Below are 53,252 nucleotides of genomic sequence, written 5' to 3'. Positions count from 1 at the left end.
CGATCCCGGCCCGCCCGGCCGCCGCGACCACGATCGGATCGGCGGCCACGTCCGGGCCCGCGGCCTGGGACATGTGGCGGGAGGACCCCTTCGGCGCGGGCGAGGTGGGCGAGGTGGGCGAGGCAGCCGCCGAGGCCGGCTTCGAGGAGGGCCCGGAGAGCGACCCGTCCGTTGACGTCGAGGGCGTGCCGAGTGCGCCGCAGGGGCGGGCGGCGCGGCGTCGGCAGCGGGCCCGTTGGAAGAAGAACCAGCGCCGGGCCGTGGTCGCGACCGCCGTCGCGCTCGTCGGTGGCGGACTGACCCTGGCCTCGATGGACCGGCAGTCCGGTGACCGTACGCAGGCGGCCACGGCACCGAAGGACCCGGGTATGGGTGCCGTCGAGGAGCAGACGGCGCTGGAGTCCCGGCCGACGTCGACCCAGCCCGACGTACACCGCTCCTCGGCCACGCCGTCCGCGAAGTCACGCACGGCCGACCAGCGGAGCGGGCGGTACGCCACCGACTCCTTCCGCGACGCGCGGCCGGAATCCGGGTCGGGCGCCGCGGCCGCGCCTCACGCGGAGACGATGTCGGCCTCTCGGCAGCAGTCCACCGCTCAGTCCTCCGGCGGGACGCTGTCCGACAGCACGGGCAACTCAGGCAGCACGGGCGGCTCAGGCACCGCGAACACGACGGCCACGACCCCCGCCCAGACGCCCGCGCCCGCCGCCACCGACGGCACCGGCTCGGACTCGAGCACGGGCACGGGCACGGGCACGGGGACGGGGACCAGCACCGGGACCGGCACGTCGGAGACGAGCACCGACCCTGCCGCGACCTCGCCGTCGCAGCTCTGCCTGCTCGTCATCTGCCTCGGCTGACCGCGCGCGGCCGGAGAGGGCCGCGCGGGTCCCGGTCCGCGTCAGTGCTGGTACGGCTGCTGCTGCGGCTGGCCGTACGGCTGACCGCCGTGGCCGGCCGCGCCCTGGGCCACCAGCTGGTCCGCCTGCTCCTTGGTCACCTTCTGCTCGGCGCCGCAGAAGGTGCACTGCGTCGCGTACTTCGTCGATACCGGGAACAGCGGCACGAAGAACAGCGTGAACTTCGTGACGCGCTTCCTGAGGGTGTGCGCGGCGGGATTTCCGCACTGACCGCACACCAGCGTCAGTATCGCGAGCTGGTAGAGGTACCCCTTGGTGCCGAAGATGATCATGCGGTTGGTCCTTCCCGGGTCAGCGCCTGTCCCTACAGTCTCCTGCACGCGGTGCGCATCCCGCTGATGGCCGGGTAACCGCTCCCCCATGGGTGACATCCTCGTCGGGACGTGTTCGTGGACGGATCGGGCCCTGGTCGGCAGCGGCTGGTATCCGTCGGGGCGGCGGGACGCCGAGGGGCGGCTGCGGTACTACGCCGAGCGGTTTCCCGTGGTGGAGGTCGACTCCGGCTACTACGCGCTGCCGAGTGAGCGGAACAGCCGGATGTGGGTGGAGCGGACGCCGGACGGGTTCCTGTTCGACGTGAAGGCCTTCTCCCTCCTCACCGGCCATCCGACCAGGGCCGCCGCCCTGCCCCACGGGTTACCCGCCGACGCCGGGGACCGGGCCGTGCTCGACGAGGTGTGGGCGCGGTTCACCGCCGGGATCCAGCCGTTGCGGGCGGCCGGGCGGCTGGGGACCGTGCTGTTCCAGTTTCCGCCGTGGTTCCGGCCCGGGGCGCGGTCCGAGGCCTCCCTGGAGGAGTGCGCGGTGCGGACGGCCGGATGGCCCGTCGCCGTGGAGTTCCGGCATCCGGCGTGGTGGCGGGAGGACAGGGCGGAGACGACCCGGGCGCTGCTCACCCGCCTCGGCTTCGCCGCCGTCGGTGTCGACATGATCCGGACGCTGCCCTCCTCCATCCCGCCGGTCACGCCGATGACCTCGCCGCACCTGTCCGTCGTGCGGTTCCACGGACGCAGTGCCGCCTGGGGCACCGGCAGCAAGGAGGACCGCTTCCGGTACCACTACTCCCGTGCCGAACTCGCGGAGTGGGCGCCGCGGTTGCGTGCCCTCGCCGAGCGGGTGGACCAGGTGCACGTCCTCTTCAACAACTGCTGCGCCGACTCCGCCGTAAGCGCCGCCGAGACCATGGACGCCCTGCTCGACCGTCCTGGCCGTCCTGACCGTCCTGGCCGTCATGACCGTCAGGACCGTCAGGACGCCGGCCGGCCCGGCACCTAGCCCGTGATCCGGACCGTCTTCGTCTCGCTCACCTGGTCGATCTCCGAGACCCGGACCGTGGCCTTCATGCGCCAGTCGCCGGCGAGGGGGAGGTTGAGGGCGCCGGTGGCCCAGTAGCCGCCCCGGTCGGTGAGTTCGGCGTCGATGGGGCCGATGTCCTGGGCGGGGAGCGTGAAGGAGAGGCGCAGTTCGGGAACCGTGGAGATGCCGTTGTCGGGGCCGTAGACCACGGCTTCCACGGCGTTGTCGCCGGTGCGGCCCGGGTCGAGGGTGATCTGTACCTTGCCGCGGCCGCCGGGGGTGCCGACGTCGAAGGGGATGGTGGTGACGGACGCGACCGCCAGACCGGACGTGGCGGCCGACTCGGCGGCCTCGGCGGCGGCCCGGCCCGGGAGGGTGCCGGTGAGCACGGTCGTGATCACCAACACCGCCACTCCCACGCCGACTTCGGCCAGGACCGAGCGCCGCAGGGCGGAGCGGTGGGGGTCCTGGGCCGCGACGGGAGGGGCGTCGGGTCCCGCGGGAGGGACGTCGGGTCCCGCGGGAGGGACGTCGGGCTCCGCGGGCGCCGCCGGCGGACGTGGACCACCCACCGGCTCCGCCACCCGCTCCCGTTCCCTTTGCCGTTCCTCCGCTTGCCGTTCCTCCGCTTGCCGTTCCTCCACTTGCCGTTCCTCCGCGACCGTCTCGGTCTCCGCCCTCACCAGCCGTGCCGTCCAGCGCCGGGAGAGGCCCGCCGCCGCCAGCAGCAGTGCCACCGCGAGGAGTTTGACGACCAGGAGACGGCCGTACGTGGTGTCGCTGAACGCGCTCCAGGAGCCGAGGCCCCGCCAGGACTGGTAGACGCCGGTGACGACCAGGACGACCACCGACCAGAAGGCCAGCCGGGAGAAGCGGGCGACCACCGCGGGCGGGAATGCCGACGTCGACCTGTACAGCGAGGTCAGCAGCGCCGTCAGACCGCCCAGCCACACCGCCGTCGCCAGCACGTGCAGGACCGACGACGTCATCGCCACCGGCACCTGGATGCCGGCCGAGGCGTGCTCACCGGCGGCCCAGGTCACCGCGAGGCCGGCGCTCAGGGCGGCGCCCGCGGCGAGCCAGGTCCGTGACGGCCGCTCGCGCCGCGGCAGCCGTACGAGGAGGACGGCCGCCGGCACGAGCAGCGCCAGCCGGGCCAGCAGGACCAGGCCCGGGCGGGTGGTCAGGGTGCGGGTGAGGGCCGAGGGGTCGAGGGCCGCCGCGGGGCCCGCGCCGGACTCGTAGGGTGCGCGCAGCACCAGCAGGGCGAGCGTGGCGCCGAGCAGGGTCAACCAGCCCGCCCGCAGGAGCCTGCGCAGGGGGGCGGCGTCCGGGGGGCGGCAGACCGTCAGGAAGACCGCCGAGCCGATCAGCAACGCCACGGCCAGGTACGCCAGATAGCGGGCGATGTTGTAGAGGCTCTCCGTCGCCGGGTCCTCGACCGGGCCCGTGTCCGTGGTCGCCGCGGTGATCGTGGCCTTGCCCACCGAGAAGGTGAACGCGCCCGAGACCGGGTGGCTGTCGGCCGACACCACCCGCCAGGCCACCACGTACGTGCCCTCGGCGAGCTTCGCGGGCAGCGTGACCCGGGCCGTGTCGGAACCCTCCGGCGCGTGCCGGGCCGGACTCACGCGCAGGCGGTGGTTGTCGGGGTCCAGGACGCGGAAGGAGTCCTCGAGCAGGCCTACGGACTCGGTGAAGGTGAGGGTGAGGTGGCGGGGGGCCGACTTGAGGACGGTTCCGTCGGCGGGGTCGGTGTCGCGGAGGGCTGCGTGGGCCGACGCGGGGCCCGCGCTGCCGAGGAGGAGCAGGACCAGCACGGTGCCCAGCAGCACCAGCCGGCGAAGTCCCCTGCGTCGTCGGTCTTCTGCTCCGGGACCGGACCCGCGAGCCGACCCGGGTCCTGGCCGGCGGACTGGCCGGCGGGCTGGCCTGAGACCTGCCCCGGGACCTGACCTGCGCTCACCGTCACGCTCCACGTCGAATCTCCGTCTGTGGACTTGCCGCCTTCCGGAAAGGTACGGATACGGGGGCGCCGGCGCTCACCGCGGGTCCCTCGCGTTCACCACGTCGGCCGGGCGCTCACCCCTCCGTCCACCACCAGGTCCTGCCCGGTGATCCAGGACGCGAGCGGCGACGCCAGGAACACGCAGGCGTCTCCGACGTCCTGAGGGCGACCCAGCCGGCCGAGGGGTGCCGCCCGCTCCCATCGCCGCACGCCCTCCGGCCAGGCCCGGGCCAGCCCTTCGCGGTCGATCAGCCCGGGCGAGACCGTGTTGATTCGGATGCCGTGCGGGCCGTACTCGAGGGCCGCCGCCCGCGCGTGTGCCACCACGGCCGCCTTGGAGGCCGCGTAGTGGGCGTGGTCGACGGCCGGGTGGCCCGCCTCGATCGACGCGATGTGCGTCACGCTGCCCTCGCCCTGTTGCCGCATGACCTCGGCGGCCGCCTGGGTGCACGCGAAGACGCTCGACAGGTTGGTGTCCACCACCGCCCGCCATTCCCCCGCGGTCATCCCGGGCAGGGCCTGGGTGGGCTGTACGCCCGCGTTGTTGACCAGCGCCGACAGCCTGCCCGCACCCCACTCGGCAGCCTCCTGGACCAGCCGCCGGCACGCGTCCTCGTCGGCGAGATCCGCGCGCAGGACGACGGCCCGCCCGCCCAGGCCCAGGATGCGGGAGGCCACTTCGCTCGCCGCCTCGAACGCCGTACGACAGTGCAGGGCCACCGCCGCGCCCTCCTCGGCGAACCGCAGGGCGATGCCCCGTCCGATGCCGCCGCCCGCGCCGGTGACCAGCGCCACGTGTCCTTCGAGGAGTCTCATGGACGGCACAGTCGCGCGATCCGGTCGGCCCGTGCCGGGTAACGCGCCGTGAGCTGTGCCAGGTCGCCGTGCTCGTAGTCCTCGAAGGTGAATCCGGGGGCCATCGTGCAGCCGAAGAAGGTCCAGTCCCCGCCCGCCGCCACCCGCCCGCCCATCCAGGTGCCACCGGGGACGGTGAGCTGGGGGTGCTGGCCGCCGAGCACGTCCGGGCCCAGGACGGAGACGGACGACGTGCCGTCCGGGGCCAGGAGCAGGAGTTCCAGCGGCGAACCCAGGTAGAAGTGCCAGATCTCGTCGGTGGGCAGTCGGTGCAGGGCCGAGAAGTCGTCCGCGGTCAGCAGGGCGACTATCGCCGAGCCCTGAGGGCGGCCGTCAGGCAGCTCCGGTCCCGCCCAGGTCCGTCGGAACAGCCCGCCCTCGCGGGGGAGGGGCTCCAGGCCGTAGTGGGCGACGAGGTCGTCCGGTGTCATGCCGGGAAGGCTACCTCCCGGTCCAGGAAGGCGAGTTGGGCGCGCTTCTCCGGCAGGTACACGTCCGGGAGGTCGATCTCCGGCAGGACGACGACCGGGCCCGCCTCGAAGCCCTGCTTCAGGAAACGCGCCACCGCCTTCTCGTTGCGCACGTCGGGGTCGACCACGACCCGGCTGCGGCCCAGGCCCAGCAGCACGTACGAGGCGACGGCGCCCAGCAGCGCCGAGGACCAGCCGGTGCTGGCGCCGCCCGGCCCGGCCGGGGCCAGCAGCAGGTGGACGCCGATGTCGCCGGGCCGTACCTCGTAGCACTCGCTGACGCGGTCGGCCTCCGGCTCGTAGGTCTGCAGCAGCGCGACCGGTTCGCCGTCCTTCACCACCAGGTAGGCGTGGTGGGTGTCGAGGGTGTCCATGTGGGCGTAGATCTCGGCGACCTGATCCCTGCTCAGACCGTTCATGCCCCAGAAGGACGCCCTTTCCTCGCTCACCCACGCGTGGACCACGTCGGCGTCGGCCTGTGCGTCGAGGGGCAGGAGGCGGACGGTGCCGAAGCCGTCGACGCTCTGCTCGTGGACGGGCTCGCGGGTGGGGGCGTACGCGTCAGACATCGGTCTCCTTGTTCATCAGTGCCCAGTCGGTGACGACCGGTACGAGATCTCCCTCGAGCCACAAGGGAAGCTGGTCACGGTGGTGGGGCGAGCCGGGGACGCCACCGGCGCCGAGCGGGACCACCCAGAGGCTGTCCTCGCGGCGGGCCAGGTCCCACACGTAACGGGCGGCCGGGCCACGCGCGCTGACGTCGGTCCAGCCGGGCACGGCGGAGGTGCACAGCACGCAGTCGTGGTCGCCGGACAGACCCGGCCCCTGCTCGGACGGGTCGGGGAGCGCCCGCCAGGCGAACAGCCGGTGCGTGTCGCCCCAGGTGGCGGACGGGTTCCCGGCGGCCGCCACCTCCTCCACGGCCGCCCGGACGGCTTGTGCGCGGTCAATGCCATACAACTCCTCGGCCCGCAGCAGGTGTTCCAGGGCGAAGCCGACCCGTGGGACGAGGTGGAGCCACGGCAGGAAGACCTCGGGGTACGCGGGCGGCGTGGTCAGCGCGGCGAACGCCGGGTGCGCCGCGAGCTGCCGTACGACCGCGCCGCGCACCGCCGCGAACAGGGCCGCCTCCGCGCTGTCGGCGTTCATGTGGCGGTCCCAGCGCAGCAGGGCGTCCCTGATCCGGGCGGCCTCGGGGGTCAGGTCGTCCAGCGCCGCGAGGTGGTCGAGCAGCGGTGTGGCGGAGGCGAGCCGGGTGTCCATGTGGATGACCGGCATGTCGGCGGGCGACCAGCGGTCCTTCCCGGCGAGCAGCGCGGTGATGCGGTCGGCGCGGTGCGGCGGGGCGAACTCGACGCCGAGCGGGGTGGCGGGGCCGCGCTGGTTGGCCATCACGGCGATGCCGTCGGTGAGGCCGGCGCGGGGCGTCTCGTGCCAGCCCCGCCACTCGTGTCCGGGCCTCCACGCGGGCACCAGCCGGGTGCGGTTGGCCTCGGAGCGCAGCGGCACCCGGCCCGCGACCCGGTGCAGCAGGCCGCCCTCGGTGTCGGCGGCCTGCACCACGTTCACCGGCTCGGCCCACAGGTCGAGGGCGTGGTCCACGTCGGCGACCGAACGGGCCCGCAGCAGGGGGAGCAGGGCGCTGAAGCCCAGGTCCTCGGTGACGCGGGGCGGGTAGCGCAGGCTGACGGCGAGGGGGACGCCCGGCTCACCGGGCACCGCCGGACCGGTGGCGTCGTCGAGAACGCCGGCGTCGAGGCCCTCCGGGATCCCCTCGGGACCGCCGATGATCACCGGCCCCCGTGCCGTCTCGACGACCTCGACCTCGACCGGCTCCTCTCCCGCCACCTCCACGGTCTCCGTGTGCCGGGCGGCCCGGTGCCAGACGCCGTCCGGGCCGAGGGCCTCGACGCCGGCGCCGGTGCGGCGCAGCCGTTCGCGGTAGAGGTCCTGGTAGTCGGCCATGGCGTTGGTGATGGCCCAGGCGACCGAGCCGGTGTGGGCGAAGTGGGCGATGCCCGGGATGCCGGGGACGGCGAGGCCGACGACGTCGAACTCGGGGCAGGAGAGGTGGATCTGCTGGTAGACCCCGGGATCCTCGATGAACCGGTGCGGATCGCCCGCGATGACCGCCGCGCCGGTGGTGGTGCGCTCGCCGCTCACCAGCCAGCCGTTGCTGCCGGAGGTGCCGGGGCCGTCGGTGGCGAACAGTCCGACGGCCTCCGCGCCCAGATGCCGTACGGCCTGCTCGCGCCAGAGCTTGGCGGGGAAGCCGGCGAAGAGGATGTGCGTGGCGAGCCAGACGCCCAGCGGCGTCCAGGGCTGCCAGCGGCCGGGGGCGAGGCCGACGCGGGCGAACTCGGGGGCGTCGGCGGAGGCGAGCTGCTCGTTGACACCGTCGACGTACGCCCGCACCCAGTCCGCCGTCTCCGGGTCCCGTCCCTCCAGGGCGGTGAAGCAGCGTCTGGCCGTGTCGTCGAGGCGGGCGCGTCTGGCGAAGCGGTCCCAGGCCACGGCGTCGGCGCCGAGGAAGGCGGCCGAGGTGCCCTGCGCCCGTTGCCGCTCGACCTCCAGCTGCCAGGCGCGGTCGCGGGCGGTCACCCGGCCCTGGGCGCGGGCGAGTTCCCGCGCGCTGCCGGCGCGGAGGTGGGGGATCCCCCAGGCGTCGCGGTAGACCTCGCTGCTCACCCTGTGCTCCCTCTGTGCTTTAGGTTAGGCTCACCTAAGTAATTCGTGCTGGAATCGTACGCGAAGGGTGAAGACGCGATGGGGCAGGGGCACGGCTGGGAGGGCGCGGTCCTCAGACTGCTGCGTGCGAAGGACTTCGTGTTCACGGTGACCGGCGGGGAGGACGTCACCGAGGACTACCGGCGGGTCCACCTCACCGACGGCGGCATGCTGGCGGCGACCGGCGTCCACCCGACGATGTGGGTCAGGCTCTGGTTCGACAACGCGGGCAGACCACACCAGCGCGCCTACACCCTGGTCGACCCGGACCCCGCGGCCGGCACCTTCACCCTGGAGTTCGCCCTGCACGAGGGCCGCGCCAGCGACTGGGCGCGCACGGCGAAGCCCGGCGACACCATCGAGGCGACGGTGCACGGCACCGACTTCCAGCAGCCCACACCCGACCCCTCACACGTCTTCGCGATCGGCGACCCGGCCTCGCTGCCCGCGCTCAACTCCCTGCTCGACGCGCTGGCCCCGGCCCCGGCGACCGTCTGGTTCGAGTCCACCGACGACGGCCTCCCCTTCCGCACCGACCCCGCCCGGCACGACGTACGCCCCGTGCCCCGGCGGGACTCCGGCGCCCACCTGGTCGCCGAGGTCAAGGCGGCCCTGCCGGACCTGCTCGAGGCCTGCCCCGAGCCGTACGTCTGGATCGCCTGCGACACGGCGACCACCCGGACCCTGGCGGCGTACGTCCGCAAGGAGCTCGGCCTGCCCAGGCAGCGGATCCACGCGCTCGGGTACTGGCGGCCCTGACCTGAGGAGCGGCCCGACGCGCCAGGCGGCATGATCGGGGGCATGGACGTCACTCTTCACCTCGCCCAGGACCCGGAGGCCGACGCACTCCTCGGCCGCTCCCCGCTCGCCGCGCTGGTCGGGATGCTGCTGGACCAGCAGGTCCCGATGGAGTGGGCGTTCAAGGGCCCGTCGACCATCGCCGCCCGCATGGGCACGGACGACCTGGACGCCCACGAGATCGCCGCCCAGGACCCGGAGGCCTTCGGAGCCCTCCTGTCGGAGAAGCCGGCCGTGCACCGCTACCCGGGGTCCATGGCCAAGCGCGTCCAGCAGCTGTGCCAGTACCTCGTCGAGCACTACGACGGGAACGCCGAGCTCGTCTGGAAGGGCGTGGCCGACGGGCGCGAGCTGCTGCGGCGCCTCGAGGAGCTGCCCGGCTTCGGCAAGCAGAAGGCCCAGATCTTCCTCGCCCTGCTCGGCAAGCAGCTGGGCGTGCGGCCCGACGGCTGGCGCGAGGCTGCGGGCGCCTACGGCGAGCCGGAGTCCTTCCGCTCGGTCGCCGACATCACCGGCCCCGAGTCGCTGACCAAGGTCCGGGCACACAAGCAGGAGATGAAGGCGGCGGCCAAGGCGTCGAAGGCCGCGCAGACCACGAAGTCCGCGAAGACCGCGAAGTCAGCGAAGACCGCGAAGTCGGCCGGGAAGCAGTAGCCGTCATCCGGGTGGTCCGGCCCGCCCGGGATGTACGCCGAGTGGGCGGTTTTCGCCGCCGGTGGGATGAAAGACGTGCGTCGCGCGGGGAGATGACCTCCCGTGAGCACCACCGCGACGCATGCCCTCGGCCTCGCCCGTCGGCATGCCTGGCTGCGGGTTCTCGTCCTGCTGCTGGCCCTGTCCGTGCCCGGCGCGCACGCGGGCGGCCAGGGGTCTCCCACCTCCGTGGTGGCGGCCGAGAGCGGCTCGGCGGTCTTCGAGTACGACGCCCTGGACACCGTGCTGCGACCGGTGACCCGGGGCACCCGCCGTCCCGCCCTCCCGCTGCGGCCCGTGCCCTTCCCGGCCCCGGCACCCGCCCCGGCCGCCCGGCCCCTTCCCGTGCCGCCGCGCACCCCTCCCGTGCCGCGCGCCCTGCGCTCGGTGGTCCTGCGCTGCTGACCGAACCGGCCCTCGCCCTCCGGTCCGTCAGCACGACGCAAGGAACCACGAACGCAAGGAACAGGGAACACCGACATGACGATCGACCCGTACGCGGTGATGCGCGCCCTCCTGCGCGCCGAGGCCGCACGCAACGCACCGAAAACGCAGATGCCCCAGGTGCCGCAGGTGCCTCAGGTGCCTCAGGTGCCTCAGGGCAAGGAAGCGAAGCCGCAGCAGCCCACCAGGGAACAGGGCCGCTGACCCTCCGGCGGAGGTGGAGTCCTTCGAGGCCTACCGCCTCCGCCGAGCCGTCCCGAAGACCGAACGGGTGATCTCCCGCCCGATCTGGGTGCCGATCGAGCGGGCCAGGGACTTGAACATGCCGCTGCCGACGACCTGCTCGACGACCGAACGGTCCTCCCCGGCGGCCTCGTCCTTGGACTCGTCCGTGGCCTCGGACTCGGACCTGGCCCTGGACTTGGCCTTGGACTGGGGCGCGGCCTCGGACCTGCCCTCCGGCTTCTTCGGCTCGGCCCGCATCTCGTCCGGCCCCTTGGCGCCGGTGGAGGGCCGCGCCGCCGCCAGCCTCTCGTAGGCCGACTCGCGGTCCACAGCCTGTGCATAGCGCGCGTACAGCGGCGACGCCGTGACGGCCCGGTCCAGGGCCGCCGCCTCGACCGGGCCCATGAGCGACTCGGGCGCGCGCAGCCGGGTCGCGGCGACCGGGGTCGGGGCGCCCCGCTCGCTCAGCACCGTCACCACGGCCTCCCCCGTGCCCAGCCCGGTGAGGAGCTCCTCCAGGTCGTACGAGGAGTCGGGGAAGGTCTTCACCGTCGCCTTCAGCGCCTTCTGGTCGTCCGGGGTGAAGGCGCGCAGCGCGTGCTGGACGCGGTTGCCGAGCTGGGCGAGGACCTCGGCGGGTACGTCCTTCGGTGTCTGGGTCACGAAGAAGACACCGACCCCTTTCGAGCGAATGAGCCGGACGGTCTGCGTGATCGAGTCCAGGAACGCCTTCGAGGCGTCGTGGAACAGCAGGTGCGCCTCGTCGAAGAAGAAGACCAGCTTCGGCCGGTCGGCGTCGCCGACCTCCGGGAGATCGTGGAACAGGTCGGCCAGCAGCCACATCAGGAAGGTCGAGAACAGCTGCGGCTTGTCCTGGACCGCGGGCAGTTCGAGGACCGACACCGTCCCGCGGCCGTCCTCGGCCGTCCGCAGGAACTCGGCCGTGTCGAACTCCGGCTCCCCGAAGAAGTCGGCCATGCCCTGCGCCTCGAAGGCCGCCAGGGACCGGAGGATCACCCCGGCCGTGGCGGTGGACAGCCCGCCGATGTTCTTCAGCTCGGGCCTGCCCTCGTCGGAGGTCAGGAAGGCGACCACGGCCCGCAGGTCCTTGAGGTCGACCAGGTCCAGGCCCTTCTGGTCGGCGTAGTGGAAGATCAGGCCGAGCGACTGCTCCTGGGTCCGGTTGAGCTGGAGCACCTTGGCCAGCAGCACCGGGCCGAAGCTGGTGACGGTGGCCCGCACGGGGATGCCGTGACCGAGGCCGCCCAGGGCGTAGAACTCGGCGGGGAAGCCGGTCGCCGTCCACCGCTGGTGCACCTCCAGGGCGCGGGAGCGGACCTTGTCGTTCGGCCGGCCAGGCGCCGAGATTCCACAGACGTCGCCCTTGATGTCGGCGAGGAACACAGGCACACCCTGCGCCGACAGCTGCTCGGCGATCAGCTGGAGCGTCTTGGTCTTGCCGGTGCCGGTGGCGCCCGCGACGAGGCCGTGCCGGTTGAGCATCGGCAGCGGGATTCGGATCTGGGCGTCCGGCAGACACGCCCCGTCCCAGAGCAGGGCGCCCAGATCGAGCGCGGGGCCGGTGAACGCGTACCCGGAAGCGATCTTCAGGGCCTCCTCGGGCAGCGCGGGCGCACTCCCCGGCGCCTCGGGAGCGGCGGCCGACGGCATGGTCTCGCTGTCACTCATCTCAGGCACCTGTTCCCGATTGCCCCGGTTTGTGGCGTCTTTTCCAGCCTCGCACTCCGTCGTCATGGCTGCGCCCGGAAGGTCTTGACCGGTAGGCTTTCCGTGTGATCTTCAAGCGCATCGGAAACGGCCGGCCGTACCCCGACCACGGCCGGGAAAGCACCCGGCAGTGGGCGGATGTCGCGCCGCGCCCGGTCCGCCTCGATCAGCTCGTGACGACCAAGGGCCAGCTCGACCTGGAAACCCTGCTCGCCGAGGACTCCACGTTCTACGGCGACCTCTTCGCGCACGTCGTGAAGTGGCAGGGCGACCTGTACCTGGAGGACGGACTGCACCGCGCGGTCCGCGCCGCGCTCCAGCAGCGCCAGGTGCTGCACGCGCGCGTCCTCGAGCTGGAGTAGGACCCCTTTCGGCCCTGCCCCGGTCCGGGTTGGACCTTTTGGGTTCTCCTGTACCGCGTCCAATGATCATCTAGTAGGCATCGTCGCCCGGGCGCACTACGCTGCGCTCATGAGCATGCTGACTCCCCCGGGCATGGGCGGCCAGTACCGGATCAAGGGAGACAAGTACCCCCGCATGCGCCGCCCCCGGCGGCGCGGCAGGCTCGCGGTCGGGCTGGTGGCCTCGGTCGCCGTCCTGGGCCTGATCGGCTGGGGCACCCTGCAGCTCATCGACGTCTTCACGGGCGGCGGCAAGAAGGCCACGGCCGCCGGTCCCAAGGCGGACTGCGCCACCCGGGCGACCCCGTCGCCGTCCGCGTCCGCCCCTGCCGGTACCCCGGTGAAACCCGCCCGGATCACGGTCAACGTGTTCAACGCGACGGCCCGCAGCGGCCTCGCCAAGAAGACCGCGGACGAGCTGAAGAAGCGCGGCTTCAAGATCGGTGACGTGGGCAACGCGACCAAGGAGTACGACAAGAAGGTCAAGGGCACCGGGATGCTCCTGGGCCCGACGTCCTCCCTGGACACCTCGCTGCCCGTGCTGGCCACCCAGCTCGCCGGCGCCGAGCGCCGCACCGACGCCGCCCGCGAGGGCGACGCCGTCGACCTGATCATCGGCACCGGCTTCAAGAACCTCACCGCCAAGGCGACCGCCGACCGGGCGCTGGCCGCACTGGCCTCGCCTCAGCCGGCGTCCACCTCGTCGAAGAAGAGCTGCTGAGCTCCCGTACGAGGACCCGCACGGGAAACGAACACAAGGAGTCGTACGAGGAGAGCGTCCTCGTACGACGGCTTCCTCGCGCCTACTCGGCCGCCCCGTACATCCGGTCCCCCGCGTCGCCCAGGCCCGGCACGATGTAGCCGTGCTCGTTCAGGCGCTCGTCGACCGAGGCGGTGACGACCGTGACCGGGGTGCCCGCGAGGTCGCGCTCCATGACCTCGACGCCCTCGGGAGCGGCGAGCAGGACCACGGCGGTGACGTCGTCGGCGCCGCGCTTGATCAGCTCCTGGATCGCCGCGACCAGGGTGCCGCCGGTGGCGAGCATCGGGTCGAGGACGTACACCTGACGGCCGGAGAGGTCCTCCGGCATGCGGGTCGCGTACGTGGACGCCTGGAGCGTCTCCTCGTCGCGCACCATGCCCATGAAGCCCACCTCGGCGGTCGGCAGCAGCCGGACCATGCCGTCGAGCATGCCGAGGCCGGCGCGCAGGATCGGCACCACCAGCGGGCGGGGGTGGGAGAGCTTGACGCCCGTGGTCGAGGCGACCGGCGTCCTGATGTCGACCTGCTCGGTGCGCACGTCACGCGTGGCCTCGTAGGCGAGCAGGGTGACCAGCTCGTCGGCGAGACGGCGGAAGGTCGCGGAGTCGGTGCGCTGGTCGCGCAGCGTGGTGAGCTTGTGGGCGACCAGAGGGTGGTCGACGACGTGGAGACGCATGTCCACAACAGTAACCGGGCCCGGTGGGCCCGGCGTCCCCGCGGCAGAGCAAGCCCGAGGCCACCCGAGCAGGCAAGGCCCCGGCCGGCGCACCACCCGATCACTGGCGTCAAACCGCCCGTCGGAGGGAAGGTGGGAGGGACGGACTGGGGTGGTGAACCTATGCCTGACCGGGAAACCCGCAAGGATCCGTCGCCGCGCGCACAGCCGGGGACGCCGTACACAGCGCGCCGGGCAGGGCCCAACACGCCGGGCGCGTCGGACCCGCCGGAGACGGACGCCGAGCGCCGGCGGCGCCGGGCGCAGTTCCTGCGCGACCTGGCCGAGGCCCGGGAACTGCGCGACCGCGTCCAGCCCCGTCGCGCCAAGACGGCCCGCCTGCGGCACGCGATGCGCATGCGCACGTTCCGCTGGTGAGAACCCGGTAAGGGCGGGACACGCCGACGGGGCCGCCGAGTTGGAAGATCGCGGAGCCGTCACGCGTTGTTCGGGTGGCTGTGCGTGGGCACCCGGGAAAGCCGCGTACGATCCGCAGTTGGCGGCAACGAGTGCGCTGGTGAGACCTCGACGGGCCCTCGGCTGCCATGAGATCGGCGGCAGCCGGACACACAGGGAGCCGAAGACGTCCCCTGAGCGACTTGTTTCTGCCACGATTCCGAGTGGGTGGGGCTCGGAGCACAGCTCTCCCCGCCCGCAACCTCCGCCGGGGGGACCCCCAACCGGCACGCCTAGGACCAGTGGGAGAGTCACGGTGTACTTCGCCGCACTGCTCGCGCGCACCGAAGACGGGTGGGAAGCGAGCGACACGGAGCTCGACGATGTGGAGACCCTGTCGGATCTGGCCGACCTGGCCCGGGAAGCCTCCCCCGACGAGGACACGGTTCTCGTGCTGATCGAGCAGGAGGACGCCTGGTTCGGCGTCGTCCGCATCGACGGCGAGGAGGACCCTCGCATCTACGTCTCGGACGCCGCCGCAGCCGCCCGTAGTTCGTACGGCGAGATCCTGCTCACCGACGAACTGCTCGGCAGAGATCCCGACGACGACGAGACCGACCTCGACGCCCTCGACCTCGACGGCACCGAGGACGGTGAGGACGACAACGACGACGGCGACGAGGAGGAAGCCGAGGGCGGCGGCTCCGGCGAGCTGGTGCCGCACGGCCCGGTCGGCGACATCCTGATCCTGGACGACCTCGGCGTCAGCGAGAAGGAACTGAAAGCCCTGTCGCGGGACGCGGTCACCGAGATCGCCGAGGCCCTGGGCGCCTCGGAGGTCCTGGAGGCCGTCCGCTGACGTCCCCGACCGCAGGAACGACACCGGACCCGGTGCGCGACCCCTGGCGGGCCGCGATGCGGCTCGCCCTGGAAGAGGCCGGGCGGGCCGGCCGGGGCGGTGACGTCCCCGTCGGTGCCGTCGTGCTGTCCGGCGACGGCAGGACCGTCCTGGCGACCGGGCACAACGAACGCGAGGCCACCGGTGATCCGACCGCGCACGCGGAGGTGCTGGCGATCCGCCGGGCGGCCGCCGAACTCGGTGCGTGGCGGCTGAGCGGCTGCACGCTGGTCGTGACGCTGGAGCCCTGCACGATGTGCGCGGGCGCGATCGTGCAGTCCCGGGTGGACCGGGTGGTCTACGGCGCCCGTGACGAGAAGGCGGGCGCGGCCGGCTCCCTGTGGGACGTCGTCCGCGACCGGCGGCTCAACCACCGGCCCGAGGTGATCGAGGGCGTGCTCGCCGAGGAGTGCGCCGGGCTCCTCACGGACTTCTTCCGCGGCCGCTGATCCCCCTCGTTCCGGCGCCCGCCAAACGGATTTCAAACCACGCCCCACCGTGCTGTAAGGTCTCCCTCGGTAGCGTGTCCGAGCGGCCGAAGGAGCTCGCCTCGAAAGCGAGTGTGGCGCAAGTCACCGAGGGTTCAAATCCCTCCGCTACCGCAGGTAGGAGAGGCGCCCGGTTCATCGAACCGGGCGCCTCTTCGGCTCCCGTCTCAGTTCCCGTCTCAGTTCACGCTGACGACCCGCGCCGCCAGCACCTCGCAGCACGTGCAGCGACGCCCGAGGCGCGCGAACCCCGATCACCGCCATCCATCGCCTGCTCGGGCCGCAGCGTCACCCCGCCACACCCCGCGAAAAGGTCGATAATCCGGAAGGCTGCGCCGAGCGTTCCGCATGTAAGGGTCCTACATTCGGTGGACCTATAACATCGCCAGGGTTACGCCGATTGGGCTGCCAATAGCCTTTGACCTGCGAAGAGTTGGAACTTCGGCGACGATAACCGACGTATGTGCCCGAAGGATTGCGGGTTCAGACAGCGCCCCCTGTATCGTCCTGCTTACTCCTTCCGGGGGGAACAGACCGCACCTTCCAGCTGGGGGCGCGGATGCGTCTCCGGCGGGGCGGGGCGCTTCCCCGCGTCTCTGGCTTTCGGGTCAGAAGGGAGCCGGTCTTGAGGCTGTTCCAGTGGCTGAAGGATCGGTGGCAAGAACGCGTACGGCTGCACGTCTCCTCTGAGCGTGTGAGCGCTGGCTGCGAGGTCTTCCTCGTGATCGCGTGGCTCTACGAGCACCGTCCGTGGTCTTGAAGCAGGTGAGCCCCAACTGAGTAATCAGCCGGGGCTCACAACACCACCAGGGCCTCGTCCTCGCTGTCCGCAGGCCGCAATCCTGCGGGAGGGCGAGGTCTGGTCGTCTTCGTAGACGGTATCAGTTTGGCGGTATCACTTTGCCAAACCAGCTTGTGAAAACGATTTGCGGTAGCCGCGCAAAGCTGTCGGCGAAGCTTTACCTCGATCAATTCGCCGAAGCATTTAGCCGCCAAACATTGCGCGACGGCCCGCTACAGCTCTAGACATTGCTGGTCACGGGGCCGGGCTGGTCCCGTCGGGCTTCCAGATGAGCCCGTCGACCTGCCGGGCGACGTCGCTGCGAACAGAGTCGACCATGTGCTGGTACCGCGCGGCCATGGCCGTGGTCGACCAGCCCATGAGCCCCATGACGGCCCGCTCAGAGACTCCGAGGATCAGTAGAACGGTGGCTGCCGTGTGGCGGGCATCGTGAAGTCGGGCGTCTCGCACCTTGGCGTCCGTGAGCAGCTCCTTCCAGTCGTCGTAGTCCGTCCGGGGCGGGGTGCCCCGGCCGTCGGGAGTGGCAAAGAGCCACCCCTCGTCCTTCCAGTCCTCCCCCGCGGCTTCCCGCTCGGCGTCCTGCTTGGTCTGGTGTTTCCGCAGCAGGTCTACAAGCTGGGTGGGCAGGCCGACCGACCGTCGCCCAGCGCGGGACTTCGTGTCGGCAGTCTCCGGATTGGTCCGCTCGCGCTGCGGGCAGTACCCAGCCTTCCGGCCGCACGTGTCCTCGCAACCGTGCGCATAGCGCGGTCGGCGGCGGCTGCGCCGGACCATGAGCACTTCGCGCTCCCAGTCGACATCGGCCCATTTGAGTCCGAGCGCCTCCCCCTGACGCAGTCCGAGGGCCAGCGCCACAGCCCAGCGGGCGGAGTTGCGTCGCTCACCGGCCGTCCGCAGCAGGCGCTGCACCTCGGTGATGGTGAAGGGCTCGATTTCCTCTTCGCTGAGACGGGGTGCCTTGGCGAGTTGAACCGGGTTGCGGGTGAGGTGGCCCCGCCGGACCGCTTCGTTCAGCGCGGTGCGGAAGGTCCGGTGGATCTGGTGAATCGTGCCGGCCCTCCGGCCCTCGTCGTGCATCGTCCGGTAGAAGCGCTCGATGTGCTCCGGCCCGAGCTTGTCGAGGCGATGAGCACCGAGGGCGGGGATCAGGTGCTTCCGTACGGCGACGCCGTAGCCGACCATCGTGTTCTCGTTGACGGCCAATGGTGCGATGGTCTCGACCCAGTGGGTCAACCAGGCTTCTACCGTCCAGGCCTTGCCAGCCTTCCGGACCGCGCCGCCGTCGCGCTGCTTCTCCAGTTCGCGAACGGCGGCGGTCACTTCGGCGCGGGTCTTGCGTTCGACGTGGCGACGGTCCGGCTTGCCGTCATCACGGGTGCCCACGGTTACGCGGCCGTGCCACTTGCCATCACTGCCCTGGTAGATGGAGCTGCGGCCGTTGGGCTGCCGGGTGCGCTTCTTGTCTTCCGCCACTGGCGGACTCCCTTGAGGTCGAGGTGAGCAAGAACGACCGGAGCGCCGTCCCATGGTGAGCGGCGCTCCGGTGAGGAATCGATCAGGCCGCCTGCTGCTCAGCGCGACGGCGGGCGAGGTAGGCGGCCGGGGCGTCGGCGGGGACGCGCCTCAGGCCGCCGACCATCAGGGATTCCAGCTCCCCGGTGCGAATGAGGGAGAAGCAGGTGGTCCGACCGATCCGGAGGCAGCGGGCGGCTTCTTCGACGGTCAGGAGAACGGGGGCCGTGCCGTTGACCGCAGCGAGTGGCGCGGTGTCCACGATGGAGATGCTCACGTGGGTCTCCTCTGGGATGGTCCTTCGGGGGGTACCTCTGAGGGCCGCTACTTCCGCTACCGCCGCTACCTCGCAGGTCAGGGGCCTGTTGGAGGTAGCGGGAAGGGGTAGCGGTAGCGGATAGGTAGCGGCGGGGTAGCGGCAGATTCCGGTGCTTGCCGCTACCCCATCGCTGCTGGTCAGGCAGGGTTTTCCATGCCGGGTAGCGGAGGTAGCGGACTTTCCGGGGGTGGGGGGCAGTAGCGGGCCCACGCGTCCCAGAGATCGGTGGCGTAGTAGCCCTTGAGGACGCTGCCGGCGGCCTTGATGTTGCGGGAAGCGATGGGCTCGTTGTCGGCCGTCATGTACTCGGCGAGCATCTTGGACAGGCGCCGGTTGTCGAGCGGCTTGCCGTGGAGGTCGGCCCACGGGGCGTCGTCGAGGGCGTTGAGCCGGTCGAGGATGGCGACGGTGGGCAGGCGGTCGATGCCGACCATGACGTGGTCGCGCAGGTCGGTCAGCAGCCGGACGCCGATGCTGCCCTTGTCGTTGGCGCGGGAGGCTTTGACCAGGGTCAGGCAGGCTTCCCGGGCCCGCTCGGGCCAGTGGCCGCCGGCCGCGTCGGCGACGGCCAGGAGCGGTTCCCACACGTCGGCGGGCCGGTCGGCGACCCCGTCCGGCATGTCGGGCCACGCTCCCATGACGAACTCGCGTGCCTGCTCCGCCCATTCGGCGAGCCGGTCACGGAGCTTGTGCCCCTCGGCTTCGTGGATGCGGGCCCGGAAGGGCTCCACCGTCTCGTTCCTGGCTCGGCGGCGCATGCGGATGATGACGGAGCGGGTCAGGATCGTGTCGGGCAGCGAGCCGAGACCGGCGACGGCCACCGCGCAGTACGAGGGGAACGCCTGAACGGTCTGGTTGCCTCCGTCGCCGATGCACCGGTAGGTGACCCCGGTGCGGCGGTGACCGGCGTTGAGGAACCCGCGCAGTTCCTCGTTGTCCCCCGCCTTCGGGCCGAAGACGGTGTCGATCTCGTCGAACAGGATCGTGGGCTTGCCGTTGGCCCCGGAGACGGACCGGAACAGGGCGGCGGCGGACGCGTTGACGGCCGTCATGGGCTGCGGCACGAGGGTTTCCACGATCTCCAGTGCCCGTGTCTTGCCCGACCCCGGTTCCGGGGACAGGAAGGCGATGCGGGGGGTGGAGTCGAAGCAGTCGAGCAGGTGGGCGTGCGCGTCCCACAGGGCGACCGCGACGAACGCGGCGTCGGTGGGGAAGACGTTGAAGCGGCGGTGGAAGGCTTCCACCTCGTCCAGCAGCGCGGCGCCGTCGATGGTGGTGGTCATGCGGCGGTCCTCCCTTCGGCGGGTGCGGCGGGCGTTCCGGTGCAGGCGGATTTGTGGGCGTCGTAGTCGGCGACCAGCGAGGCCACGTCCTCGGGGCCGGTGGCGGTGCCGGTTTCTCCGCAGGGGCAGGCGTAGGCGGCGGTGGGGGTGCTGCCGTATCGCTTGGACCAGCGGGCACCGTCGTAGTGGTGGCGGTAGACCGGCGGGGCGGAGATGCGGATACCGGGCCGGTCCGGTGTCGGGTCGGTGACCGTGTGCCGGTTCGAGCGAAGGGCTGTCACGACGCCCTTGCGGGCGGCACCTTTCGGGGCGCCTACGGCCTTCGTGTCCACAGCCTGTGGAGCGGCAGCCGGGTCGGACGGGGTGGTGGTGACGCTCTTCAGGGAGGGGCGGAGAGGGGTGCTCATGCCGTCCTCCGCCGCTGGTTGTGGGCGATGGACCAGTTGAGGGCGCTGCGGAGGGTGGAGCGGCACTCGGCGACGGTGAGGCCGGCCGCCTCTCCCGCCTCCTGAAGAGCCTGCTCGACCATGTGCCGGGAGAGGTCGCCCCACGCGACGAACCGCCCCAGGGCGCGTGCGGCCCGGAACAACGCGGCCTCGCGCCCGCCGTGTACGGCGCCCGCCACGGTCTGAGCCTCACGGGCGAGTGCTACGTCCGCATATCGGCGAGATTGCCCCATCGTGGCCACTGACGGCGCCTCAGAGACTTTGGGGGCCGGACGGAGGATGCTCAGCAGCCATCCGGGCACAGCGACAGCCTCAGGGCCGCACAGAGCTTCGTAGGGTCCCGTCGAGGTGGTGCTGCCGGCGGCGACGACGTAGCCGCCCCATGCGCGGGTATCGACTGAAGCGGCCACCGTGCGGGCGGTGTTGGCCAGCCGGACACCGGGCGGTGCGGTGAAGTACAGGTGCTCACCGCCGCTCGCGGTCCGGGTGCGGTAGGTGGCGGGGACGGCGTGCCCGGCACGCTCGCAGAGCGCTGCGAAGGTCGTCGCGCCGTCAGGCGTGTCCGAACTGCTGTGGTCCTTGGGCACGTCCAGGTCGACGACCAGCAGCCCGGAAGGGCCGGTGGCGATACCGACGTTGAACGGCGCCCGTGCCCACGTCGCGCGGATACGGTCCGGGTCGGTCGTGGCCCGCTGCTCCCACTTCCGGTGCCCACTGGCGCAGGGCCCGGTGCCGGGGCAGCGCTGCTCTCCGTGGAGGGCGGGGCGCTTCGTGCCGGGACGGAGCGGGAAGACGTGCCAGCCACGTTCGGCGGCGTCCAGCGCCGCATGCAGCAGCGCGGAATGAGCGTCATGGGTCATGCTGGATGTCTCCAGTTCGATAAGCGCGTGCTGGATGACAAGGGCGGCCCCGTTTCTTTGGCGAGAGGGGGGCCGCCCTTGGCGTAGCTAGCCGTGGAAGTGGTTGCGTTTGATCACGGCCTTGCGGATGTTGACCGTCGTTTCGCCCGTGTGTCCGTCGGCCCGGAAGACCTGGACAGCGATCCATCCGCCGAAGATGACGGCGGCGAGGGTGATGAGCTGGGTGATGAACGCGGTGAGCGCGGCGATGAACGAGGTGAGCAGGAGGAGCCCGCCGCACACCGCGAGGAACCCGACGCCTCCGAGGGCGACGTTCACGGCCGTGCGGGAGACGGCCGGTTTGGCGGCCACCGGTTCTGGGCGGGCGTGGTCGATGGCGTAGCCGGTGACGATCCGGCCGTCCGGCAGGACGACGCTCGCGACCGCCGGCACCGTGCCCGGCTGGACGGGTACGACCGGCGCCGGGTACGCGACGGCGGGCGGGAGCGGGGTGGGCTGGTGGACTTCCACGGCCCGCTGAACGGGCGCGTGGTTCGTGTGGTCGGGGTACATGCGGAATCCTTTCCGGGGTTTGGTCGGGGAGGCAACGGCACCCCCTTGGGGGTGGCGTGTGGAGGGGGTTTCAGGGGTGCTGACCTGCGGGCCTCCCCGCCTCCCCGAATCGGTGTTTTCGCTGATCAACGTGGGGGAGGCGGCCCGGGGAGGCGGTTGGGGAGTTCTCCCCGCCTCCCCGTGGCGGAAGGGTGCGCCTCCCCGCTACTGGGAGGCGGAAGCGGAACCGTCGGCGTCGCGGTTGTCGAGGGCGCGGCCGACGTCGTCGCGGCGGATCATCATGCGGCCGTGCGACTTGTACGCCTCGACTCCGTCGCCCTCCAGGAGGCGGGTGAGGTCGCCGAACGACCAGCCGTCGTAGGCGTCCGGGGCCAGGACGGCGAGCCGCTTGATGACGTCCTGGGTGAGGACGCGCTTGTCGTCCCCGCACACGGTGAGGATGTCGGCGAGCGGGTCGCGCTTCTTGCCCCGCTCGATGCTGTGCAGGGTGGTGACGCCGGCGCGGAGGGTCTTGGCGCGGTCGGTGATGGCCTTGGCGTCGTCGTCGCCGATGAAGTGGGTGCGCACGGTGATGGACGACTGTCCCTTGGGGATCTCGATGCCGTCGGAGGCGACCACGAGGGTCCCCTTGTCGAGGCCCTGGCGCAGCAGGTGCGGGGCGGCGCCGCCGTTGACGGCCTTCTCTCCGAGGGCCATGACGGCTTGTGCCTCGGTGCCCAGCGCGAGCGATGCACGGGTGTGCGCGCCCTCGCGAACCAGCTTGGGAAGGTTCTGGTCGGTGGGGTCCTGCGTCCCCTCGTACATGAGCACGTCGACCACACGGCCCTGGTTGTGGACCTTGCGCACGCCCATGAAGTAGCGGGACGTGGCCTTGGAGCCGCCGTAGGGCCGCTTCTCGTCGTCCACGGCCGGGCACATGAACGCCACCTGTGCTTCGTCGACGATGCCGATCAGCGGGTCGAACACCACGGTGGGGTCGGCCTGGCGCGCGGCGATGCGGCGGTTCATCTCCTCGACCAGGCCCTCGACCATCTCGGTCGCCTCGATCACGTGCTCATCGGTCGGCCCCTGGATCAGCACGGTGGCGAGCCCGTCGAACATGGCCCAGTCACCGGCGCCCTTGAGGTCGGCGATGCGGAACTCCACCCGCCTGTCCAGCGACGCCCACAGAGCCAGCGACCGCAGGGCGGCGGTCTTGCCCTGGTTGGACAAGCCGGTGATGAGGAGGTGTCGCTGATACAGGCTCAGTGCGGCTGCGTCGCCGCGCAGGTCCTGACCCCACGGGGCGCGGCCCTTGGCGTAGTCGGCGGTGATGGTCTCGTCGGTGACCAGCGGGGACGGCCCGATCGGCTCGTCCAGAGCTCCGGAGTCGGCGACCCACAGCCGCACCGTCCGCGCGGCCTGCGGGATGGTTACGAACACTTCGTGCTCATGCCGGGTGAGGTTCTCGGCGAGCTTGCGCCGCTTGTTCTGCACTTCGTTCGTGGCCACCCCGGACGGGAGGGTGACGTCGACCTCGACGCCGCATCCGGCGATCCGGATCGGTCCCAGCATGCTCGCGCCGGCGTCGCCCATTTCCTTGATGGCGTTGCGCAGCGCCGGGACTCCGAGGTCGCGCAGGGCCTTGACCACGATGGACGGCGTGATCGGCTCACCCTCACCCGAGCGGACGTTGGCGGGCAGCGCCCACGCGGGTGCGGCTTGCTGCTTGCTGCCGACCGCCCACAAGGCCAGCAGGGCGAGGAACGGGCCGATCGTGATGAGCGGGCCCCATACGACTTGCACGATGCGGATGAGCAGGGCGATGAAGTCGATGGTGGCCGCGAGCGGGGTGATGACGTCGCCGACGTGGCCGTTGTTGATGGCCATGACGACTCCGAGGGCGACCAGGACACCGATGCTCATGCCGGCGCCGACGGCCACGCCCTTGGCGGCCTCCACGGGCGAGTGCAGGAGGTCCATGCGGCGGTGGTGGCGGGCGGCGCGGAAACGCTGCAACCGCTCCTCCCACTCTTCGGCCGCTTCCAGGTTCCCCGCGGCTTCCGCCGCGCGGATCATCCGCTCGTAGCGGGACCCGGTACGGCCGTCCCAGGTGCGACGGGCCACGATCCGCCCGCCGTTGAGGGTGTAGAGGCTGTGACGGGCCACCGCGCGGACAGTGGTCTTGGTCGTCTCGTGAGTGACGGCGCTCTTGACCGCACGCCCGGAGCGCACCCATAGCGGTACGGGCGGCGCCGGCGGGGCGTCTGGCACGACGGTGAGCACCGTCGGTGCCGTCCCGTCGGTCGGGGGGTCGGTGGGCTTGTGGAGGTGAACGACGTTCTCAGACATGCTGGAACTGCTCCTGACTGCCCTTCGCGGGGCGGGAGTGAGGAAGTGCCGGGGTGGTCGGTTCCGTGGAAAGAGCGGCCACCCCGGCGTAAGGGGGCGGGCTGGTCAGAACCAGCCGGACGACTTCTTCTTGGCCTTAGCGCGGGCCGCCTCGGTGATCAGGCGCTGCCGCTCGCCGTGCAGGGCGGTCAGTTCCGCGTTCAGCCGCATCTCGGCGGCGGAGCCGGTGGTGTCCATCTGCTGCTCGGCACGGTCCGCGCTGCGGCCCCGGGCGACGCGGTAGCCACCGCCGGCCAGGGCGCGGGCCATCGCCGCACGCTCGCGGCCGGTCAGCGGCCACCACTCGCCCCGGCGGACCGCTTCCAGCTTCTTCGTGGTCGCCCGGATCTCGCGGTCAAGGCGGCGGATGTCGGAGTTGCCCATCAGGTGTTCCCTTCGGACCCGTCCGGGTCGGGGTAGGCGCAGGGCACGCAGGTGCCGAGCGAGGTGGGGATGACGTATCCGGCATCGCGTCCGCACGCGGGGCAGATTCGGCGGGCCCGGTTCGCTGCGGCGAGCGCTGCCCACCGGGCCGGGGTCATCGGCCGGACCGGCAGGGCGAGGTCGATGCGGTAGAGGTAGGCGACCAGCGGCGGACGGCGCCGCCGGGGGCGTTCGAGCTGCGCGGCGACGCACTGCCCGCCGGGACGCAGTCCGTGCGCACGGAGTTGGCGGCGGGTGGCGTAGCCGTCCGGGGCGAGGCGCCACCGGTAGACCGGCAAGGCACTCATCAGACGGCCGAGGCGGCGGCCCGCTCGGCGAGCAGGGCGTCACGCAGCATGCGGGCGTTGACCGGAGAGGTGTGGATCTCGCGGCGGATGCCCTCGGCGGTCACCTTCTCGTCGGGCAGGCCGGCGGTCGCCGTGCGTGCCTCGGTGAGCAACTGTTCCGGGGTGCGCTTGGGTCGGGTCGACTTCGCGGCGGCCGGAACGCGGCCGGTCGCGCGTCGCGGTCGGGTCGACTCCGCCGCCACCGCCCGCCGCTCGATCGGGGCGATCGGTGCGGGGTCGATCTGCGGGAGGGGCTTGAGGGCGAGTGCCGGTTTGCGGTGGTCGACCGGCGATCGGTCGGGGACCCGCACTACCGGCGCGGTGATCTGCGGCGGAGTCGATTCCTCGAGGTCAGCCGTAGACCGTTTCCTCTCGGTCTCGGTGGATTCCTCCATATTCGCGGCCGTGGCCGGGATCGGGGCGGGGCGGTGGTGCAGCACCTTGGCGACGAGGTCGGAACCGAAGTAGATCGACCCGACCGGCAGGGAGGTGGCCAGCAGGACCAGGGCCCAGTTCGCGGGGTCCCAGTCGGCCAGTCGTCCCCAGTCGACCGTGCGGCCGTGCAGCTCCGGGACTAGCCCGTGCACGTAGTTGAGGACCAGGGAGGCGATCGTGTAGGCGCCCAGTACCCGCAGCGCGAAGCGGCGGGCGTCGCCGGTGAGTACGAGTGTGGCGATCAGGGCGAGCGCCATCAGGCCGTCGACCACGAACGGGTACAGCATGGCGGCGGTGTCGTCGGCGCCAACCGCGCCGGCGATGTCCCGCAGCGCGTTCCAGGACACCCGGAACGCCATGCCGACCACGGCGACCAGGGCGAGCACCAGGGCGGCGCGGCCCTTGCGGTGAAGACTCATGACCGGCCCTCCAGCCACGGGAAGGGGTGGGTGTGGTGCGCGGCGCGGAAGATGCGCAGGGCCACCCCGGCGGGGGCGTCCGGCTTGGCGATCGGGCGAGCGCCGGTGATCGAGGCCAGCATGCGGGCGGCGTGGTGCTCGCATCCGTCCGCGCCGGCGTTCTCCTTGTCGACGATGGTCACGACGACCGGGCCGCCGCAGGGCGTCGGGTCCTCGGGGTGCGCGGCCGGGCAGCGGTCGAGTGGCGTGAGGTCGAAGCGGGCCATCACGCGGCACCCCCCGGCAGGCTCGCGCCGGCCGTCTGGTTGGCCAGCTCGCGGCGGGCGGCGAGCACCCGTCGGCGGGCCCGGCGGATGCGCCGGTTGTCGACCTCGTTCGGCGTGCGGTCGAGGGCGATGATCTGCGCGTCGACCAGGTCGACACCCGCGAGGATCACGGGCATCTCCTGCTCGATCGCGTCCAACTCCGCGTTGGTCGGCTCCATGAAGTCGGCGAACGCGGTAACAGCTTCCTGAACAGTGACGATGTGCCTCATTGGGTCGTGTGTCCTCTCACAGGGAACGGCCCGAACAGCGCCCCCGGAGCTGCAACTCCGGGGGCGCGCGCCGTTGGGGGTGGAAGCCGCACAGGTGCGGCGCAGCCGCAGAGGGCGGCTGGAGTGCCCCGGGCCGCAGTCGATGCGGCGCCCTCGCGGCTGGATGCCGGGGCGATGGTGCTGGGGGTGGTGGCCTGTTACTTGAGGCCGTAGGAGACGCCGCCCTCGCGGTCCATCTGGTCCATGACCTTGTTGATCTGCTCGTGGTAGTGCTGGTGGCGCGGGTCGTCTGCCGGGGTGTCGGCGGCGAGGCGGGCCGTCTCGGAGATGTAGTGGCGCATGTCGTCGGCGCTGGGGTGGCTGGACATGAACGCTCCTCAAGTCGGTGTCGGTCGGGTCCGGTCTGTGCCGGCTCCCCTCGACCCCGCCCGTGCGGGACGGGCGGGGCGGGCAGCCGTCAGAACGTCTGGCTGATACCGCCGGGGTTGCCGCCGTGGATGATCCGTGAGCCCTCGCCGGTCTGGACGACCGTGTGGGTCGTGCTGCTGGAAGCGGACTCGGTCGTGATCGTGTTGCCCGTCCCGCCGTTCTGGACGATGACGACACTGTTCTTGTTCTCGTCGCGCTTGCTCATGGGTGTGGCTCCCTTGGCTGGCTGGCTGGTGGTGTCGGGCCGGTCTGTCCGGCTCCCCTTGCCGCAGGCCGGGGCCTGCGACGCGGGCAGTCGTCAGCGCTGGACGACGTCCTTGGCCATGTCCCGGTGGCGGATGGTGACCCGGTGGCCGGCCGCGCTGAGCCGGTCAGCGAGGGCGCGGGCGAAGGTCGGGGCGCGGTGGCGGCCGCCGGCGCATCCGTCGGCGACCGTGACGGTTCCGGCGCTGGGACCGGCCGCGAACGCGGCAACCGCCGTCGCGGTCGCCTCCACCAGGGCGGCGATACCGGGGGTGTTCAGCACCGCCGTGCGCACCGGCTCGTCATCGGCGGTCATGTACCGCAGCTCCGGCGACACGTGCGGGTCGCGGAAGTGGTGACGCAGGTCGATGGTCAGATGCGCGGCCGGCGGGGCGTCGTGCAGGTAGCCGAACGAAACGATCTCCACGGCAACAGCGGTCATTGAGGACTCCAAGGAAGCGAAGGGATGTTCCGGCTCCCCTCAGCCCCGCTCGTACGAGACGAGCAGGGGAGGCAACCGGCCCGCAGAACCGCTGCGGGCGTCGGTCGTGCTGTACCGCGCACAGGACGAACCCGTACGCGCTCGCCCACCGCTGCGAGCGGGGGCGATGGTCTTACTTCGACACTCTGTTGAGTTCTCAACCAACGAACGCTTCCTTCGTACTCACCCCTGCGGGCTTTCCTCCGGGCGCACCTGTACCGCAGTGCTGTACGTGACACCCCGTCTAACTTGTCTGGAGGAGTGCCGCTGAGCAAGAGACTGCACGAGCCGCGCTTGGAGAGTCAAGCCCCCTGGTCTAACTTGTATGGAGGAGTCGGAGTAGAGGAGGCGCATTACCGGTGCGACGCGGCATGACGAAGGCGCAGGAAGTCGCCTATGACCTGCGCGAACAGATCGAGTCCGGGCATTTGGCGGGGGGCGCAGCGCTCCCCAGCGAATCGAAGATGATGAGCCAGTACGGCTACAGCCGCGAGACCATCCGCGCCGGCGTCCGCCTCCTGGTCGAAGAGGGCCTAGTCGTCACGGGGCAGGGGCAGGGGAAGTACGTCCGCGAGGACTATCCGCCCGTCGTTTGGAACTGGACCACTCTGGAGAGTCGGAGCCGCCACGCCACTGCGGTCGAAGGACGAACCGCCGGTGACCAGTGGGCCAGCGCCATTGCGGAGAACGGCAACGCCCCCCGCCAAGACATCACGGTGTCGATCGTCGAGCCGCCCGCCCACGTACGCGAATGCCTCGAACTGCCCGCAGACGGTTTGGCCGTGGCGCGCAAGCGTGTCCGGTACATAGACAACCGGCCCTACGCTCTCGCCGACTCGTACTTCCCGCAGGAACTCGTGACCGGCACACCTTTGATGGAGCCGCGCGACGTCTCGGCGCCCGGCGGCGTTCTGGCTTCTGTGGGACTTGTGCAAGCGAAGTACAGGGACGAGATTTCAGTCCGTATGCCGACTCGACAGGAGGCCGCGCTACTTGCCCTCCCTGCGGCTACACCGATCGCAGAGCACACCCGAACAGGCTATGACGCGGACGGCCGTCCCCTCCGCTGCATGGTCACCATCCTCCCCGGAGACAGGCACAAGATCCTCTATGAAGTCAGCGCCGACTGAGTACCTTCGCCCCGCAGCGGCGAAGGATGTACCAGCCCTTTTGGCTCTCCGAACAGAGGCCGAGGGGTGGCTACGCACCAAAGGAACGGATCAGTGGAGCGACGCGGAGACCGGTGAACGCGCCATCGCGAAATGGCGCGCCAGCATAGATGAGGGGCGCGCATGGGTCGTGGTCGGCGAGCATGACGAAGTGCTCGCGACCGTGAGCCGGGGCCCCGTTGACCGAGACTTCTGGAAGGACTCCGACCGTCCGGAGGCAGCGCTGTACCTCTACAAACTGATCGTCGCGCGCGAAGCGTCGGGGCGGCATCTGGGCACACGAGTCATCGACTGGATGTCCCGCCTTGCAGCGCTGGAAGGGCGAAGCTGGGTGCGCATCGACACGTGGCGCACGAACACGGGGTTGCACGCCTACTACGAGCGGCTGGGCTTTCAGCACGTCCGCACTGAGGCTCCGTCACACAGGCGCTCGGGGTGGCTCGCGCAGCGACCGGCGGGTGAAGTCACCATGCCCGACGACCTCTTGCCCGTCGGCCTCCGCCAGGGGCAGCACGGGGACGCGGCCGCGCCCGTCGGGGTACCGCTTCAGAGGCGCTAACGCGCTGGTCAGCCGGTAGCGCTCCGTCTCAGTTTCCGTCTCATTCATCCCCGTCCACCGTCGTTCACAGCGGTTCACGCCACGGGCACGCGTACGGGAATGAACGAGGTTGAACGGCTCCGGATCATGGTCTGATCAGTACGAACAGACCTCGAAAGCGAGTGTGGCGCAAGTCACCGAGGGTTCAAATCCCTCCGCTACCGCTTGAGAAGGGCCCCGTCGAAAGACGGGGCCCTTCGTGCGATCATGTGCGCTCGTCGGGCGCATCAGTGACAGGGGAGACAGGGGAGGCCGCAATGGCGGTGAACTCGAAGAAGATCGCCGTCTACGTGGTCGTGGTCTTCGTGCTCTATGTGATCATCACGGACCCGGCCAAGGCCGCGGACTACGTCCAGATAGGGTTCGAGGGCATATCGGACGCCGCCAAGGCGGTCGGGGACTTCTTCACCTGGGTCTCCGACGGGGCGCAGTAGCGGCGCGGCAGCTAGGAGCGCACATGATCCGCCACCTCGTCCTCTTCAAGCTCAACGACGGCGTCGAGCGCGACGACCCGCGGGTCGTGAAGGGTGTCGAGGCCTTCCGCGCGCTCGACGGCAAGATCCCCGAGATCCGCTTCTGGGAGCTCGGCTGGAACCTCAGCGACCGCCCCATCGCCCATGACTTCGCCATCAACTCGGGCTTCGACGACCTGCCCGCGCTGCGCCGGTACGTCGAGCACCCGGACCACCAGGCGGGCGTGACCCTGTGGCACGAGTTCGCCACCTGGGTGATCGCCGACTACGAGTACTGAGCCCCCGCGCTCACCGAGCCCCCTCTCCTCGAGGCCCTCCGCCGGAACGGCGGGGGGCCTTTCCGCGTCCCACGCCCCAACTCTTCACTCAACACGGTGTTATGCGGTGCTTGCACACAGTGCACATGTCTTGTGATGCTATGACCGCTTTTGACGGATGAGTTGACCGATGAGTCCGATGAAGACCGATGAAGAGGTGGCGTTGACCGTGTCGGCCAGTACCGCGCCGCCCCAGGAAGTCGCCGAAGTCCCCGCGGCCGTCCCCGCGGCAGCCCCCGCGGCAGCCCCCGCGGCCACTGTGGCCGCCACCGCGGCAGCCACCCCGACAGCCGCCCCGGCGCGCAGCCGCGGCGCCGACACCCGGGCACTCACCCAGGTGCTCTTCGCCCAGCTCAAGGGACTGCAGCCGGGCACGCCGGAGCACAACCGGGTGCGCGGGGCACTCATCGAGGCCAACCTCCCGCTCGTGCGCTACGCGGCCGCCCGCTTCCGCTCCCGCAACGAGCCGATGGAGGACGTCATCCAGGTCGGCACCATCGGCCTCATCAACGCCATCGACCGCTTCGACGCGGACCGGGGCGTGCAGTTCCCGACCTTCGCGATGCCCACCGTCGTCGGCGAGATCAAGCGGTACTTCCGCGACAACGTCCGCACGGTCCACGTACCGCGCCGGCTGCACGAGCTGTGGGTGCAGGTCAACAGCGCGACCGAGGACCTCACGACAGCCTTCGGACGCACCCCGACGACCGCCGAGATCGCCGAACGGCTGCGCATCACCGAGGACGAGGTGCTGTCCTGCATCGAGGCCGGACGGTCGTACCACGCCACCTCCCTGGAGGCCGCCCAGGAGGGTGACGGGCTGCCCGGCCTGCTGGACCGGCTCGGCTACGAGGACCCGGCCCTCGACGGCGTGGAGCACCGGGATCTCGTACGGCATCTGCTGGTGCAGTTGCCGGAACGGGAACAGCGCATTCTTCTGCTGCGCTACTACAGCAATCTCACCCAGTCTCAGATCAGCGCGGAACTCGGCGTCTCCCAGATGCACGTCTCGCGGCTACTCGCGCGTAGCTTCCAGCGGTTGCGCTCCGCGAACCGGATCGACGCGTAACCGTATAGAGGATCGAGCGGTCACCTGCAGGACTGAATCGCTCACCAGCGCGGATCCCGGCTCTTCTGTGCCGAAACACCGTCAGACCCCCTTCTTCCAGGGCGTATTCGCGTCTCGCATGTCGACATGTCACTACAGCGTGTTGCCGACATGTGACATTCTGCCGGAAGCGCGTTTGCCGGGGCTTCGGCGCCGGTATTCAGGTGAGGGCTGGCGTTCCGCGAATGGAGCGTCCGCCGCGACCGTCCCGCGACCCAAAGGGGGTGGCATGTCCGCAGATCAGGGCAGCTCGAAGGTGCTCACGCTCACGAAGAGCGAGCCTGCGCCAGCGCTCGACGACGTAACGGCCGTCGAGGCCGCGCCGGCCACGGCCCCGGCCCTCCCGACCTCGGGAGCTCTCGACACCCGCACCCTGTCCCGCTCCCTCTTCCTGCGGCTCGCCGCACTCGACGAGAACAGCCCCGAGCGCGCGTACGTACGGGACACCCTCATCGAGCTCAACCTCCCGCTGGTGCGCTACGCGGCCGCCCGCTTCCGCTCCCGCAACGAGCCGATGGAGGACATCGTCCAGGTCGGCACCATCGGCCTGATCAAGGCGATCGACCGCTTCGACTGCGAACGGGGCGTCGAGTTCCCGACGTTCGCGATGCCGACGGTCGTCGGCGAGATCAAGCGGTTCTTCCGCGACACGTCCTGGTCGGTCCGCGTCCCGCGCCGGCTCCAGGAGCTGCGGCTCGCCCTCACCAAGGCCAGCGACGAGCTCTCCCAGAAGCTGGACCGCTCGCCGACCGTGGCGGAACTCGCCATCGTGCTGGGCGTGTCGGAGGAGGACGTCGTCGACGGCCTCGCGGTCGGCAACGCGTACACCGCCTCCTCGCTCGACTCCCCGGCCCCCGAGGACGACGGCGGCGAGGGCTCCCTGGCCGACCGCCTCGGCTACGAGGACACGGCTCTGGAGGGCGTGGAGTACCGGGAGTCGCTGAAGCCCCTGCTGGCCAAGCTTCCGCCCCGCGAGCGGCAGATCATCATGCTGCGCTTCTTCGCCAACATGACCCAGTCCCAGATCGGCGAGGAGGTCGGCATCTCCCAGATGCACGTCTCCCGGCTGCTGACGCGCACGCTGGCGCAGCTGCGCGAAGGCCTCATCTCCGACTGACGCACGTCGGGTTCCGAGGCTTCGTGTGTGACGGGGTGTCGGAGTGACGGGGTGTCGGCCACCACGGCGCGACACTTCGAGCGTCACGTCCCGGACGGACTCATGGCCGTCGGTGCGCCCTGCCGGGCGCGTCGGCGGCCGTCGTCCGTCCGGGGGCGTATCGGTCGCATACGCACGCTCCCCCCACCCGAGCACAGCCGGGAGTGGAGGGAGGGTGCACAGGAGGACGAGGGACGTGTCCGTCCGCCGGTAGTGCCTACTTCAGCGCGAGCCAGGCCACGGCCGCGACGATCACGACGGCGGCCACGACGCCGATGATCAGACCGAGGCGGGGTCCGCTCGAGGAGGCGGCCTGCTGCCGGCTCCCCGGCGGGGCCTCGTCGACGAACGCGCGGAACATCTGGGTGCTGCCGGCGGGGTCGTGGTTGCCCTGGGGGCCCTGGGTGTTAGCCATGCCCCGAGACACTAGCGAATCCGGGGGTGTGGCCCAAGTGCGGGCTCCGGGTCCGCACCTCATCCCCTCACCTGTGCGTTTACGGTCGCAATACTTGCCTTTGCCAAGTTTTTGGGCGCGACCACCCCGGATTTATTTGCCTGCTACAACCAACCTCTCCTATGGTTGCCCTAAGCAACGAACACGGGAGGTGTGATGGCCGAGCAGGCGCAGTACGAGGAGCTGATCCGTCAGTTCAGCGCCTTCGGCGCCGTGAAGCGGGAGATGGGACGGATCATGCCGTCCGACTGCCCGAGCGGTTCGGCCGCCGTGCTGACCCTGCTGGGCCGTCACGGGGACATGCGCATGAGCAAGCTCGCCGAGCTGCTCGCCGTGGACATGTCGGTCACCAGCAGGCATGTGGCCCACGTCGCCGAACGCGGCTGGATCGACCGCTCCCCCGACCCGGCGGACAAGCGCTCGCGCATCCTGCGTCTCACCGCCGCGGGCGAGGCCCGGCTGGCGGAGATGTCCCGGCTGACCTGCCGGATGCTCGCCGAGCGGCTGGGCGACTGGAGCGAGGACGAGGTGACCCAGCTGACCGCGCTCATGGCCCGGCTCAGGGCGAGCTTCGACGACTGCCGCGTCCCGCACGCCTCGCACCCCGCGCTCCCCTCCGACACCGAGCCGAGGCCGCCCACCGCACCCGTGCTCGAACAGACCCCCCGTACACCCGCGATCACCAAGTAAGAGAAGGAAGCCCATGGCAACGACCACACCAGCCGGTGTGCGGGCTCACGCCAAGCACGGGGGAGGCACCCCGGACGGCGTCCAGATGACACACCGGCAGATCATGGAGGCGCTCTCCGGGCTGCTGCTCGGCATGTTCGTCGCGATCCTGTCGTCGACGATCGTCTCCAACGCCCTTCCCGAGATCATCGGCGACCTGGGCGGCGGCCAGTCCGCCTACACCTGGGTCGTCACCGCCGCGCTGCTGTCCATGACCGCGGCCACGCCCCTGTGGGGCAAGCTCTCCGACCTGTACAGCAAGAAGGCGCTCGTCCAGATAGCGCTGGTCGTCTACGTGCTGGGATCGGCCGCCGCCGGGCTCTCGCAGAACGCCGGCATGCTGATCGCCTGCCGGGTCGTCCAGGGCATCGGCGTGGGCGGCCTCTCCGCCCTCGCGCAGATCGTGATGGCCGCGATGATCTCCCCGCGTGAGCGCGGGCGTTACTCCGGCTACCTCGGCGCGACCTTCGCCGTCGCCACCGTCGGCGGCCCGCTGCTCGGCGGTGTCATCACCGACACGAGCTGGCTCGGCTGGCGCTGGTGCTTCTACGTCGGTGTGCCGTTCGCGGTCATCGCGCTGATCGTGCTGCAGAAGACCCTGCACCTGCCCGTCGTGAAGCGGGAGGTGAAGGTCGACTGGAGCGGCGCGTTCCTCATCTCCGCCGCGGTGTCCCTGCTGCTGGTATGGGTCACCTTCGCCGGTGACAAGTACGACTGGATCTCGTGGCAGACGTACGCGATGGTCGGCGGTTCGGTCCTCCTGGGCCTGCTGTTCGTGCTGGTCGAGTCCAAGGCGAGCGAGCCGATCATCCCGCTGCGGCTGTTCCGCAACCGCACCATCACCCTGTCCTCCGTCGCCTCGCTCTTCGTGGGCGTCGCGATGTTCACCGGCACGGTCTTCTTCAGCCAGTACTTCCAGCTGGCCCGTGACAAGTCGCCGACGATGTCCGGCGTCATGACCATCCCGATGATCGCCGGTCTGTTCGTCTCCTCCACGGTCTCCGGCCAGGTCATCACCAAGACCGGCAGGTGGAAGTACTGGCTGGTCAGCGGTGGCTTCCTGGTGACCGCGGGGCTGGGTCTGCTCGGCACCATGCGGTACGACACGGACTACTGGAAGATCGCGATCTTCATGGCGGTCATGGGCCTCGGCATCGGCATGATGATGCAGAACCTGGTCCTGTCCACGCAGAACCAGGTGGCACCGGCCGACCTCGGCGCGGCCAGCTCCACGGTGACCTTCTTCCGTTCCCTCGGCGGCGCGATGGGCGTCTCCGCGCTGGGTGCGGTGATGGCCCACCGGATCACCGACTACGTCAAGGACGGTCTCACCGACCTCGGCCCCAAGTACGCCTCGGCCGCCTCCGACGCGGGCTCCGGCACCAGCAGCATCCCCGACATGGACGCGCTGCCCGCGCCGCTGCGCACGGTCATGGAGAGCGCGTACGGGCACGGCATCGCCGACGTCTTCCTGATCGCCGGCGCCATGGCACTCATCGCCTTCTTCGTCACGCTGTTCATCAAGGAGGTTCCGCTGCGGACCTCGGGCGCGCTGGCGCAGGCCGCGGAGAGCAAGGCGGAGGCGGCGGCTCCGGCCGCCACCGCCGGATCGCCTGCCGAGGAGCGGGTCCCGAGCTGGGCCGGCGCCACCACGCAGGCCGGTGACGAGGCCGGTGGGGCGGGCACGCAGAAGCTCGCGGCCGTCGCCACGGTCGAGGCCCCCGCCTCCTCCTCCGGCGCCGGTCACGGCGGAATCCCGGTCCACGGTTTCGTCCGCGGCGCCGAGAGCGCGCCCGTCCCGCGGGCCGCCGTCACGCTGATCTCGCTGGCCGGACGCCAGCTCGGCCGGTCGGTCGCGCAGGCCGACGGTTCCTACGCGGTGGACGCGCCGGGCACCGGCTCGTACGTCCTGATCGCCTCCGCCGACGGGTTCCAGCCGCAGGCGTCCACCGTGGTCGTGGGCGACGAGCCGGTGTCGTACGACATCCTGCTCAGCGGCACCAGCGGGCTGAGGGGTGTGGTGCGGGCCGCGCAGAGCGGGCTGCCCGTCGAGGGCGCCATGGTGATCGTGACGGACGTGCGCGGTGACCTGCTGGCCAGCGCCGCCACCGGTGAGCAGGGCGAGTTCTCCTTCACCGAGCTGGTGCCGGGGACGGTGACCGTCGCCGTGAACGCCGGCGGACACCGGCCGCGCGCCCTGCCCGTCGAGATCGGCGGCACCGGGGTCACCCGGGTCGAGGTGGACCTCGACGCCGGAGCCCTGCTCCAGGGCGTCGTCCGGGCACCGCACGGTCCGTTGGCGGACGCGCGGGTCACGCTGGTCGACGCCGCGGGCAACGTGGCCGGGACGGCCACCACCGGGGCGGACGGGGCGTACGCCTTCACCGACCTGGACGGCGGCGACTACACCGTGATCGCCACGGGATACCCGCCGGTCGCGACCGCGCTGACCGTGTCCGGTCGCGGAGTCGACGACCACGACATCGAACTCGCCCACCCCGGCGAGTAGTTCAGCCCCGGCCCGTGGCGGCGTGCGCGCTCTGAGCGGAGGCGCGCACCGCCACGGGCCGGTCTCATTCAAGGAGTTGCGCGAGATGGGACTGACCGCGAAGATCCGCACGCGGGACGGATGGGCCGTGTCGCACGCGGTCGTCACGGTGACCGACACGACCGGCTCGCAGGTGCTGCGGGCCGAGGCCGACGGCGACGGGGCGGTACGGGACACGACCGCGCTGGCGCCCGGCGCGTACACCGTCATCGTCACGGCGGTCGGGTACGCGCCCGCCGCCGCCAGTGCGATCGTCACCGCGAGCGGGCGGGCCGAGGTCGGCACCGTGACGCTGGCCCGGCAGGGCGGGACCGAGCTGCCTCCCCCGGGGCCGTGGACCGTCGACCCGGCGCACTCCGGTGTGGCGGCGGTGGCCCAGCACCTGGGGATCTCCAGCGTGCGCGGACGGTTCACCGAGTTCACCGCCTCCATCGAGGTCGCCCCCGACGACGTCACCAAGTCCCGGGTGGAGGCGGTCATCCGGGCCGCTTCCATCGACACCGGCAACGCCGTGCGGGACACGCACCTGCGGTCCGCGGACTTCCTGGACGTGGAGCGGTTCCCGGAGATCACCTACCGGTCGACGGGGCTGACGGCCGCCGGCTCCGACCGGTGGACGGTCCACGGCGAGCTGGAACTGCACGGTGTCGTACGGCCGGTGGACCTGGACCTCGCCTACCTGGGCACCGGCGCGGACCCATGGGGCGGTACCCGGGCGGCGTTCCGGGCGACGGCCCAGCTGCGGCGCGAGGACTTCGCCATGGACTACAACCAGGTCGTGCAGGCGGGCATCGCCGCGATCGGCACCACGTTGAAGGTGGAGCTGGACATCCAGGCCGTGCAGGGCGAGTCACTGCCGCAGGCGTAGGGCGGGCGGTGCGACGGACGGTTCGGGTGCTGCGGGCGGTCACAGGAGGCCGACGACGCGGGGCGGGGCGAACAGGTGGCGGGCGCGGTGCTCCTCGGCGGCCATGACCGCACCCGGGAGCAGGTCCGGCGTCCGTCGCCCGGTCCGCTCCAGAGTGGTCCGGTGGTCGGCGCAGGTCCCGCAGGTGTCGTCCCAGTCGGGCAGCGCCTCGCGGTGCGCGTCGGCGATGTGCCGGCTGAGGTTGATCTGTGTGGCGACGATGCTGTCCGTCACGTCCCAGTCCACGCCGGGATCCTCGGCGGTCAGGCCGGCGATGACGGCCTGCACGTGTTTCATCGCCTCGTAGCGGCGGATGCACTCGGCGCAGTCCCACATCCAGGCGGGCGGCAGCGGCCACTGGTCCTCGGGGTCGAGCTCTTCCGCGCTCATACGCATCACGCTAGGGGGTCGGAACGCGACCCCGCAGGCGTCCGGCGGAACTGACGGACACGGAACCGGCGGACCCTCGGCAGAGGTTCAGTTGCTCTCGCGTGTCCTGCGTTCGTTGGTGCCGCTCACCCGGGCCACCAAGTCGGTGCACAGGTCACGGAGTTTCACGTTGTGGTCCTGGGAGACCCGGCGGAGGCGTTCGAGGGCGATGCGGGCGTCGATGCGTTCCTGCGCCATGAGGATGCCGATCGCCTGGTCGATGACGCTGCGGGAGAGCAGCGCGGTGCGCACGTCGGCGGTGGACTCGCGGCGGCGCTCGACGCGCAGGGCGACGTTGATCGCGTCGGCCGCCCGGGCGGCGAACGCGCGGGCCGCGTCCCGCCCCTTGCCGAGCGCCCCGGCCTCGACCCCGTAGAGGTTGAGGGCGGCGCCTCTTTCGCCGTCGACGTCGATCGGCACCGCCAGCACACAGCGCACGCCGGAGGACAGGGCGTACGACGTGTAGGTGGGCCAGCGGGTCTCCGCCTCCAGGTCGGGCGCGTACTGCTCCTCGTTGGTCTCGGCGGCCTCCACACAGGGCCCCGAGCCGTTCTCGTACTGGCGCTGGTCGAGGCCGCTGGGCAGACCGCTGCTGCCGGCCAGCGTCAGCAGCCGGTCGGCGCGGCGCACCGTGATGCTGCACGCGGCCGCTCCGGGCACCGACTGCACCGCGCGGTCGGTGAGATCCCGCAGCAGCGTGTCGAGTCCGCTGCTGCGCACGATGGCCATCTCCAGCGTGTCGGGCGTATCAGGACTCATGGAGGTACGGATATCCCGACGACGCCCGTTAACGCCTTCGGGGTGCCCGGCCTCAGGTGGCGTTGTTCGCGTCGACGATGCGGCGGGCGAGGTCGCGCAGCTTGACGTTCTCCCGCTGCGAGGCCTTGACCAGGGAGTCGAAGGCCTCCGCCGCGTCCATGTCCATCCGCTCCATCAGGATCCCGGTGGCCTGTCCGATCAGGTCCCGGGTGCGCATGGCCTCCGTCAGCTGCTCCCGTACGGTCGCGGAGTCGAGGGCCAGGCTGACGTGCGCGGTGAACAGCCGCCCGATGCGGGTGGCGGCCTCGTCGAAGGCGCGCGGCTTGCGGGAGTACGCCGTGAGCACGGTCAGCCGGCGGCGTTCGGCGCGCAGCCGCAGCGACAGCGCCGACCGCAGGCCCTGCTCGGCCAGCAGGAGCCCGCCGTCGTCCGCCTCGCTGTCCTCCAGGCGCACGACGGGCGCGGTCCACAGATGCTCCCAGTACGGCGTCTGCTCCCGCCCCGGGTGTGCGTGCTCGTCGCCGCCGCTGCCGCTCCCGCTCCCGTACCCGGCCTCGGCCGAGCGCACGACCTCGTCGGTCCAGGCGACCGTACGACGGTGCTGGGGACGCTCGATGACGGAGATGCCCGCGTGCTCGGCGCCGGGCAGGATGTGGACGGCGAGGCGGACCGCGGTGCGCATGGTGTTGTGCGGGGTGACCGTGTCGTGCAGTTGCCGAGCCGCCACCGTCAGGGCTTCCGCCAGCTCGAAACCGGCAGGGAAACGGGGCAAATCAGGAAAGTCGGACGCAGCCACCACGAACCTCTTCGGCGTGCACGACCAAACGGACGCGCGCAGGAGAGCTCCGCAGCACATTCCCGACTGCGAGCACAGGACGGACAGCACTTTATCTGCTCTGTTGCGTCGACGTGACGTTCGGCCGACGGAGGCCGCGGCCACTTCCGGGCACGCTCCCGGGCGTGGTGGAATGGGGCCGACAGGTCAGGAAGTGGCCTCCCCGGAACACGGACGAACGTCTACCAGGTGAGCGCTGTGACCTTCATCCCGAATCCGTGCGAGCTGCGCGGTGTGCACGATCTGCCCGACTGCACCCTTATCGCCCTGCCCGCGGAGATAGATTTCTGCAACGCGGGGCTCCTGTACCCCCTCATCATGTCCGCCGTGACAGCCCGTTCCGACCGGCTGCGGCTGCTGGTCCTGGACCTCACCGGGACGGACTTCATGGACTCCCAGGGCGTGCGTCTGGTCGAGGACGTCCGCCGCGGCCTGCACCCCCGGACGCGGATCCGGGTGGTGACGGCGCCCGAGGGCGTGACCCGCCGCGTCCTGGAGCTGACCGGGGCACGGCGGGACGTGCCGGTGTACGACAACCTCGCCGAGGCGCTGGAGTCGTAGGCCGGGCCCTGAACCGAGCAGGTCCTAGGCTGAGCCCATGGCACCGAACATCGCGACCAATACCGCCGTCTCCCTCGACGAGTTGCTGGACTTCGTACGCCCCCGGCATCACGCGATCCTGCTGACCCGCCGATCCGACGGCAGCCCTCAGGGATCGCCGCTGACCTGCGGGGTCGACGACTCCGGGCGGATCGTCGTGTCGACCTACCCCGAGCGCGCCAAGACCCGGAACGCCAAGCGGGATCCGCGGGTCAGCCTCATCGTGCTGAGCGACGACTGGAACGGGCCGTGGGTGCAGATCGACGGCACGGCCGAGGTCGTCGACACCCCTGACTCCGTCGAGCCGCTCGTGGAGTACTACCGGAACATCGCCGGGGAGCACCCGGACTGGGACGAGTACCGGGCGGCCATGGTGAAGCAGGGCAAGTCGATCATCCGCGTCACGCCCCAGCGGTGGGGGCCGGTCGCCACCGGCGGTTTCCCGGCACGGCTCGTCGAGGACTGAGCGCGCGCTACCGCCCGCCGCCGTCCCTCGCCACCATCGCCTCGATCCCCGCCACCAGCAGCTCGAGGGCGAACTCGAAGTCCCGTTCCAGCATCTCCTCGACCGTGTCGCCGCCGCGGGCCTCCATGATCTTCTTGGACTCCTGGATGATCTCGGTGGCCTCCGGGGCCTGCGTCGCCGTGCTGACGGCGTGCTGGAAGTACTCGTCCGGGCTCACCCCGGCCTCCGCGACCCGGGCGAAGAAGTGGCCCTCGAGGGTGCCGTAGCCGTACACGAACTGGAAGACGGCCGAGATGGCCCCGGTGATGCGGTGCACGGGCAGCCCGGTCCTGCCGATGACCCGCTGGACGACACGGGCGAACGCCAGGTACTTCGGGCCCAGGTTGAGATAGGTGCCGGCCAGCGGCGACAGCCACGGGTGGCGGACCAGCAGCGCCCGGTACCCGCGGGTCAGCGTGCTCAGCTGGTCACGCCAGTCCTCGTCGGCGTCCGGGTCGGGCAGGGTGATCTCCCCGAAGACCGCGTCCAGGGCGAGTTCGAGGAGGTCGTCCTTGGTGTCGACGTACCAGTAGACGGACATGGCCGTGACGTTCAGCTCGGCTGCCAGCCGGCGCATGGAGAACTTGGCCAGCCCCTCCGCGTCCAGCAGCCGCACCGTCGTCTCGGTGATCCGCTCGCGGTCGAGCCCGGACGGCTGGCCGCCCCCGCGTCCGCTCCGGCGCGCCTTGCCCTCCAGCCAGACACTGGTCCGCGCCGGACGCTTGGCTGCCTTGACCATGGCGCACCTTCTCCTTGCACTCTCGAACGCCGGTCAGCTTAGGCGCCCCTCCACAGGCGGGTGGAACCGGACGACCGGCCACGTCCGGCCCGGCCGCACGGCGACGAGCCGCCTGAGCCACTACGCGGATTCTGCCCGCTCGGCCCGCCGCAACAACGCCGCCGCGACCAGTCCCCCGGCCAGCACGGCCACCGCCCCCACCAGCTGACTGGTCTCCAGGCCGGAGGCGAACGCGTCCGTGACACGCGCCCTCTCCTCGGCCGACCCCGCCTCGGCCAACGCCCCCGGCAGCGACAGAGCCGCCACCGGAATCAGCGCCGCGAACCGCGCGTTCAGCACGGCGCCGAGCACCGCGACGCCCAGGCCCTGCCCGAACTCCGCCACCGTGCCGTTGATGCCCGCGCCGACCCCGGCCTTCTCCGCCGGGATGGAGCTCATGATCGCGTGCGCCATCGCCGGGCTGGCGACCGCGGCACCCGCACCGATGAGCAGCAGCCCCAGCAGCGTGCCTCCGTATCCCCCGGAGGAGATCGTGGCGATCGAGACGAGGCCCGCCGCCATGACCGTCATGCCCATCCCTATGGAGACGGGGGTTCCGAGCCTGGCCGACCACTTCGCCGCCAGACCGGTGAAGTTCAGCGCCACGATCATCAGCGCGAGCGGAGCCGTGCGCAGACCCGCCTCCAGAGGGCCGTAGCCGAGGACGAACTGCATGTGCTGGGTGAGCAGGAAGAGCGAGCCGCCCATGCCGAAGGTGATCAGCACCGCGCCGGCGACCGCACCCGTGAACCGCCGGTTCCGGAAGAAGTGCATGTCGAGCATGGGGTACGGGATCCGGCTCTCCCAGTACGCGAAGGCGCCCAGCACCACGACCGCGACGGCCCCCGACGTCAGCACCCGGCCGGACGTCCAGCCGTGCTCCGGCCCGGAGATGATCGCGAACACCAGGGAGGCCATGCCGATGGTGGACAGCAGGGCGCCGAGCAGGTCGGGCCGGTCGCCTCGCGGGTTCTTGGACTCGGGGACGAGTGCCACGACCGCGACCAGGCCCAGCGCCGCGACCGGCAGGTTGATCAGGAAGATCGCTCCCCACCAGAAGTGGTTCAGCATGAAGCCGCCGATGAGCGGGCCGGTGGCGAAGCCCAGCGAGTTCACCGCGGCCCAGATGCCGATGGCCTTCGGCTGCTCGGCGGGCGAGAAGATCTGCATCGCCACGGCGAGGGTGGTGGTCATCAGCAACGCGCCGCCGACGCCCATGCCGGCCCGTGCCGCGATCAACTGGGCGGTGGAGTCGGCCAGTCCGGCCACCAGCGAGCCCACGCCGAACAGGGCGAGGCCCGCGATCAGCATCTTCTTGCGGCCGTAGCGGTCGGCGGCGCTGCCGGCGGTGAGCAGCAGACCGGACTGCACGAGCGAGTACGCGTTGATCATCCACTGGATGTCGGAGGTACCCGCGTCCAGTTCCCGGGTGAGCGAGGGGATCGCGACGTTCAGGACGGTGTTGTCGAGCAGCACGGTGAGCTGCGCGAGACAGATGACGCCGAGGATCAGCCAGCGCTGCGGATGGCCGCCCGTCTGCTCCGCCTGCGCGGGCGTTCGTTCCTGGGGGGATGTCGTCATATTGTACACCGTAGAACAGCTCCCATACGGCGTACAACAGGGTTGTCGGTCACGACACACGGGTGGGGGCGGTGGCCGCGGCCACCGCCCCCACCCGTGCCGTCAGGCCGTCTACGCCTTCTGCGTCAGGTCGTAGAAGGTCGCCGAACCGACCGTCACCTTCTTGAAGTTGGCCTCGACCCAGGTGGTGATCTGCGAGGACGTGCCGTCGCTGCTGCCACCCATGCCGCCGCCCGTGCCGGACGAGATGAAGTAGTGGATCTCACCGTCCTCCACGTACTGCTTGAACTGGGCCAGCGTCGGGGACGGGTCGGTGCCGTTGAAGCCGCCGATCGCCATCACGGACTCGTCGGTCGCCAGCTGGTAGCTCGCGGCGTTCTGCGCGCCGATGGCCGCCGCGGCCCAGGTGTACTGGTCGGCGTCGGCCTCCAGCAGCTTCTTCGCCTCGGAGGTCACGGTGGCGCCGTTGAGCAGACCGCCCACGCCTCCGCCGCCGCCCCTGCCGCCTTCGCCGGTGCCGCCGCCGGGCATGCCGCCCTGGTTCTGGTTCTGGCCCTGCGTGCTGCCGTTGCCGTTCTGCTGGCCCTGGCCGTTCTGGCCGGGCATGCCGCCACCCGTACCGCCGGCGCCGCCCGGGAAACCGTTGCCCTGGCCCTGGCCCTGGGTGTTGCCGTTGCCGTTCTGCTGACCCTGGCCGTTCTGGCCGGGCATGCCGCCGCCCATGCCGCCACCGCCGCCGGGACCGCCGCCCCGGCCACCGCCGCCGCCCATCATGCTCGCGCCCGCCGGGCCCGCCGTCGGGATGGAGCCGGTGTGCGCGGAGTTCACCGTGCTCAGCGTGTACGCGGCCGGGCCGGCCAGCGCGGCCACGATGCCCAGGCCCGCCGCGGCGAGCGCGAGCTGCCTGCCGAGCCTGGCCACGAAGATCAGGCCGAGTGCGGAGACCAGTCCGCCGATGAGGACCAGCCACTTCAGCCAGGGCAGGTAGTCGGGAGTGCGGTCGAGCAGGACGTAGCCCCAGGCCGCGGCCGCCACGACCGAGGCCGCGAGGGTGAGCGACGCCCACGTCTCGGCGCGCCTCTCCCACAGGGTCGCCGAGCCCATGCCGATCACGGCGGCGACGTAGGGGGCGAGGGCGATCGTGTAGTACTGGTGGAAGATCCCCGCCATGTAGCTGAACACCACCATGGTGATCAGCAGCGATCCGCCCCACACCAGGAACGGACCGCGGGTCACGGACGTCCGCTTGAGCGTGGGGGTCCCCCCGCTCGAGCGAAGCCGAGAGTGGGGGAGGGTGGCCACCAGGCCGGCCACGAGCAGGATCAGCGCGGCGGGCAGCAGCCAGGAGATCTGGGCGCCGATCTCGGAGTTGAACATCCGGTCCCAGCCGGTCTCGCCCCACTGGCCGGTGCCGCCACCGCCGCCACCGCCGCCGACGCTGCCGGTCTCCTCGCCGTTCAGGCGGCCGAGTCCGTTGTAGCCGAAGGTCAGTTCAAGGAAGCTGTTGTTCTGCGAACCGCCGATGTAGGGGCGGGAGGACGCCGGCCACAGCTCGACGATCGCCACCCACCAGCCGCCGGCCACGAGCATCGCACCCGTCCCCGCGGCCAGCTGCCCGAAGCGCTTCCTCAGGCTCACCGGCGCGCAGACCGCGTACACGATCGCCAGCGACGGCAGGATCAGGAAGGCCTGCAGGGTCTTGGCGAGGAACGCGAAGCCGATCGCGACACCGGCCCACACCAGCCACTTCGTCCTGCCGTCCTCGATGGCCCGGACGACGAAGTGGCAGGCCAGCGCCATCAGCAGGGCCAGCATCGCGTCCGGGTTGTTGAACCGGAACATCAGGGCCGCGACGGGAGTGAGCGCGAGCACGGTGCCCGCGATCAGACCGGCCCCGGGACCGAACCGGCGGCGCACGGAGGCGTAGACGACCGCGACCGTGCCGACGCCCATGAGGACCTCGGGCGTGAGGATCGTCCACGCGTTCAGGCCGAAGATCCTGGCCGCGATCTCCATCGGCCACAGGAAGGCCGAGGGCTTGTCGACGGTGATGGCGTTGCCCGCGTCCAGCGAGCCGAAGAACATCGCCTTCCAGCTCTTGGTGCCGGCCTGGACGGCCGCCGAGTAGAAGGAGTTGGCGTAACCGGAGGCGCTCAGGTTGTACAGGTAGAGCACGGCCGTCGCCAGCAGCAGGCCGAGGAACGCGGGGCGCGCCCAGCGCGGGTCCTCGGGCCGGCCGCGCCACAGTCTGCGTACGAGGGGCTGCCGAGGCTCACCGGACTCGGGGGGCGGCGGAGCCGGGGAGGTCACCGGTTCCTGAACGGCCGTGTCGGTACCGGCTGTCGGCGGCCCCCAGGCGGCGGGACCCTGTGGGGCCGGCTGATCCGTGTGGATGGTCATCGGGTGTTCCTAGGGTCGGTGTCGGTCGGGCGCACCGGCTGCAGCCGCACGGTCGCGTCCCCCCGGGGGCGGTCCGCGGCCTCACCGGCGCGGAACTGGTCGTGGATCCGGTCATGGTTCCGGTGGTGGTTCCGGTCGTGGAACTGGTCGTGGAACTGGTCGGTCGTGTACGGCGACTGCGGCGCCGTGGCGTAGCGGTCCGGCGTCGGGCGGGTCGGCAGCGGGCGGGTCGGCAGCGGTGCGTGGTACGGCTGCTGCGCCCCGGGCGCCGCGAAGTAGGTCGGCGAGGCGGGGGTGTGCGGGGCCGGGGTGTGCGAGGCGACCACCGTCGACTCGCGCCGGTCGGGGAACACCCACGCCCTGAAGAGCAGGAAGCGCAGGACGGTCGCGGCCAGGTTGGCGGCGATCAGGACCGCGAGCTCGGTGGAGTGCGCCGGGTCGGACGTCGCCGCGCTCAGGGCGGCGAGGGAGCCGCTGGTCAGCGCGAGGCCGATACCGAAGACGACCAGGCCCTGCGCCTGATGGCGGACGGCGCCGCCGCGGCCCCGCACCCCGAAGGTCAGCCTCCGGTTCGCCGCCGTGTTCGCGACCGCCGAGACCAGCAGGGCGAGCGCGTTGGCGATCTGCGAACCGGAGAACTCGCGGAAGCCGCTGTAGAGCAGCAGGTAGAAGAGCGTCGACAGACCGCCGACGACACAGAAGCCGACCAGCTGGCGGGCCAGGCCCTTCGGCACGTCCTGGATGTCGCGGTCGCGCGGGTCGTCGCCGAACGGCCGGGTGATCCGGTCCAGCGACAGCGAGCCTGAGGCCAGCGCCTTGCCCACCCGCCACACCCCCTTGAGGTCCTCGGTGGCCGTCTTCACGATGTGCACCGTGGAGTCCGGGTCGTCGACCCAGTCGACGGGAACCTCGTGGATGCGCAGTCCGGCCCGCTCCGCGATGACGAGCATCTCGGTGTCGAAGAACCAGCCGGTGTCCTCCACCATCGGCAGCAACACCTGAGCGACGTCCCGGCGGATCGCCTTGAAGCCGCACTGCGCGTCCGAGAAGCGGGCCTGGAGGGAGCCGCGCAGGATGAGGTTGTAGGAGCGGCTGATGAACTCCCGCTTGGCGCCGCGCACCACCCGCGAGCTACGGGCGAGCCGGGAGCCGATCGCGAGGTCCGAGTGGCCGGAGATCAGCGGCGCCACCAGCGGCAGCAGCGCGTTCAGGTCGGTGGACAGGTCCACGTCCATGTACGCGAGGATCGGGGCGTCCGAGGAGGACCAGACGGTCCGCAGCGCCCGGCCGCGGCCCTTCTGCTCCAGCCGGAAGGCCTTGACCTCCGGGATCTCCGACTCCAGCCGTGCGGACACCTGCGGGGTGGTGTCCGTCGACGCGTTGTCCGCGATCGTGATGCGGAACGCGTACGGGAACGTGCGCCTGAGATGGTCGTGCAGTCTCAGCACACACGGCTGGAGGTCCTTCTCCTCGTTGTAGACGGGGATCACTACGTCCAGGACAGGCGTACCGGCGTCGCCGGCCGGGAGGTGCTCCCGCGCCGGCAGGGTGCCGGGAGAAGAGTCGGTTCGCATGCCGACGACTCTGGTCAAGCCCCCTGTTGCACCCATATGGCGGCGCTGTGCTGTGCCTGTGAGTGCGATTGCCAGTTCGTTTCGGGCGCCGGACGGGGGGCGACCGGGCCCAGCGCGGGCAGGTGCAGGGTGAACACGGTGCGCCCGGGAACGCTGTCGACGGTCACCGCGCCCTCGTGCGCGGCCGCGACGGCCTGCACGATCGCGAGGCCGAGCCCGGTGGATCCGGAGGCGCGGGACCGCGAGGAGTCGCCGCGCGCGAACCGTTCGAAGACCCGTGGCAGCAGTTCGGCCGGAATGCCCGGACCGTTGTCCTCGACGTCCACGCACAGCCAGGGGCCGCGCCGTTGCACGCGTGCGGTGACGGTCGTGCCCGGTGGCGTGTGGCTGCGGGCGTTGCCGAGCAGGTTGACGAGCACCTGCTGGAGGCGGGCCGCGTCCGCCGACACGAGGGCGGGTTCGTCGGGCAGGTCGAGCCGCCAGTTGTGGTCCATGCCGGCCGCGCGGGCGTCGCTGATGGTGTCCACGACGAGCGGTATGAGGTCGGTCTCCTCGAACTGGAGCGGCCGCCCGGCGTCGAGGCGCGCGAGCAGCAGGAGGTCCTCGACGAGGAAGGTCATCCGGCCGGCCTCGGACTCGATACGCTTCAGAGCGTGCCGCGTGTCCGGCCCGACCTCCTCTCTGCCGCGTCTGGTGAGTTCGGCGTACCCGCGGATGGAGGCGAGGGGCGTCCGCAGCTCATGACTGGCGTCGGCCACGAACTGCCGGACCCGCGTCTCGCTCTGCTGGCGGGAGTGCAGGGCCGCGTGGACGTGGTCGAGCATGCGGTTGAGCGCGGCGCCCACCTTGCCGACCTCGGTGTGAGGGTCGGTCTCGGATTCGGGCACGCGTTCGCTGAGGTTGACCTCGCCGGTGTGCAGGGGCAGTTCGGAGACCCGGGTGGCGGTGGCGGCGACCTTGCGGAGGGGGCGGGTGGCGACGCCGACGAGCACGTAACCGGCGATCACGGCGGCACCGAGACCGGCGGCGGTGACGCTCACCTCCACGAGGATCAGGGTGTTGATGGTGTTGTTGACCGTTTCGGCGGGCAGGGCGACGTAATAGGCGCTGGTGCCGTCCTTCCCCAGGACGTACCTCACGCGGTACTCACCGAGGTCGGGAATGGTCACGGTGTGCCAGCCGGTCGTGGGAACGCCTGCGAACACGGACCGCTGTGCCTCCGACAGCTCGGTCGCCTTCATCTGCTGACGGGTGATGCTGGACACCTGCTCGGCGACGACCGCTCTGGTGATCGTGCCGTCGGCACCCACCTCGACGGCCACGGTCTTCTCCTGTGTCGGACCGTTGGTGACGAAGTCGACTATCCGGTCCTCCTCCTCGGAATCCTCGCCGGCCTGGCCCGTCTGACCGGTCTTCACATCCGGCCCGCCGAACGGAGGCCCCGAGAGGCGCTTCCCGGCCCCGTCGACCTGGTCGTCCAACTGCTCGTACAGATGAGACCGCAGCGCAAGCGTGGTCACCGTCCCGATCACCGCGCACACCACGGCGATCAGCACCACCGACGCGACGACGAGCCGGGTCCGCAGGGTGCGCGGCTTGCCCAGTCGCTTCTGCGTACGCGGTCGTCGTCGCCCGCTCATGCGACGGCGGGCTTGATCAGGTAACCCGCACCACGCCGGGTGTGGATCATGGGCTCGCGACCGGCGTCGATCTTGCGCCGCAGGTAGGAGATGTAGAGCTCGACGACGTTGGCCTGACCGCCGAAGTCGTAGGACCACACCCGGTCGAGGATCTGCGCCTTGCTGAGCACGCGCCGCGGGTTGCGCATCAGGAAGCGCAGCAGTTCGAACTCGGTCGCCGTGAGGTGGATGTTCTCACCGCCGCGCGAGACCTCGTGGCTGTCCTCGTCGAGGGTGAGGTCACCCACGACCAGCGTGGAGTCGGATCGCCGGTCGGCGGCGCCCGAGCGCCGGATGAGCCCGCGCAGCCGGGCCACGACCTCCTCGAGGCTGAACGGCTTGGTGACGTAGTCGTCGCCGCCCGCGGTGAGGCCGGCGATACGGTCCTCGACGGCGTCCTTGGCCGTGAGGAACAGGACCGGCACGTCCGGCAGCTCACGCCGCAGCCGACCGAGGACGGTCAGCCCGTCCATGTCGGGCAGCATCATGTCCAGGACGACGGCGTCCGGCCGGAACTCGCGCGCGGTCTGGATGGCACCCGTGCCATCCCCCGCACTCCGGATCTGCCATCCCTCGTAGCGAAGGGCCATGGACAGCAGTTCGGTGATCGACAGCTCGTCGTCCACCACAAGCACTCGGACGGGGCTCCCGTCCGGCCTCAGCAGTTCGGTGCGCCCCTGGGGCGAGGTCGTGGTCATGCTGGACACCATGTCGGGGGCCTCTGAGAACAGGCTTTCGGCAACCTGTGATTTTCCTAAGAAACGCACAGGCGGCTCTCAGGCAACCCCTGGCGGGCTCCTTGCCAGGCGCCACCTCCGTCAGAACAGCCCGTCCTGCACACTCGCCTCCTTTCTGAACTCACGTACGGGCACCGAGAGTTCCCGATCCCCGGCGGAAACCAGCTCCCAACCGGTCATCAACCGGGTGTCCAGGACGATCACTGCGGCCCCTGCGCCCCCCGCGGCCGCTGTGCCCCCTGCGATCCCCGCGCTCCCCGAGCCCTCGGGAACGTCCGCGATCAGATGCAGGTCGGGACCGGCGGCCGCCACCAGCCGCCCGCTCACCGCGCCGCCCGCCACGAGCTCGCCCACTGCTCCCACGGCGGGCGGCAACTCACCGAGTCCGAACACCCGGACATGGTCGACGGGTTGGTACGCCAGCGGTGTGAGGGACTCGGGCCAGCCCCCGAGTGCCACCGCCCGCCCGTGCAACTCCGCGATCTCGGCGGACCGCTCCGCCTCCGTCGCCGGCAACGCGGAGCGCACGGCCCGCTTCTCGGCGTACGGAATCCGGTCCGGCACCCCGAGGGCGGCGCGCAGCAGCTCCTCGGTACGCCGGGCGGCCATCAGCGGGCCGGTGCCCAGCCAGGTGAAACAGACCGCGCCCTGTTCGAGCAGCCGCGCGGAGCCCCGCTCTTCGGCGGTGATCCCCACCTTGAGCAGGCCGGGGCCGAACCAGGCCAGATAGACGCGATAGGGCCGCGGGTCGTCCGCGATCGTGTCGGCGGCCACGGAGTGGGCCCGGTCCAGCCGCGCGCACTCCTCACACCGCGCCCCCGTGCTCCGCCCCGGCACGGCCGCCCGCACCGGACACGCGTGCCCCCGCGCTCCCACACATGTCCGCACGCCCCCCTCCGCGACCCCGAAGGCCACCCGCTTCCCCCAGGTCAGCGCGCTGCGCCGACCCCCGTCCCACGCCAGCTCGGGACCGCCTGCCGCCCAGCGCAGCCCCGAGCACCTCCATGCCTGTGCCATCTCTGTCGAGAGTAGAGGGCGGCACTGACAACACCGCCGGCGAAGATCAGCCGCCCGGGGTGACGGTGACGGGCTCCGGCTCGACGGCCAGGGGCACCGCCGGTTCCACCGGTGCCGCCCGCCGTGCTCCCCGCCCCGCGAGCCGGCATCCGACACACCCGGGGTGCCCGGCTCGCGCCGAGGTGTCCCGCGCCCGCATGGCCCACTCCGCCCGGGGCCGCGGGCCCGGGGGCTTGCCCCAGCCGGCCAGATGCAGGGCCCAGGTGACCAGGAGGGCCACGACCACGATCCCCCCTCCGCCGACCAGCAGCGGGGCGGACACCAGACATGTGCCCAGCCCGAGCACCGCGGTGCCCACGGTCGCGATCCCGAATCCGGTCCAGCCTGCGACCGTGTGCCCCTCGTCATACTGATGTGCGCTCACGTGTCCGCCTCCCAGAGGTCCAGAACCAGGTCTCTCACCACGTAAGAAATTTAGCGCATAAACCTCTCACGCACTAAGGGAATCAGGAAGTATCCGGATGCACGCCAAGCCGCGCCCCAGCGCCACCCCGGCCCAGGCGCTGTCGGCGATGGACTCACTCGTCGCGGCTCACCTGCTCGGCCAGCAGGAGATGGCCCAGCGGCTGAAGCTGACCGTCACCGACCTGCTCTGTTTCGCCTGCGTCCTGAAGGCCGGCGAGGAGCTGCTCACGGCCGGCGACCTCGCCGAGCACGCCCACGTCACCACGGGCGCGGTGACCGGCATCCTCAACCGCCTGGAGCGCAGGGGTTTCGTCACCCGCGTCCCGGACCCGGCCGACCGCCGCCGCGTCCGCGTGGCCGCCGTCCCGTCCGCGGTCGCCCGTGTCCACGCCCTCTACGAGCCCTACTACGCCCGTCTGAACGCCCTGTTCGCCGACTACTCCGCCGACGAGATCGCCGTACTCACCGACTGGTTCACCCGCACGACGACCCTCGCCCACGGATACATCGAGGAGCTGCGGGAGCAGGACGCGACGGAGGACGAAGGGGACGGTGACGGCGACCCGGGTGTCCGTCCCTGAACGGCCTGCGAGGATGCGTCGGTGCTACTGAAACCTGAGAACACCCTGTTCGTACGAGGAACGACTCCCGTACTGCTGCTGGCCGGCGCTCCCGTCCACGACGTCCTTCCCGCCCTGAGCTCGCCGGACGGCAAGGTGCCGCTGTGCGACGGCTGGAGCGTCCTGCCCAAGCTCACCCTGTGTGTGGTGGACGGGCCGGGGGAGCACGGGCTGATGATCCCCGCCATCGCCGCGCCGGTCCTGGAGGGAACCGCCGACAACACCTCGGCGACGGTCCGGGGCGCGGAGGCGATGGCCGCCTGGGGCGCCGACGCCCGGCAGGCGGGCGGCGTCGTCGTCCTGTCCCTGGACGCGCTGCCGGAAGTCCTCGACTGGACACATCTGTTGGGTTCGGGCGTCGCCCACGGCGGCTTCGTACGGCTGCCCGACTGACCCGACCTCCGGCGGCCCACCCCTTCATGGTGGAGCCAGCCCCACCCCCGGTTCGGGAGATCACTCCATCGTTTCCGGCGGCGCGCGACGGCATCGTTGATCCCGGCTGGTCCAAGTGGCCCAGCAGGTTCGGGAGTTCGATCCCGCCGCCCCGGAAGGAAACGTCATGGAGTCGCTGCTCCCGTCGAAGCCCAAGTCGGCACCGGGCCCTGTCTCCTCCTTCGTTCGCTTCGTGGTGTGCGGCGGCGGCATCGGTGTCCTCTCGAGCCTCGCCGTACCGCTGGTGGCCGTGGCGATGCCCTGGGCGGTGGCGAACGCGGTGATCACCGTCGCCTCCACGCTCCTGTGCACCGAACTGCACGCGCTGTTCACCTTCGGCACCGGCCGGCGCCCCGGATGGCGCCGGCATCTGCAGTCGGCGGGTTCGGCGACGGCCGCGTACGTGGTGACCTGCGCCGCGATGTTCCTGCTGCACGCGGTGCAGTCCTCGCCGAGCATGCTCCGGGAACAGGCGGTCTACCTCACCGCGTCCGGCCTCGCCGGTATCGGCCGCTTCCTGGTCCTGCGCCTGTTCGTCTTCGCGGGCGGGGCGCGGGAGCGGACGGTCCCGGTGACGGTGGCCGTGGCGGCGGCTACGACGGCGACCGCGACGGCGACCGCGAACGCGACGGCTGCCCGTACGGAGATCCGGCAGCGGAGGACGACGGTCGACGAGTGGAGCCTTCCGCTGGTGAGGGCCGAGGCGTTCGCCGGATGACCGCGATGGCCGGGACGACCGGGACGACTAGGGCGACCAGGGCGACCGGGACGACCAGGGCGACCAGGACGACCGGGGTGCGCCACGGTCACAGCTGGTCCCGCCACCACGGCACGTCGAGGCTGTCGGCCGCGATGACCCTCACTCGCGTCAGGATCGTGAGGTCGAGCGCCCTCACGAGCGCGCGGAACTCTCGCGCGCTCTTCCTGGGCAGCACGTGCAGCACCGCTTCGAGGTGATCGCGGGAGCGGCCGGGATCGCATCCGCACTCGTAGAACCCGCATCGGGTGACGGAGGACGGGTCGGCCAGGCGCCGCAGAGGACCGTACGCCAGGGCCTTCCAGTGCCAGAAGGCCTCCTCGGTGGCCTCGGGCCAGTACCGGGTGCGCTCCAGCCGGCGCAGATCGGCCGTGCAGGATCCGGAGAGCCGGTCGATCGAGGGGTACCGCCGCACTCGTACACGACGGGCGGTCAGCTCGCCCCGCAGGGCGGAGGGGCGCCTACGCGGCATCGCCCTTTCTGATGTGGGTCATGCGGGCAAGGTACAGCCCGGCAGCCCGGCGGTCATCTCGTTTTGCCCGTCCCGCCGCAACCCCCGACGCGTGGGCGAGGATGGGGACATGGCCCAGGTACTCGAGCTGACGTACTACCCCGTCAAGGGGTGCGCCGGGACGTCGGCGAGCGAGGCGGGGCTGGAGCCCGCCGGGCTCGCCCACGACCGCACCTTCCTGGTCGTGGACGAGGAGGGCGGGTTCCGGACGCAGCGGCAGGAGCCGCGCCTGGCGCCGATCCGGCCGACCGTCAGCGCCGACGGCGAGCGGCTCACGCTCACCGCGCCCGGCTCCGGCACGGTGACCGTCGACATCGACACCACCGGCGCCCGGCGGGACGTGACCATGTTCGGGGACCCGTATCGCGGCATCGACCAGGGGGACGAGGTCGCCGGCTGGCTCTCGGACGCCCTCGGCGCCCCCCGACGGCTGGTTCGCGTCCCGCCGGAACACGACCGGGTGACGACCGGCCGGACCCCCGGCACCTCGGCCTTCGCCGACAGCTGCGCCCTGCTCGTCGTCGCCCGCTCCAGCCTGGACCTGCTGAACCGCACCATGACCGAGCGCGGCGCCCACGCCCTGCCCATGGACCGCTTCCGCCCCAACATCGTCGTCGACGGCTGGCCCGAGCCCCACACCGAGGACCGCGCCCGCCACCTCACGATCGGCGACACCGAACTCGGCTACGCCAAGCTCGCCATCCGCTGCGCCGTGACCATGGTCGACCAGTCCTCCGGCACCAGAGCGGGCCCGGAACCCCTGCGCACCCTCGCCGCCTACCGCCGGGCCGCCGAAGGAGGAGTCGCCTTCGGCGCGAAGTTCGCGGTCCTGC

The 53,252-nt window shown here is 71.3% G+C and carries 62 protein-coding genes and 1 tRNA gene (2 of these 63 only partly in view); 27 read left to right on the top strand and 36 right to left on the bottom strand.

Annotated features, from left to right (window positions below; all coding sequences use genetic code 11):
• Positions 1–860: the 3' portion of an SCO2400 family protein gene (locus tag AQJ84_RS17765; RefSeq protein ID WP_030043862.1), read on the top strand. 112 nt of this gene lie to the left of the window's left edge; only the last 860 of its 972 coding nucleotides appear in the window; its start codon lies beyond the left edge, outside the window; it ends in the stop codon at positions 858–860.
• 41 nt (positions 861–901) lie between these two features.
• On the opposite strand, the gene AQJ84_RS17760 is transcribed toward AQJ84_RS17765, so the two are convergent.
• On the bottom strand, positions 902–1,192 hold the full coding sequence (locus tag AQJ84_RS17760) for a zinc-ribbon domain-containing protein (protein ID WP_053192588.1): 291 nt from the start codon (positions 1,190–1,192) through the stop codon (positions 902–904).
• A gap of 88 nt (positions 1,193–1,280) precedes the next feature.
• On the opposite strand from AQJ84_RS17760, the gene AQJ84_RS17755 reads away from it, so the two are divergent.
• On the top strand, positions 1,281–2,195 hold the full coding sequence (locus AQJ84_RS17755) for a DUF72 domain-containing protein (protein ID WP_051870185.1): 915 nt from the start codon (positions 1,281–1,283) through the stop codon (positions 2,193–2,195).
• Here AQJ84_RS17755 and AQJ84_RS17750 read toward each other — a convergent pair.
• The 5 genes from AQJ84_RS17750 to AQJ84_RS17730 form a co-directional block, all read right to left on the bottom strand.
• A complete protein-coding gene (locus tag AQJ84_RS17750; protein WP_053192586.1) occupies positions 2,192–4,051 on the bottom strand; it encodes a copper resistance CopC/CopD family protein in 1,860 nt (619 codons plus the stop codon). The genes AQJ84_RS17755 and AQJ84_RS17750 overlap by 4 nt on opposite strands.
• A gap of 227 nt (positions 4,052–4,278) precedes the next feature.
• Entirely contained in the window at positions 4,279–5,040 is a 762-nt protein-coding gene (locus AQJ84_RS17745; protein ID WP_030043866.1) for an SDR family NAD(P)-dependent oxidoreductase, read from the bottom strand.
• Complete coding sequence (locus AQJ84_RS17740; RefSeq protein WP_030043867.1) at positions 5,037–5,510, bottom strand: cupin domain-containing protein; 474 nt, start codon at positions 5,508–5,510, stop codon at positions 5,037–5,039. The genes AQJ84_RS17745 and AQJ84_RS17740 overlap by 4 nt, the downstream gene beginning before the upstream one ends.
• On the bottom strand, positions 5,507–6,118 hold the full coding sequence (locus AQJ84_RS17735) for a GNAT family N-acetyltransferase (RefSeq protein ID WP_030043868.1): 612 nt from the start codon (positions 6,116–6,118) through the stop codon (positions 5,507–5,509). Before AQJ84_RS17735 ends, AQJ84_RS17740 begins: the two co-directional genes overlap by 4 nt.
• Positions 6,111–8,237, bottom strand: coding sequence for a penicillin acylase family protein (locus AQJ84_RS17730; RefSeq protein WP_030043869.1), 2,127 nt, complete (start codon positions 8,235–8,237; stop codon positions 6,111–6,113). Before AQJ84_RS17730 ends, AQJ84_RS17735 begins: the two co-directional genes overlap by 8 nt.
• A 78-nt stretch (positions 8,238–8,315) precedes the next feature.
• Between AQJ84_RS17730 and AQJ84_RS17725 the strand changes: the two genes are divergently transcribed.
• From AQJ84_RS17725 to AQJ84_RS43515, 4 genes are all read left to right on the top strand, one after another.
• Positions 8,316–9,035, top strand: coding sequence for a siderophore-interacting protein (locus AQJ84_RS17725; protein ID WP_030043870.1), 720 nt, complete (start codon positions 8,316–8,318; stop codon positions 9,033–9,035).
• A 42-nt stretch (positions 9,036–9,077) separates the two neighbouring features.
• The gene (locus AQJ84_RS17720; protein WP_037804181.1) at positions 9,078–9,728 is read left to right on the top strand and encodes an HhH-GPD-type base excision DNA repair protein; all 651 of its coding nucleotides are present in this window, start codon (positions 9,078–9,080) and stop codon (positions 9,726–9,728) included.
• A gap of 102 nt (positions 9,729–9,830) precedes the next feature.
• The gene (locus AQJ84_RS17715) at positions 9,831–10,172 is read left to right on the top strand and encodes a hypothetical protein (RefSeq protein WP_051870186.1); all 342 of its coding nucleotides are present in this window, start codon (positions 9,831–9,833) and stop codon (positions 10,170–10,172) included.
• Between the two features lie 75 nt (positions 10,173–10,247).
• Positions 10,248–10,415, top strand: a complete 168-nt coding sequence (locus AQJ84_RS43515) for a hypothetical protein (RefSeq protein WP_164873177.1) — start codon at positions 10,248–10,250, stop codon at positions 10,413–10,415.
• 30 nt (positions 10,416–10,445) lie between these two features.
• Here the strand turns inward: AQJ84_RS43515 and AQJ84_RS17710 are convergent, their stop codons facing one another.
• Positions 10,446–12,125 carry a helicase HerA-like domain-containing protein gene (locus AQJ84_RS17710; RefSeq protein WP_030043873.1) on the bottom strand — a complete coding sequence of 560 codons (1,680 nt, stop codon included), beginning with the start codon at positions 12,123–12,125 and terminating at the stop codon, positions 10,446–10,448.
• Between the two features lie 104 nt (positions 12,126–12,229).
• On the opposite strand from AQJ84_RS17710, the gene AQJ84_RS17705 reads away from it, so the two are divergent.
• A complete protein-coding gene (locus AQJ84_RS17705; RefSeq protein ID WP_030043874.1) occupies positions 12,230–12,526 on the top strand; it encodes a type II toxin-antitoxin system VapB family antitoxin in 297 nt (98 codons plus the stop codon).
• A gap of 133 nt (positions 12,527–12,659) precedes the next feature.
• The gene (locus AQJ84_RS17700; protein ID WP_030043875.1) at positions 12,660–13,286 is read left to right on the top strand and encodes a LytR C-terminal domain-containing protein; all 627 of its coding nucleotides are present in this window, start codon (positions 12,660–12,662) and stop codon (positions 13,284–13,286) included.
• Positions 13,287–13,368: 82 nt separating this feature from the next.
• Here AQJ84_RS17700 and upp read toward each other — a convergent pair whose 3' ends face one another.
• A complete protein-coding gene (gene upp, locus AQJ84_RS17695) occupies positions 13,369–14,004 on the bottom strand; it encodes a uracil phosphoribosyltransferase (RefSeq protein WP_030043876.1) in 636 nt (211 codons plus the stop codon).
• 162 nt (positions 14,005–14,166) lie between these two features.
• Here upp and AQJ84_RS17690 point away from each other — a divergent pair, with 162 nt between their 5' ends.
• The 4 genes from AQJ84_RS17690 to AQJ84_RS17675 all read left to right on the top strand — a co-directional run bounded on the left by AQJ84_RS17690 (position 14,167) and on the right by AQJ84_RS17675 (position 15,939).
• A complete protein-coding gene (locus AQJ84_RS17690; RefSeq protein ID WP_030043877.1) occupies positions 14,167–14,421 on the top strand; it encodes a hypothetical protein in 255 nt (84 codons plus the stop codon).
• 334 nt (positions 14,422–14,755) lie between these two features.
• Positions 14,756–15,298: a tRNA adenosine deaminase-associated protein gene (locus AQJ84_RS17685; protein WP_030043878.1), complete on the top strand. Its 543-nt coding sequence runs from the start codon at positions 14,756–14,758 to the stop codon at positions 15,296–15,298.
• Between the two features lie 56 nt (positions 15,299–15,354).
• Positions 15,355–15,786 carry a tRNA adenosine(34) deaminase TadA gene (tadA, locus tag AQJ84_RS17680; protein ID WP_053192596.1) on the top strand — a complete coding sequence of 144 codons (432 nt, stop codon included), beginning with the start codon at positions 15,355–15,357 and terminating at the stop codon, positions 15,784–15,786.
• A 68-nt stretch (positions 15,787–15,854) separates the two neighbouring features.
• Positions 15,855–15,939: transfer RNA gene (locus AQJ84_RS17675), tRNA-Ser, on the top strand.
• A gap of 922 nt (positions 15,940–16,861) precedes the next feature.
• On the opposite strand, the gene AQJ84_RS17665 is transcribed toward AQJ84_RS17675, so the two are convergent.
• The 15 genes from AQJ84_RS17665 to AQJ84_RS17605 all read right to left on the bottom strand — a co-directional run bounded on the left by AQJ84_RS17665 (position 16,862) and on the right by AQJ84_RS17605 (position 27,242).
• Positions 16,862–18,100, bottom strand: a complete 1,239-nt coding sequence (locus tag AQJ84_RS17665; protein WP_037804166.1) for a tyrosine-type recombinase/integrase — start codon at positions 18,098–18,100, stop codon at positions 16,862–16,864.
• An 82-nt stretch (positions 18,101–18,182) separates the two neighbouring features.
• Entirely contained in the window at positions 18,183–18,416 is a 234-nt protein-coding gene (locus AQJ84_RS17660; protein WP_030043882.1) for a helix-turn-helix domain-containing protein, read from the bottom strand.
• 179 nt (positions 18,417–18,595) lie between these two features.
• Entirely contained in the window at positions 18,596–19,741 is a 1,146-nt protein-coding gene (locus AQJ84_RS17655; RefSeq protein WP_030043883.1) for a DUF3631 domain-containing protein, read from the bottom strand.
• Complete coding sequence (locus AQJ84_RS17650; RefSeq protein WP_198536380.1) at positions 19,738–20,148, bottom strand: hypothetical protein; 411 nt, start codon at positions 20,146–20,148, stop codon at positions 19,738–19,740. Before AQJ84_RS17650 ends, AQJ84_RS17655 begins: the two co-directional genes overlap by 4 nt.
• Complete coding sequence (locus AQJ84_RS17645) at positions 20,145–21,047, bottom strand: bifunctional DNA primase/polymerase (protein ID WP_030043884.1); 903 nt, start codon at positions 21,045–21,047, stop codon at positions 20,145–20,147. Before AQJ84_RS17645 ends, AQJ84_RS17650 begins: the two co-directional genes overlap by 4 nt.
• An 87-nt stretch (positions 21,048–21,134) precedes the next feature.
• Positions 21,135–21,599 carry a hypothetical protein gene (locus tag AQJ84_RS17640; protein WP_030043885.1) on the bottom strand — a complete coding sequence of 155 codons (465 nt, stop codon included), beginning with the start codon at positions 21,597–21,599 and terminating at the stop codon, positions 21,135–21,137.
• Between the two features lie 204 nt (positions 21,600–21,803).
• A complete protein-coding gene (locus AQJ84_RS17635; RefSeq protein ID WP_053192584.1) occupies positions 21,804–23,930 on the bottom strand; it encodes a cell division protein FtsK in 2,127 nt (708 codons plus the stop codon).
• Between the two features lie 105 nt (positions 23,931–24,035).
• A complete protein-coding gene (locus AQJ84_RS17630) occupies positions 24,036–24,353 on the bottom strand; it encodes a hypothetical protein (RefSeq protein ID WP_053192582.1) in 318 nt (105 codons plus the stop codon).
• Positions 24,353–24,700, bottom strand: a complete 348-nt coding sequence (locus AQJ84_RS17625) for an RRQRL motif-containing zinc-binding protein (RefSeq protein ID WP_030041890.1) — start codon at positions 24,698–24,700, stop codon at positions 24,353–24,355. The genes AQJ84_RS17630 and AQJ84_RS17625 overlap by 1 nt, the downstream gene beginning before the upstream one ends.
• On the bottom strand, positions 24,700–25,593 hold the full coding sequence (locus tag AQJ84_RS17620) for a DUF2637 domain-containing protein (protein ID WP_030041889.1): 894 nt from the start codon (positions 25,591–25,593) through the stop codon (positions 24,700–24,702). The genes AQJ84_RS17625 and AQJ84_RS17620 overlap by 1 nt, the downstream gene beginning before the upstream one ends.
• Positions 25,590–25,859: an RlpA-like double-psi beta-barrel domain-containing protein gene (locus AQJ84_RS17615; protein ID WP_030041888.1), complete on the bottom strand. Its 270-nt coding sequence runs from the start codon at positions 25,857–25,859 to the stop codon at positions 25,590–25,592. The genes AQJ84_RS17620 and AQJ84_RS17615 overlap by 4 nt, the downstream gene beginning before the upstream one ends.
• Entirely contained in the window at positions 25,859–26,128 is a 270-nt protein-coding gene (locus AQJ84_RS17610) for a DUF6284 family protein (RefSeq protein ID WP_030041887.1), read from the bottom strand. Before AQJ84_RS17610 ends, AQJ84_RS17615 begins: the two co-directional genes overlap by 1 nt.
• 197 nt (positions 26,129–26,325) lie before the next feature.
• Positions 26,326–26,496, bottom strand: coding sequence for a hypothetical protein (locus tag AQJ84_RS43080; protein WP_157875006.1), 171 nt, complete (start codon positions 26,494–26,496; stop codon positions 26,326–26,328).
• Positions 26,497–26,585: 89 nt separating this feature from the next.
• Positions 26,586–26,762 (bottom strand): hypothetical protein, encoded by a 177-nt coding sequence (locus AQJ84_RS43075; protein WP_157875017.1) that lies wholly within the window; start codon positions 26,760–26,762, stop codon positions 26,586–26,588.
• A 93-nt stretch (positions 26,763–26,855) separates the two neighbouring features.
• The gene (locus AQJ84_RS17605; protein ID WP_059198838.1) at positions 26,856–27,242 is read right to left on the bottom strand and encodes a RapZ C-terminal domain-containing protein; all 387 of its coding nucleotides are present in this window, start codon (positions 27,240–27,242) and stop codon (positions 26,856–26,858) included.
• Between the two features lie 410 nt (positions 27,243–27,652).
• Here AQJ84_RS17605 and AQJ84_RS17600 point away from each other — a divergent pair, with 410 nt between their 5' ends.
• The 6 genes from AQJ84_RS17600 to AQJ84_RS17580 all read left to right on the top strand — a co-directional run bounded on the left by AQJ84_RS17600 (position 27,653) and on the right by AQJ84_RS17580 (position 32,063).
• Complete coding sequence (locus AQJ84_RS17600) at positions 27,653–28,411, top strand: GntR family transcriptional regulator (RefSeq protein WP_030041886.1); 759 nt, start codon at positions 27,653–27,655, stop codon at positions 28,409–28,411.
• Positions 28,392–29,009, top strand: a complete 618-nt coding sequence (locus AQJ84_RS17595; protein ID WP_051870042.1) for a GNAT family N-acetyltransferase — start codon at positions 28,392–28,394, stop codon at positions 29,007–29,009. The genes AQJ84_RS17600 and AQJ84_RS17595 overlap by 20 nt, the downstream gene beginning before the upstream one ends.
• 296 nt (positions 29,010–29,305) lie before the next feature.
• Positions 29,306–29,482 (top strand): hypothetical protein, encoded by a 177-nt coding sequence (locus tag AQJ84_RS43510; RefSeq protein ID WP_030041884.1) that lies wholly within the window; start codon positions 29,306–29,308, stop codon positions 29,480–29,482.
• A 23-nt stretch (positions 29,483–29,505) separates the two neighbouring features.
• Positions 29,506–29,799 carry a Dabb family protein gene (locus tag AQJ84_RS17590; RefSeq protein ID WP_030041883.1) on the top strand — a complete coding sequence of 98 codons (294 nt, stop codon included), beginning with the start codon at positions 29,506–29,508 and terminating at the stop codon, positions 29,797–29,799.
• A 178-nt stretch (positions 29,800–29,977) separates the two neighbouring features.
• Positions 29,978–30,907, top strand: a complete 930-nt coding sequence (locus AQJ84_RS17585; protein ID WP_079022742.1) for an RNA polymerase sigma factor SigF — start codon at positions 29,978–29,980, stop codon at positions 30,905–30,907.
• 268 nt (positions 30,908–31,175) lie between these two features.
• On the top strand, positions 31,176–32,063 hold the full coding sequence (locus AQJ84_RS17580; RefSeq protein ID WP_053192807.1) for an RNA polymerase sigma factor SigF: 888 nt from the start codon (positions 31,176–31,178) through the stop codon (positions 32,061–32,063).
• A 256-nt stretch (positions 32,064–32,319) separates the two neighbouring features.
• Here AQJ84_RS17580 and AQJ84_RS17575 read toward each other — a convergent pair whose 3' ends face one another.
• Entirely contained in the window at positions 32,320–32,517 is a 198-nt protein-coding gene (locus AQJ84_RS17575; RefSeq protein WP_030041880.1) for a hypothetical protein, read from the bottom strand.
• A 195-nt stretch (positions 32,518–32,712) separates the two neighbouring features.
• Here AQJ84_RS17575 and AQJ84_RS17570 point away from each other — a divergent pair, with 195 nt between their 5' ends.
• The 3 genes from AQJ84_RS17570 to AQJ84_RS17560 all read left to right on the top strand — a co-directional run bounded on the left by AQJ84_RS17570 (position 32,713) and on the right by AQJ84_RS17560 (position 36,701).
• Positions 32,713–33,246, top strand: a complete 534-nt coding sequence (locus AQJ84_RS17570; protein ID WP_030041879.1) for a MarR family winged helix-turn-helix transcriptional regulator — start codon at positions 32,713–32,715, stop codon at positions 33,244–33,246.
• A gap of 13 nt (positions 33,247–33,259) precedes the next feature.
• Positions 33,260–35,794, top strand: a complete 2,535-nt coding sequence (locus tag AQJ84_RS17565) for an MFS transporter (protein WP_198536392.1) — start codon at positions 33,260–33,262, stop codon at positions 35,792–35,794.
• 85 nt (positions 35,795–35,879) lie between these two features.
• The gene (locus AQJ84_RS17560; protein WP_053192805.1) at positions 35,880–36,701 is read left to right on the top strand and encodes a YceI family protein; all 822 of its coding nucleotides are present in this window, start codon (positions 35,880–35,882) and stop codon (positions 36,699–36,701) included.
• Positions 36,702–36,740: 39 nt separating this feature from the next.
• Here AQJ84_RS17560 and AQJ84_RS17555 read toward each other — a convergent pair whose 3' ends face one another.
• From AQJ84_RS17555 to AQJ84_RS17545, 3 genes are all read right to left on the bottom strand, one after another.
• Complete coding sequence (locus tag AQJ84_RS17555; RefSeq protein ID WP_030041874.1) at positions 36,741–37,130, bottom strand: hypothetical protein; 390 nt, start codon at positions 37,128–37,130, stop codon at positions 36,741–36,743.
• Positions 37,131–37,217: 87 nt separating this feature from the next.
• Entirely contained in the window at positions 37,218–37,928 is a 711-nt protein-coding gene (locus tag AQJ84_RS17550; RefSeq protein ID WP_030041873.1) for a GAF and ANTAR domain-containing protein, read from the bottom strand.
• Positions 37,929–37,980: 52 nt separating this feature from the next.
• Positions 37,981–38,700, bottom strand: a complete 720-nt coding sequence (locus AQJ84_RS17545; RefSeq protein WP_053192803.1) for an ANTAR domain-containing protein — start codon at positions 38,698–38,700, stop codon at positions 37,981–37,983.
• Positions 38,701–38,952: 252 nt separating this feature from the next.
• On the opposite strand from AQJ84_RS17545, the gene AQJ84_RS17540 reads away from it, so the two are divergent.
• Positions 38,953–39,324, top strand: a complete 372-nt coding sequence (locus AQJ84_RS17540) for an STAS domain-containing protein (protein ID WP_310591795.1) — start codon at positions 38,953–38,955, stop codon at positions 39,322–39,324.
• A gap of 37 nt (positions 39,325–39,361) precedes the next feature.
• Complete coding sequence (locus tag AQJ84_RS17535; RefSeq protein WP_030041869.1) at positions 39,362–39,829, top strand: PPOX class F420-dependent oxidoreductase; 468 nt, start codon at positions 39,362–39,364, stop codon at positions 39,827–39,829.
• 7 nt (positions 39,830–39,836) lie between these two features.
• On the opposite strand, the gene AQJ84_RS17530 is transcribed toward AQJ84_RS17535, so the two are convergent.
• From AQJ84_RS17530 to AQJ84_RS17495, 8 genes are all read right to left on the bottom strand, one after another.
• The gene (locus tag AQJ84_RS17530; RefSeq protein WP_030041868.1) at positions 39,837–40,607 is read right to left on the bottom strand and encodes a TetR/AcrR family transcriptional regulator; all 771 of its coding nucleotides are present in this window, start codon (positions 40,605–40,607) and stop codon (positions 39,837–39,839) included.
• 120 nt (positions 40,608–40,727) lie between these two features.
• Positions 40,728–42,227: an MFS transporter gene (locus AQJ84_RS17525; RefSeq protein WP_030041867.1), complete on the bottom strand. Its 1,500-nt coding sequence runs from the start codon at positions 42,225–42,227 to the stop codon at positions 40,728–40,730.
• 111 nt (positions 42,228–42,338) lie between these two features.
• Positions 42,339–44,627, bottom strand: a complete 2,289-nt coding sequence (locus tag AQJ84_RS17520) for an ArnT family glycosyltransferase (protein WP_030041866.1) — start codon at positions 44,625–44,627, stop codon at positions 42,339–42,341.
• Positions 44,624–46,201, bottom strand: coding sequence for a bifunctional glycosyltransferase family 2/GtrA family protein (locus tag AQJ84_RS17515; protein WP_053192801.1), 1,578 nt, complete (start codon positions 46,199–46,201; stop codon positions 44,624–44,626). Before AQJ84_RS17515 ends, AQJ84_RS17520 begins: the two co-directional genes overlap by 4 nt.
• 14 nt (positions 46,202–46,215) lie before the next feature.
• Positions 46,216–47,841: a sensor histidine kinase gene (locus AQJ84_RS17510; RefSeq protein ID WP_030041864.1), complete on the bottom strand. Its 1,626-nt coding sequence runs from the start codon at positions 47,839–47,841 to the stop codon at positions 46,216–46,218.
• Positions 47,838–48,578: a response regulator transcription factor gene (locus AQJ84_RS17505; protein ID WP_030041863.1), complete on the bottom strand. Its 741-nt coding sequence runs from the start codon at positions 48,576–48,578 to the stop codon at positions 47,838–47,840. Before AQJ84_RS17505 ends, AQJ84_RS17510 begins: the two co-directional genes overlap by 4 nt.
• A 120-nt stretch (positions 48,579–48,698) precedes the next feature.
• Positions 48,699–49,634: a DUF2797 domain-containing protein gene (locus tag AQJ84_RS17500; protein WP_079022740.1), complete on the bottom strand. Its 936-nt coding sequence runs from the start codon at positions 49,632–49,634 to the stop codon at positions 48,699–48,701.
• A 46-nt stretch (positions 49,635–49,680) separates the two neighbouring features.
• Positions 49,681–50,058: an HGxxPAAW family protein gene (locus AQJ84_RS17495; RefSeq protein WP_030041861.1), complete on the bottom strand. Its 378-nt coding sequence runs from the start codon at positions 50,056–50,058 to the stop codon at positions 49,681–49,683.
• A gap of 97 nt (positions 50,059–50,155) precedes the next feature.
• On the opposite strand from AQJ84_RS17495, the gene AQJ84_RS17490 reads away from it, so the two are divergent.
• The 3 genes from AQJ84_RS17490 to AQJ84_RS17480 all read left to right on the top strand — a co-directional run bounded on the left by AQJ84_RS17490 (position 50,156) and on the right by AQJ84_RS17480 (position 51,869).
• Positions 50,156–50,680, top strand: coding sequence for a MarR family winged helix-turn-helix transcriptional regulator (locus tag AQJ84_RS17490; protein WP_030041860.1), 525 nt, complete (start codon positions 50,156–50,158; stop codon positions 50,678–50,680).
• Positions 50,681–50,701: 21 nt separating this feature from the next.
• Positions 50,702–51,112, top strand: coding sequence for a hypothetical protein (locus AQJ84_RS17485; RefSeq protein WP_030041859.1), 411 nt, complete (start codon positions 50,702–50,704; stop codon positions 51,110–51,112).
• A 166-nt stretch (positions 51,113–51,278) separates the two neighbouring features.
• Positions 51,279–51,869: a GtrA family protein gene (locus AQJ84_RS17480; protein ID WP_078632060.1), complete on the top strand. Its 591-nt coding sequence runs from the start codon at positions 51,279–51,281 to the stop codon at positions 51,867–51,869.
• An 88-nt stretch (positions 51,870–51,957) separates the two neighbouring features.
• On the opposite strand, the gene AQJ84_RS17475 is transcribed toward AQJ84_RS17480, so the two are convergent.
• Complete coding sequence (locus tag AQJ84_RS17475) at positions 51,958–52,380, bottom strand: hypothetical protein (protein WP_128092305.1); 423 nt, start codon at positions 52,378–52,380, stop codon at positions 51,958–51,960.
• 109 nt (positions 52,381–52,489) lie between these two features.
• On the opposite strand from AQJ84_RS17475, the gene AQJ84_RS17470 reads away from it, so the two are divergent.
• Positions 52,490–53,252, top strand: the 5' portion of a protein-coding gene (locus AQJ84_RS17470) for an MOSC domain-containing protein (protein ID WP_053192787.1). It continues 65 nt past the right edge of the window; the window shows 763 of its 828 coding nt (coding positions 1–763); its start codon is at positions 52,490–52,492; the stop codon falls past the right edge of the window.

This window comes from Streptomyces resistomycificus (assembly GCF_001514265.1).
Classification (GTDB): domain Bacteria; phylum Actinomycetota; class Actinomycetes; order Streptomycetales; family Streptomycetaceae; genus Streptomyces; species Streptomyces resistomycificus.
This window is presented reverse-complemented; position numbering and strand designations above follow the sequence as displayed.

Excerpts from the sequence above, each read along its gene's own strand:
- AQJ84_RS17500 (WP_079022740.1), bottom strand. The coding sequence starts at position 49,634 with ATGGCACAGGCATGGAGGTGCTCGGGGCTGCGCTGGGCGGCAGGCGGT.
- AQJ84_RS17575 (WP_030041880.1), bottom strand. The coding sequence starts at position 32,517 with ATGGCTAACACCCAGGGCCCCCAGGGCAACCACGACCCCGCCGGCAGC.
- AQJ84_RS17625 (WP_030041890.1), bottom strand. The coding sequence starts at position 24,700 with ATGAGTGCCTTGCCGGTCTACCGGTGGCGCCTCGCCCCGGACGGCTAC.
- AQJ84_RS17700 (WP_030043875.1), top strand. The coding sequence starts at position 12,660 with ATGGGCGGCCAGTACCGGATCAAGGGAGACAAGTACCCCCGCATGCGC.
- AQJ84_RS17600 (WP_030041886.1), top strand. The coding sequence starts at position 27,653 with ATGACGAAGGCGCAGGAAGTCGCCTATGACCTGCGCGAACAGATCGAG.
- AQJ84_RS17590 (WP_030041883.1), top strand. The coding sequence starts at position 29,506 with ATGATCCGCCACCTCGTCCTCTTCAAGCTCAACGACGGCGTCGAGCGC.
- AQJ84_RS17530 (WP_030041868.1), bottom strand. The coding sequence starts at position 40,607 with ATGGTCAAGGCAGCCAAGCGTCCGGCGCGGACCAGTGTCTGGCTGGAG.
- AQJ84_RS17640 (WP_030043885.1), bottom strand. The coding sequence starts at position 21,599 with ATGTACCCCGACCACACGAACCACGCGCCCGTTCAGCGGGCCGTGGAA.
- AQJ84_RS17720 (WP_037804181.1), top strand. The coding sequence starts at position 9,078 with ATGGACGTCACTCTTCACCTCGCCCAGGACCCGGAGGCCGACGCACTC.
- AQJ84_RS17655 (WP_030043883.1), bottom strand. The coding sequence starts at position 19,741 with ATGACCACCACCATCGACGGCGCCGCGCTGCTGGACGAGGTGGAAGCC.
- AQJ84_RS17630 (WP_053192582.1), bottom strand. The coding sequence starts at position 24,353 with ATGGGCAACTCCGACATCCGCCGCCTTGACCGCGAGATCCGGGCGACC.
- AQJ84_RS43515 (WP_164873177.1), top strand. The coding sequence starts at position 10,248 with ATGACGATCGACCCGTACGCGGTGATGCGCGCCCTCCTGCGCGCCGAG.
- AQJ84_RS17565 (WP_198536392.1), top strand. The coding sequence starts at position 33,260 with ATGGCAACGACCACACCAGCCGGTGTGCGGGCTCACGCCAAGCACGGG.
- AQJ84_RS17620 (WP_030041889.1), bottom strand. The coding sequence starts at position 25,593 with ATGAGTCTTCACCGCAAGGGCCGCGCCGCCCTGGTGCTCGCCCTGGTC.
- AQJ84_RS17605 (WP_059198838.1), bottom strand. The coding sequence starts at position 27,242 with ATGACCGCTGTTGCCGTGGAGATCGTTTCGTTCGGCTACCTGCACGAC.
- AQJ84_RS17615 (WP_030041888.1), bottom strand. The coding sequence starts at position 25,859 with ATGGCCCGCTTCGACCTCACGCCACTCGACCGCTGCCCGGCCGCGCAC.
- tadA (WP_053192596.1), top strand. The coding sequence starts at position 15,355 with ATGCGGCTCGCCCTGGAAGAGGCCGGGCGGGCCGGCCGGGGCGGTGAC.
- AQJ84_RS17650 (WP_198536380.1), bottom strand. The coding sequence starts at position 20,148 with ATGAGCACCCCTCTCCGCCCCTCCCTGAAGAGCGTCACCACCACCCCG.
- AQJ84_RS17745 (WP_030043866.1), bottom strand. The coding sequence starts at position 5,040 with ATGAGACTCCTCGAAGGACACGTGGCGCTGGTCACCGGCGCGGGCGGC.
- AQJ84_RS17480 (WP_078632060.1), top strand. The coding sequence starts at position 51,279 with ATGGAGTCGCTGCTCCCGTCGAAGCCCAAGTCGGCACCGGGCCCTGTC.
- AQJ84_RS17560 (WP_053192805.1), top strand. The coding sequence starts at position 35,880 with ATGGGACTGACCGCGAAGATCCGCACGCGGGACGGATGGGCCGTGTCG.
- AQJ84_RS43075 (WP_157875017.1), bottom strand. The coding sequence starts at position 26,762 with ATGAGCAAGCGCGACGAGAACAAGAACAGTGTCGTCATCGTCCAGAAC.
- AQJ84_RS17595 (WP_051870042.1), top strand. The coding sequence starts at position 28,392 with ATGAAGTCAGCGCCGACTGAGTACCTTCGCCCCGCAGCGGCGAAGGAT.
- AQJ84_RS17535 (WP_030041869.1), top strand. The coding sequence starts at position 39,362 with ATGGCACCGAACATCGCGACCAATACCGCCGTCTCCCTCGACGAGTTG.
- AQJ84_RS17635 (WP_053192584.1), bottom strand. The coding sequence starts at position 23,930 with ATGTCTGAGAACGTCGTTCACCTCCACAAGCCCACCGACCCCCCGACC.
- AQJ84_RS17690 (WP_030043877.1), top strand. The coding sequence starts at position 14,167 with ATGCCTGACCGGGAAACCCGCAAGGATCCGTCGCCGCGCGCACAGCCG.
- AQJ84_RS17710 (WP_030043873.1), bottom strand. The coding sequence starts at position 12,125 with ATGAGTGACAGCGAGACCATGCCGTCGGCCGCCGCTCCCGAGGCGCCG.
- AQJ84_RS17510 (WP_030041864.1), bottom strand. The coding sequence starts at position 47,841 with ATGAGCGGGCGACGACGACCGCGTACGCAGAAGCGACTGGGCAAGCCG.
- AQJ84_RS17525 (WP_030041867.1), bottom strand. The coding sequence starts at position 42,227 with ATGACGACATCCCCCCAGGAACGAACGCCCGCGCAGGCGGAGCAGACG.
- AQJ84_RS17505 (WP_030041863.1), bottom strand. The coding sequence starts at position 48,578 with ATGACCACGACCTCGCCCCAGGGGCGCACCGAACTGCTGAGGCCGGAC.
- AQJ84_RS17755 (WP_051870185.1), top strand. The coding sequence starts at position 1,281 with ATGGGTGACATCCTCGTCGGGACGTGTTCGTGGACGGATCGGGCCCTG.
- AQJ84_RS43080 (WP_157875006.1), bottom strand. The coding sequence starts at position 26,496 with ATGTCCAGCCACCCCAGCGCCGACGACATGCGCCACTACATCTCCGAG.
- AQJ84_RS17610 (WP_030041887.1), bottom strand. The coding sequence starts at position 26,128 with ATGAGGCACATCGTCACTGTTCAGGAAGCTGTTACCGCGTTCGCCGAC.
- AQJ84_RS17735 (WP_030043868.1), bottom strand. The coding sequence starts at position 6,118 with ATGTCTGACGCGTACGCCCCCACCCGCGAGCCCGTCCACGAGCAGAGC.
- AQJ84_RS17580 (WP_053192807.1), top strand. The coding sequence starts at position 31,176 with ATGTCCGCAGATCAGGGCAGCTCGAAGGTGCTCACGCTCACGAAGAGC.
- upp (WP_030043876.1), bottom strand. The coding sequence starts at position 14,004 with ATGCGTCTCCACGTCGTCGACCACCCTCTGGTCGCCCACAAGCTCACC.
- AQJ84_RS43510 (WP_030041884.1), top strand. The coding sequence starts at position 29,306 with ATGGCGGTGAACTCGAAGAAGATCGCCGTCTACGTGGTCGTGGTCTTC.
- AQJ84_RS17515 (WP_053192801.1), bottom strand. The coding sequence starts at position 46,201 with ATGCGAACCGACTCTTCTCCCGGCACCCTGCCGGCGCGGGAGCACCTC.
- AQJ84_RS17570 (WP_030041879.1), top strand. The coding sequence starts at position 32,713 with ATGGCCGAGCAGGCGCAGTACGAGGAGCTGATCCGTCAGTTCAGCGCC.
- AQJ84_RS17645 (WP_030043884.1), bottom strand. The coding sequence starts at position 21,047 with ATGACCCATGACGCTCATTCCGCGCTGCTGCATGCGGCGCTGGACGCC.
- AQJ84_RS17550 (WP_030041873.1), bottom strand. The coding sequence starts at position 37,928 with ATGAGTCCTGATACGCCCGACACGCTGGAGATGGCCATCGTGCGCAGC.
- AQJ84_RS17520 (WP_030041866.1), bottom strand. The coding sequence starts at position 44,627 with ATGACCATCCACACGGATCAGCCGGCCCCACAGGGTCCCGCCGCCTGG.
- AQJ84_RS17740 (WP_030043867.1), bottom strand. The coding sequence starts at position 5,510 with ATGACACCGGACGACCTCGTCGCCCACTACGGCCTGGAGCCCCTCCCC.
- AQJ84_RS17475 (WP_128092305.1), bottom strand. The coding sequence starts at position 52,380 with ATGCCGCGTAGGCGCCCCTCCGCCCTGCGGGGCGAGCTGACCGCCCGT.
- AQJ84_RS17585 (WP_079022742.1), top strand. The coding sequence starts at position 29,978 with ATGAAGACCGATGAAGAGGTGGCGTTGACCGTGTCGGCCAGTACCGCG.
- AQJ84_RS17555 (WP_030041874.1), bottom strand. The coding sequence starts at position 37,130 with ATGAGCGCGGAAGAGCTCGACCCCGAGGACCAGTGGCCGCTGCCGCCC.
- AQJ84_RS17725 (WP_030043870.1), top strand. The coding sequence starts at position 8,316 with ATGGGGCAGGGGCACGGCTGGGAGGGCGCGGTCCTCAGACTGCTGCGT.
- AQJ84_RS17760 (WP_053192588.1), bottom strand. The coding sequence starts at position 1,192 with ATGATCATCTTCGGCACCAAGGGGTACCTCTACCAGCTCGCGATACTG.
- AQJ84_RS17490 (WP_030041860.1), top strand. The coding sequence starts at position 50,156 with ATGCACGCCAAGCCGCGCCCCAGCGCCACCCCGGCCCAGGCGCTGTCG.